The sequence below is a fragment of the Micromonospora sp. NPDC047620 genome (assembly GCF_043205005.1).
In the GTDB taxonomy this organism is placed as follows: domain Bacteria; phylum Actinomycetota; class Actinomycetes; order Mycobacteriales; family Micromonosporaceae; genus Micromonospora.
On the sequence record NZ_JBIDDG010000004.1, the window covers coordinates 113,948 to 171,192 of the forward strand.

General features: G+C 73.4%; 53 protein-coding genes (2 of these 53 running past the window's edge). 33 read left to right on the top strand and 20 right to left on the bottom strand.

Annotation, left to right across the window (positions count from 1 at the left end):
• The 5 genes in view from ACGF5C_RS06130 to ACGF5C_RS06150 are tightly spaced (at most 59 nt apart) and all read left to right on the top strand, a layout consistent with a single transcriptional unit that may run on beyond the window.
• Positions 1-597 carry the end of an NAD(P)/FAD-dependent oxidoreductase gene (locus ACGF5C_RS06130; RefSeq protein WP_393297168.1) on the top strand. The gene continues 864 nt to the left of window position 1, outside the view, so the window shows 597 of its 1,461 coding nt (coding positions 865-1,461); its start codon lies off the left edge, out of view; the stop codon is at positions 595-597.
• Complete coding sequence (locus ACGF5C_RS06135; protein WP_393297170.1) at positions 597-1,799, top strand: saccharopine dehydrogenase C-terminal domain-containing protein; 1,203 nt, start codon at positions 597-599, stop codon at positions 1,797-1,799. The genes ACGF5C_RS06130 and ACGF5C_RS06135 overlap by 1 nt, the downstream gene beginning before the upstream one ends.
• A complete protein-coding gene (gene speB, locus ACGF5C_RS06140; protein ID WP_393297172.1) occupies positions 1,796-2,809 on the top strand; it encodes an agmatinase in 1,014 nt (337 codons plus the stop codon). The genes ACGF5C_RS06135 and speB overlap by 4 nt, the downstream gene beginning before the upstream one ends.
• A 59-nt stretch (positions 2,810-2,868) precedes the next feature.
• Entirely contained in the window at positions 2,869-3,264 is a 396-nt protein-coding gene (locus tag ACGF5C_RS06145) for a type II toxin-antitoxin system RelE/ParE family toxin (protein WP_393297174.1), read from the top strand.
• A complete protein-coding gene (locus ACGF5C_RS06150) occupies positions 3,261-3,572 on the top strand; it encodes a helix-turn-helix domain-containing protein (RefSeq protein WP_393297176.1) in 312 nt (103 codons plus the stop codon). Before ACGF5C_RS06145 ends, ACGF5C_RS06150 begins: the two co-directional genes overlap by 4 nt.
• Before the next feature lie 83 nt (positions 3,573-3,655).
• On the opposite strand, the gene ACGF5C_RS06155 is transcribed toward ACGF5C_RS06150, so the two are convergent.
• The 5 genes from ACGF5C_RS06155 to ACGF5C_RS06175 form a co-directional block, all read right to left on the bottom strand.
• Positions 3,656-4,090 carry a DUF6299 family protein gene (locus ACGF5C_RS06155; RefSeq protein WP_393297178.1) on the bottom strand — a complete coding sequence of 145 codons (435 nt, stop codon included), beginning with the start codon at positions 4,088-4,090 and terminating at the stop codon, positions 3,656-3,658.
• 238 nt (positions 4,091-4,328) lie between these two features.
• Positions 4,329-5,150 carry an NAD(P)H-binding protein gene (locus ACGF5C_RS06160; protein ID WP_393297180.1) on the bottom strand — a complete coding sequence of 274 codons (822 nt, stop codon included), beginning with the start codon at positions 5,148-5,150 and terminating at the stop codon, positions 4,329-4,331.
• 206 nt (positions 5,151-5,356) lie between these two features.
• Entirely contained in the window at positions 5,357-6,934 is a 1,578-nt protein-coding gene (locus ACGF5C_RS06165; RefSeq protein ID WP_393297182.1) for a S8 family serine peptidase, read from the bottom strand.
• Positions 6,935-7,117: 183 nt separating this feature from the next.
• Positions 7,118-8,392, bottom strand: a complete 1,275-nt coding sequence (gene gabT, locus ACGF5C_RS06170; protein ID WP_393297184.1) for a 4-aminobutyrate--2-oxoglutarate transaminase — start codon at positions 8,390-8,392, stop codon at positions 7,118-7,120.
• Positions 8,393-8,397: 5 nt separating this feature from the next.
• Complete coding sequence (locus ACGF5C_RS06175; RefSeq protein ID WP_393297186.1) at positions 8,398-9,834, bottom strand: gamma-aminobutyraldehyde dehydrogenase; 1,437 nt, start codon at positions 9,832-9,834, stop codon at positions 8,398-8,400.
• Positions 9,835-9,969: 135 nt separating this feature from the next.
• Here ACGF5C_RS06175 and ACGF5C_RS06180 point away from each other — a divergent pair, with 135 nt between their 5' ends.
• Positions 9,970-11,409, top strand: coding sequence for an aldehyde dehydrogenase family protein (locus tag ACGF5C_RS06180; RefSeq protein ID WP_393297188.1), 1,440 nt, complete (start codon positions 9,970-9,972; stop codon positions 11,407-11,409).
• 1 nt (position 11,410) lies between these two features.
• Here ACGF5C_RS06180 and ACGF5C_RS06185 read toward each other — a convergent pair whose 3' ends face one another.
• Positions 11,411-12,643: an SUKH-3 domain-containing protein gene (locus tag ACGF5C_RS06185; RefSeq protein WP_393297190.1), complete on the bottom strand. Its 1,233-nt coding sequence runs from the start codon at positions 12,641-12,643 to the stop codon at positions 11,411-11,413.
• 74 nt (positions 12,644-12,717) lie between these two features.
• On the opposite strand from ACGF5C_RS06185, the gene ACGF5C_RS06190 reads away from it, so the two are divergent.
• The 13 genes from ACGF5C_RS06190 (at position 12,718) to ahcY (ending at position 28,210) form a co-directional block, all read left to right on the top strand.
• Complete coding sequence (locus ACGF5C_RS06190) at positions 12,718-13,137, top strand: YbaB/EbfC family nucleoid-associated protein (RefSeq protein ID WP_393297192.1); 420 nt, start codon at positions 12,718-12,720, stop codon at positions 13,135-13,137.
• Entirely contained in the window at positions 13,137-13,475 is a 339-nt protein-coding gene (locus ACGF5C_RS06195) for a hypothetical protein (RefSeq protein WP_350682685.1), read from the top strand. Before ACGF5C_RS06190 ends, ACGF5C_RS06195 begins: the two co-directional genes overlap by 1 nt.
• A gap of 18 nt (positions 13,476-13,493) precedes the next feature.
• Positions 13,494-17,846 (top strand): toxin glutamine deamidase domain-containing protein, encoded by a 4,353-nt coding sequence (locus ACGF5C_RS06200; RefSeq protein WP_393297194.1) that lies wholly within the window; start codon positions 13,494-13,496, stop codon positions 17,844-17,846.
• A complete protein-coding gene (locus ACGF5C_RS06205) occupies positions 17,843-18,292 on the top strand; it encodes a hypothetical protein (RefSeq protein WP_393297196.1) in 450 nt (149 codons plus the stop codon). Before ACGF5C_RS06200 ends, ACGF5C_RS06205 begins: the two co-directional genes overlap by 4 nt.
• Positions 18,293-18,352: 60 nt before the next feature.
• The gene (locus tag ACGF5C_RS06210) at positions 18,353-18,946 is read left to right on the top strand and encodes a DinB family protein (protein WP_393297198.1); all 594 of its coding nucleotides are present in this window, start codon (positions 18,353-18,355) and stop codon (positions 18,944-18,946) included.
• Positions 18,947-19,112: 166 nt separating this feature from the next.
• Positions 19,113-19,793: a deoxyribonuclease V gene (nfi, locus tag ACGF5C_RS06215; protein ID WP_393297199.1), complete on the top strand. Its 681-nt coding sequence runs from the start codon at positions 19,113-19,115 to the stop codon at positions 19,791-19,793.
• A 315-nt stretch (positions 19,794-20,108) separates the two neighbouring features.
• Positions 20,109-21,254, top strand: coding sequence for a hypothetical protein (locus ACGF5C_RS06220; protein ID WP_393297201.1), 1,146 nt, complete (start codon positions 20,109-20,111; stop codon positions 21,252-21,254).
• A gap of 69 nt (positions 21,255-21,323) precedes the next feature.
• The gene (locus ACGF5C_RS06225) at positions 21,324-22,709 is read left to right on the top strand and encodes a phosphomannomutase/phosphoglucomutase (protein WP_393297203.1); all 1,386 of its coding nucleotides are present in this window, start codon (positions 21,324-21,326) and stop codon (positions 22,707-22,709) included.
• Between the two features lie 62 nt (positions 22,710-22,771).
• Positions 22,772-22,957, top strand: a complete 186-nt coding sequence (locus ACGF5C_RS06230; RefSeq protein ID WP_350682673.1) for a Trm112 family protein — start codon at positions 22,772-22,774, stop codon at positions 22,955-22,957.
• Positions 22,954-24,150 (top strand): SIS domain-containing protein, encoded by a 1,197-nt coding sequence (locus tag ACGF5C_RS06235; RefSeq protein ID WP_393297205.1) that lies wholly within the window; start codon positions 22,954-22,956, stop codon positions 24,148-24,150. Before ACGF5C_RS06230 ends, ACGF5C_RS06235 begins: the two co-directional genes overlap by 4 nt.
• 76 nt (positions 24,151-24,226) lie before the next feature.
• Positions 24,227-25,228: a cation diffusion facilitator family transporter gene (locus ACGF5C_RS06240; RefSeq protein ID WP_393297207.1), complete on the top strand. Its 1,002-nt coding sequence runs from the start codon at positions 24,227-24,229 to the stop codon at positions 25,226-25,228.
• Between the two features lie 3 nt (positions 25,229-25,231).
• Complete coding sequence (gene manA / locus ACGF5C_RS06245) at positions 25,232-26,395, top strand: mannose-6-phosphate isomerase, class I (protein ID WP_393297208.1); 1,164 nt, start codon at positions 25,232-25,234, stop codon at positions 26,393-26,395.
• A gap of 315 nt (positions 26,396-26,710) precedes the next feature.
• A complete protein-coding gene (gene ahcY, locus ACGF5C_RS06250; protein ID WP_393297210.1) occupies positions 26,711-28,210 on the top strand; it encodes an adenosylhomocysteinase in 1,500 nt (499 codons plus the stop codon).
• A 154-nt stretch (positions 28,211-28,364) separates the two neighbouring features.
• Here ahcY and ACGF5C_RS06255 read toward each other — a convergent pair whose 3' ends face one another.
• The 4 genes from ACGF5C_RS06255 to ACGF5C_RS06270 all read right to left on the bottom strand — a co-directional run bounded on the left by ACGF5C_RS06255 (position 28,365) and on the right by ACGF5C_RS06270 (position 31,066).
• Complete coding sequence (locus ACGF5C_RS06255; RefSeq protein ID WP_357692434.1) at positions 28,365-28,532, bottom strand: hypothetical protein; 168 nt, start codon at positions 28,530-28,532, stop codon at positions 28,365-28,367.
• A gap of 40 nt (positions 28,533-28,572) precedes the next feature.
• Positions 28,573-29,445, bottom strand: coding sequence for a tetratricopeptide repeat protein (locus tag ACGF5C_RS06260; protein WP_393297212.1), 873 nt, complete (start codon positions 29,443-29,445; stop codon positions 28,573-28,575).
• Entirely contained in the window at positions 29,442-29,888 is a 447-nt protein-coding gene (locus ACGF5C_RS06265; RefSeq protein ID WP_393297214.1) for a hypothetical protein, read from the bottom strand. Before ACGF5C_RS06265 ends, ACGF5C_RS06260 begins: the two co-directional genes overlap by 4 nt.
• Before the next feature lie 122 nt (positions 29,889-30,010).
• The gene (locus tag ACGF5C_RS06270) at positions 30,011-31,066 is read right to left on the bottom strand and encodes an RDD family protein (protein ID WP_393297216.1); all 1,056 of its coding nucleotides are present in this window, start codon (positions 31,064-31,066) and stop codon (positions 30,011-30,013) included.
• Between the two features lie 33 nt (positions 31,067-31,099).
• Here ACGF5C_RS06270 and ACGF5C_RS06275 point away from each other — a divergent pair, with 33 nt between their 5' ends.
• Complete coding sequence (locus ACGF5C_RS06275; protein ID WP_393297218.1) at positions 31,100-32,086, top strand: stage II sporulation protein M; 987 nt, start codon at positions 31,100-31,102, stop codon at positions 32,084-32,086.
• 25 nt (positions 32,087-32,111) lie between these two features.
• Here ACGF5C_RS06275 and ACGF5C_RS06280 read toward each other — a convergent pair whose 3' ends face one another.
• From ACGF5C_RS06280 to ACGF5C_RS06300, 5 genes are read right to left on the bottom strand one after another with little or no spacing between them, the layout of a single operon-like run.
• Positions 32,112-33,422: a DUF58 domain-containing protein gene (locus ACGF5C_RS06280; RefSeq protein ID WP_393297219.1), complete on the bottom strand. Its 1,311-nt coding sequence runs from the start codon at positions 33,420-33,422 to the stop codon at positions 32,112-32,114.
• Positions 33,419-34,411, bottom strand: coding sequence for an AAA family ATPase (locus ACGF5C_RS06285; protein WP_393297221.1), 993 nt, complete (start codon positions 34,409-34,411; stop codon positions 33,419-33,421). The genes ACGF5C_RS06280 and ACGF5C_RS06285 overlap by 4 nt, the downstream gene beginning before the upstream one ends.
• Positions 34,408-35,850 (bottom strand): DUF4350 domain-containing protein, encoded by a 1,443-nt coding sequence (locus ACGF5C_RS06290; protein ID WP_393297223.1) that lies wholly within the window; start codon positions 35,848-35,850, stop codon positions 34,408-34,410. Before ACGF5C_RS06290 ends, ACGF5C_RS06285 begins: the two co-directional genes overlap by 4 nt.
• Positions 35,847-36,428: a DUF4129 domain-containing protein gene (locus ACGF5C_RS06295; RefSeq protein WP_363701777.1), complete on the bottom strand. Its 582-nt coding sequence runs from the start codon at positions 36,426-36,428 to the stop codon at positions 35,847-35,849. The genes ACGF5C_RS06290 and ACGF5C_RS06295 overlap by 4 nt, the downstream gene beginning before the upstream one ends.
• Positions 36,425-37,267 carry a hypothetical protein gene (locus tag ACGF5C_RS06300; RefSeq protein ID WP_393297226.1) on the bottom strand — a complete coding sequence of 281 codons (843 nt, stop codon included), beginning with the start codon at positions 37,265-37,267 and terminating at the stop codon, positions 36,425-36,427. The genes ACGF5C_RS06295 and ACGF5C_RS06300 overlap by 4 nt, the downstream gene beginning before the upstream one ends.
• 199 nt (positions 37,268-37,466) lie before the next feature.
• Here ACGF5C_RS06300 and mtrA point away from each other — a divergent pair, with 199 nt between their 5' ends.
• The 5 genes from mtrA (at position 37,467) to hpf (ending at position 43,329) form a co-directional block, all read left to right on the top strand.
• Positions 37,467-38,156, top strand: a complete 690-nt coding sequence (mtrA, locus tag ACGF5C_RS06305) for an MtrAB system response regulator MtrA (protein WP_089001893.1) — start codon at positions 37,467-37,469, stop codon at positions 38,154-38,156.
• A 12-nt stretch (positions 38,157-38,168) separates the two neighbouring features.
• The gene (gene mtrB / locus ACGF5C_RS06310; protein ID WP_393297227.1) at positions 38,169-39,956 is read left to right on the top strand and encodes an MtrAB system histidine kinase MtrB; all 1,788 of its coding nucleotides are present in this window, start codon (positions 38,169-38,171) and stop codon (positions 39,954-39,956) included.
• The gene (locus tag ACGF5C_RS06315; RefSeq protein ID WP_393297229.1) at positions 39,953-41,740 is read left to right on the top strand and encodes an LpqB family beta-propeller domain-containing protein; all 1,788 of its coding nucleotides are present in this window, start codon (positions 39,953-39,955) and stop codon (positions 41,738-41,740) included. Before mtrB ends, ACGF5C_RS06315 begins: the two co-directional genes overlap by 4 nt.
• Positions 41,740-42,441, top strand: a complete 702-nt coding sequence (locus ACGF5C_RS06320; RefSeq protein ID WP_393297231.1) for a ComF family protein — start codon at positions 41,740-41,742, stop codon at positions 42,439-42,441. Before ACGF5C_RS06315 ends, ACGF5C_RS06320 begins: the two co-directional genes overlap by 1 nt.
• Before the next feature lie 249 nt (positions 42,442-42,690).
• On the top strand, positions 42,691-43,329 hold the full coding sequence (gene hpf / locus ACGF5C_RS06325) for a ribosome hibernation-promoting factor, HPF/YfiA family (RefSeq protein ID WP_393297233.1): 639 nt from the start codon (positions 42,691-42,693) through the stop codon (positions 43,327-43,329).
• A 97-nt stretch (positions 43,330-43,426) separates the two neighbouring features.
• Here the strand turns inward: hpf and ACGF5C_RS06330 are convergent, their stop codons facing one another.
• Positions 43,427-44,536 (bottom strand): GNAT family N-acetyltransferase, encoded by a 1,110-nt coding sequence (locus ACGF5C_RS06330; protein WP_393297235.1) that lies wholly within the window; start codon positions 44,534-44,536, stop codon positions 43,427-43,429.
• The gene (locus tag ACGF5C_RS06335; RefSeq protein WP_393297237.1) at positions 44,533-45,696 is read right to left on the bottom strand and encodes a GNAT family N-acetyltransferase; all 1,164 of its coding nucleotides are present in this window, start codon (positions 45,694-45,696) and stop codon (positions 44,533-44,535) included. Before ACGF5C_RS06335 ends, ACGF5C_RS06330 begins: the two co-directional genes overlap by 4 nt.
• A 161-nt stretch (positions 45,697-45,857) precedes the next feature.
• Here ACGF5C_RS06335 and secA point away from each other — a divergent pair, with 161 nt between their 5' ends.
• On the top strand, positions 45,858-48,779 hold the full coding sequence (gene secA / locus ACGF5C_RS06340) for a preprotein translocase subunit SecA (protein ID WP_393297239.1): 2,922 nt from the start codon (positions 45,858-45,860) through the stop codon (positions 48,777-48,779).
• 76 nt (positions 48,780-48,855) lie between these two features.
• On the opposite strand, the gene ACGF5C_RS06345 is transcribed toward secA, so the two are convergent.
• Positions 48,856-49,458 carry an Rv3235 family protein gene (locus ACGF5C_RS06345; protein WP_393297241.1) on the bottom strand — a complete coding sequence of 201 codons (603 nt, stop codon included), beginning with the start codon at positions 49,456-49,458 and terminating at the stop codon, positions 48,856-48,858.
• Between the two features lie 102 nt (positions 49,459-49,560).
• A complete protein-coding gene (locus ACGF5C_RS06350; protein ID WP_350685633.1) occupies positions 49,561-49,788 on the bottom strand; it encodes a helix-turn-helix domain-containing protein in 228 nt (75 codons plus the stop codon).
• 216 nt (positions 49,789-50,004) lie between these two features.
• On the opposite strand from ACGF5C_RS06350, the gene ACGF5C_RS06355 reads away from it, so the two are divergent.
• The gene (locus ACGF5C_RS06355; RefSeq protein WP_393297243.1) at positions 50,005-50,514 is read left to right on the top strand and encodes a DUF6912 family protein; all 510 of its coding nucleotides are present in this window, start codon (positions 50,005-50,007) and stop codon (positions 50,512-50,514) included.
• Positions 50,515-50,541: 27 nt separating this feature from the next.
• Here the strand turns inward: ACGF5C_RS06355 and ACGF5C_RS06360 are convergent, their stop codons facing one another.
• Entirely contained in the window at positions 50,542-51,615 is a 1,074-nt protein-coding gene (locus ACGF5C_RS06360) for a hypothetical protein (protein WP_393297245.1), read from the bottom strand.
• Positions 51,616-51,860: 245 nt separating this feature from the next.
• Between ACGF5C_RS06360 and pruA the strand changes: the two genes are divergently transcribed.
• The 6 genes from pruA to ftsX all read left to right on the top strand — a co-directional run.
• On the top strand, positions 51,861-53,489 hold the full coding sequence (gene pruA, locus ACGF5C_RS06365; RefSeq protein WP_393297247.1) for an L-glutamate gamma-semialdehyde dehydrogenase: 1,629 nt from the start codon (positions 51,861-51,863) through the stop codon (positions 53,487-53,489).
• 106 nt (positions 53,490-53,595) lie between these two features.
• Positions 53,596-54,399 (top strand): tryptophan 2,3-dioxygenase family protein, encoded by an 804-nt coding sequence (locus ACGF5C_RS06370; RefSeq protein WP_350703156.1) that lies wholly within the window; start codon positions 53,596-53,598, stop codon positions 54,397-54,399.
• A gap of 116 nt (positions 54,400-54,515) precedes the next feature.
• Positions 54,516-55,031, top strand: coding sequence for a PadR family transcriptional regulator (locus tag ACGF5C_RS06375; RefSeq protein WP_350685626.1), 516 nt, complete (start codon positions 54,516-54,518; stop codon positions 55,029-55,031).
• A 157-nt stretch (positions 55,032-55,188) separates the two neighbouring features.
• Entirely contained in the window at positions 55,189-56,310 is a 1,122-nt protein-coding gene (gene prfB, locus ACGF5C_RS06380; RefSeq protein ID WP_393297249.1) for a peptide chain release factor 2, read from the top strand.
• Positions 56,311-56,428: 118 nt separating this feature from the next.
• Positions 56,429-57,109 (top strand): cell division ATP-binding protein FtsE, encoded by a 681-nt coding sequence (ftsE, locus tag ACGF5C_RS06385; protein WP_091097362.1) that lies wholly within the window; start codon positions 56,429-56,431, stop codon positions 57,107-57,109.
• A 65-nt stretch (positions 57,110-57,174) separates the two neighbouring features.
• Positions 57,175-57,245, top strand: the 5' portion of a protein-coding gene (gene ftsX, locus ACGF5C_RS06390; RefSeq protein ID WP_393297251.1) for a permease-like cell division protein FtsX. The gene runs 805 nt beyond the window's last position; only the first 71 of its 876 coding nucleotides appear in the window; it begins with the start codon at positions 57,175-57,177; its stop codon lies off the right edge, out of view.

Consider the following 57,245-nt stretch of genomic DNA (forward strand, 5'->3'; position numbering starts at 1 on the left):
ACGACCGAGCCGTTGACCGCCGCGCAACGCGAATCGATCGGCTGGCGCAACCGGCAGGGGCTCGCCGACACCGGCAACCAGTTCCACTACTACCGGCTCACCGGCGACGGGCGGATCCTCTTCGGCGGCTACGACGCCGTCTACCACTACGGCAACCGGATGGCCCCCGAACTGGCCCAACGGCCGGCCACCTTCACCGCCCTCGCCCAGCACTTCTTCGCCACGTTCCCGCAGCTCGCCGACGTGCGCTTCAGCCACCGCTGGGGCGGCGTCATCGACACCTGCACCCGGTTCTGCCCGTTCTTCGGCACCGCGTACGACGGCCGGCTGGCGTACGCGGCCGGCTACACCGGCCTCGGCGTCGGCGCGACCCGGTTCGGCGCCCGCGTGGTGCTCGACCTGCTGGGCGGCGGGCAGACCCCGCTGACCCGGCTCGACCTGGTGCGCAGCAAGCCGCTGCCGTTCCCGCCGGAGCCGTTGCGGGCCACCGGCATCCACCTCACCCGCTGGTCCCTGGCCCGGGCCGACGCGCGGGCGGGACAGCGCAACCTCTGGCTCCGTACGCTCGATCGTCTTGGTTTGGGGTTTGATTCCTGATGCGGATCCTGCTCGTCGGCGCCGGTGGCGTCGGCTCCGCCGCAGTCGCCATCGCCGCCCGCCGATCCTTCTTCGAGACCATGGTTGTCGCCGACCGCGACCCCGCCCGCGCGGCGCGGGCCGTGGCCGGCCACGGTGACCGGTTCGTCGCCGCCGCCGTCGACGCCTCGTCGGCGGACGCGGTCGCCGCGCTGTGCCGCGAGCACCGGATCACCCACGTGCTCAACGCGGTCGACCCGCGCTTCGTCATGCCGATCTTCGACGGGGCGTTCGCGGCCGGCGCGGACTACCTCGACATGGCCATGTCGCTGTCCCGGCCGCACCCCGACCGGCCGTACGCCGAGACCGGCGTCAAGCTCGGCGACGACCAGTTCGCCACCGCCGACCGCTGGTCGGCCGCCGGCCGGCTGGCGCTGTGCGGCATCGGCGTCGAGCCGGGACTGTCGGACGTCTTCGCCCGCTACGCCGCCGACGAGCTGTTCGCCGAGATCGACGAGATCGGGGTACGCGACGGCGGCAACCTCACCGTCGACGGCTACGACTTCGCGCCGTCGTTCTCCATCTGGACCACCATCGAGGAGTGCCTCAACCCGCCGGTGATCTGGGAGGCCGGCCGCGGCTGGTACACGACCCCGCCGTTCTCTGAGCCGGAGGTGTTCGACTTCCCCGAGGGCATCGGCCCGGTCGAGTGCGTCAACGTCGAGCACGAGGAGGTGCTGCTGATCCCGCGCTGGGTCGCGGCGAAGCGGGTCACCTTCAAGTACGGCCTCGGCAACGAGTTCATCGAGGTCCTCAGGACCCTGCACAAGCTCGGCCTCGACGCGGCCTCCCCGGTGCGGGTGAGCGGCGTGACCGTCGCGCCCCGCGACGTCGTGGCGGCCTGCCTGCCCGACCCGGCGACCCTGGGCGACCGGATGCGCGGCAAGACCTGCGCCGGCACCTGGGTGCGCGGCACGGCGCCCGACGGCCGCCCGCGCGAGGTCTACCTCTACCACGTGGTCGACAACGAGTGGTCCATGGCCGAGTACGGTCACCAGGCCGTCGTCTGGCAGACCGCCGTGAACCCCGTCGTCGCCCTGGAACTGCTCGCCACCGGCGCGTGGTCCGGGTCGGGGGTGATCGGCCCGGAGGCGCTGCCCCCGCGCCCCTTCCTCGATCTGCTCGCCGGCTACGGCTCACCATGGGGGATGCAGGAGCGATGACCCGCTACGGCCCGATGTTCGGCCCCGACGTCACCTTCCTCGGCGTCGACCGCTGCACCCTCGACGACCCGTCGTCCTTCGCCGACGCCGACGTCGTGATCGTCGGCGCGCCCTTCGACGGCGGCACCTCGCACCGGCCGGGCACCCGGTTCGGCCCGTCCGCCATCCGGCAGGCCTGCTACCTGCCGCACGACGGCTCCCGCCCGTCCCTCGCGCTGCGCGTCGACGCGCTGCGCGACCTGCGGGTGTACGACGCCGGCGACGTCGAGATGTTCTCCGGCGACATCGAGCGGTCCCTGGCCGCCCTGGAGTCGGCGGTCTTCGCGGTGGCGCGGGCCGGCGCGATCCCGGTCGTGCTCGGCGGAGACCACTCCATCGCGCTGCCCGACGCGACCGGCGTCGCCCGCCACCACGGGCCGGGCCGGGTGTCGCTGGTGCACTTCGACGCGCACGCCGACACCGGGGACATCGAGTTCGGCAGCCTGCACGGGCACGGACAGCCGATGCGCCGGCTCATCGAGTCCGGTGCCGTACGCGGCGACCGGTTCCTCCAGATCGGCCTGCGGGGCTACTGGCCCGGCCCTGCCGTGCTGTCCTGGATGGCGGAGCAGCGGATGCGGTCGTACGAGATGACCGAGCTGGTCGCCAGGGGCCTGGACGAGTGCCTGACCGAGGCGTTCACCATCGCCACCGACGAGTGCGAGGGGGTCTTCCTCTCCGTCGACGTGGACGTGGTCGACCCGGGCATGGCACCCGGCACGGGCACCCCGGAGCCCGGCGGCCTGACCTCCCGGCAACTGCTCGACGCGGTGCGGCGCTGCTGCTACGAGCTGCCCGTCGTCGGCGTCGACGTGGTCGAGGTCGCCCCGCCGTACGACCACGCCGACATCACCGCGTACCTGGGCAACCGCGTGGTGCTCGAGGCGCTGTCGGCCATCGCCCGCCGCCGCCGCGACGCCGCCGGCCACCCGCCGTGGACCCCGACCCAACCCCTCCTCGACTCCCGCTGATCGGAGATCACCTCGTTCGGGCGCTAGGGAGCCTGTTTAGTTCGAGCTATAGTTACGTCATGGGCGGTGCGACCGGGGGACGTTGGTCCGTGCGGGTCACCGGCGAGGTCCGGCAGTGGCTCCGGGAGCTGCGGCATACCGATCCGGACACGTACCGGAGCGTGAGCGTGGCCGTCGACATGCTCGCGGAGGTCGGGCCCGGGCTGGGGCGTCCGCTGGTCGGCACGCTGCGGGGCAGTGCCATCAGTAATCTCAAAGAGTTGCGTCCCAGGTCAGGGCGGGACGTCGCGGTTCGGGTGCTGTTCGTCTTCGATCCCTGGTCCCAGGCCGTCCTGCTCGTGGCAGGCAACAAGGCGCACAACTGGACGCGCTGGTACCACGACAACATTCCACTGGCGGAGGTTGCCTACAAGGCTTGGCTCGACCATGAGAGCAGGCGAAGGGGGGAGTCGTGACCGAGTTCTACGACTGGGAAGACGTCCGTGACGAGCTTCGTGACGACGAGACGGAGCACGAGAGGGAGCGGGCGCGTACCGAAGCGTGGGTGAGCGCGTTCCACCTGGCCGAGGAGCGTAAGCGGCTGGGGCTGACCCAGCGCCAGGTGGCCGAACTGATGGGCGTCACCCCGGGACGGGTCAGTCAGATCGAGAACGGTGACCTCGATGTCAACGAGGTCGCCACGCTGAGCCGCTACGCCGCAGCCCTGGGCGCTCGGCTCCGCATCATCTTCGACTACGGCAACGACCTGCGGCAGATCGCCTGACCGCCCGCCTCCGACCCGAGGGCGCCGGATCCCCCGGGCGGATGACCCGGGGGACCGGTGTGCGTGCGGACGTCGCCTCAGGATCAGGCGCCGCCACTGAGTCGTACCGGCTCCGTGGTCTCGGCAACGGCGGTGGTGTCGACGACGAGCCGGGCGCTGGCGGTGGCCTGGCCGCCACGGAACGCGCCGTTGCTGGCCGGGATCATCGCCGTCCACGTGCCGGAGCTGGTGTCGTCGGTGCACTCCGGGATCTCGGTGAAGGCCGAGCCGGTCACCGTGGATACCCGACCGACGCGCTGACTGAGGTTGATCTCGATGAAGGCGAAGCCCCTCGCGTCGCCGCAGTCGTAGGTGCCGCTGATGGTGGCGGTGCCCGACTGGGCGTCGAAGGTGCCGACCGGGTCGACCGTGATCGGCGCGCTCTGGGCGAGTGCGGCGCCCGGCGCGACGCCGAGCGTCGCCGCGGTGGCGAGGCACGCAACGAGGGCGAGTCTCCCGAGTTGTTTGACGGATCGCATCTCCTGCCTCCTGTCCGTCTGCGCTGGTCAGTGCCCTTTACCGGCCCCTCCGCCAGCCATTGCACCACCGTTTGCAGATCAGGAGGTGGCCGGATTTCGGACACAGTGAGCACCGCAGATGGGTGACCACGCTTGCGGGGTCGTTCCCTGCCTCGTTGGGTGATATGCCGGTGAGGCGGGAATGTGCCTCACCGGCATATCGGCTCACGGTGGCGTGCGCGCCAGACATGGCGGGCGGTCAGCGGAAGGCTGCGGCGTGGATGTGGGCCCAGGTGGCGAAGGGGCGGGGTGGGCGGCCGAGCAACCGCTCGACGGTGTCGGTGACCGTGTACGCCACCGGGGGCGGGTTGCCCTGCCAGGACGCGAGCAGGTCGACCAGCTCGTCGTCGTAGCCCGCCTGCCGCCACCGGTCGCGGGCCTGCTGCTCGGTCAGCTCGACGAAGCGCAGCTCGCGGCCGATCGCGGCGGCGATGGTGGCGAGCCGCTGTCTCGGGGTGAGCGCCTCCGGGCCGGTGAGCGTGTAGACCTGCCCGGCGTGCCCGTCGCCGGTGAGCACCTCGGCCGCGACCGCGCCCACGTCGGCCTCGTCGACGACTGCGGCACGGACGTCGCCGAAGGGCTCCCGCACCTCGCCCGTGGCGCGGATCGACTCCGCCCAGCCGAGGGTGTTGCTCATGAAGTCGACCGCCTGGAGCATCGTCCACTCCGTACCGCCAGCGCGGACGGCGTCCTCCACCGGGCCGGGCTTGCCGTTCCACAGCACGGCGATTCGCCGGACGCCGGCCTTCTCCGCCATTTCCACGATCTCCGGGCCCGTGCGCAGCGTGGCGTAGTCGTCGCCGCCGGTGGTGAGCAGGTGTACGCCGACGACGCCGTCCAGGGCCGCCGGGAGGGTGGCCGGATCGGTCAGGTCGCCGGCGACCACCTCCACCTCGGGCGGCAGGCCGGCGGCCCGGGCGGGTTCCCTGGTCAGGGCCCGTACGGGCACCCCACGGGCCAGTAGCTCGGACACCACGTGCCGGCCCACCCTGCCGGTCGCGCCGGTCACCAGATACGTCACGAAACCCTCCTTTGTCCGGTGACCACGACGCTAGGAGCTCAACCCGACTTGAGGTCAAGATCTGCTGCGGCGGTGCCTCGCCGCGCGGCGGAGAAGGGTCCCCCGCCGCGACGGGAAGGCCCCTTGTCGGGACGGAGAAGGCTCCTCGCCGCGGTGGCGAGGAGCCTTCCGTGCTGGCGGCCAGCCGGGGCCGTCCCACCCGAGACCTAGAGGGTCAGGGTCCAGGTGTCGATGTAGCCGGTGTCGCCGCCGGCGGCGTCCTGGACGCGCAGGGTCCAGTTGCCGTTACGGGTCTCCGAGGAGAGGTTGACGGTGTAGGTCTGGTTGATGTTGTCGGCGGAGCTGCCGCTGCGGTTGTGCAGGGTGTAGGCGCTGCCGTCGGGGGCGACGAGGCTGACGACCAGGTCCCCGATGTAGGTGTGCACGATCTGCACCGCGACCTTGCTGCTGGACGAGGCGGTGCCGGTGCAGCCGCTGATCGCGACGGTGCTGGTGACCGTCGCGTTGTCACCGACGGTCACGTTGGTGCCGTTGGTCTGGGTGCAGCCGGTGGTCGGCGGGGGCGTGGTGCCGCCGTCGCCGAGGTTGAGCAGCTTGTTGGGCGAGCCGGTGCCGGGGCTGGTCACCACGTTGCTGGTGGCGTCGGCGACGAGCTTGTCGCGTACCTGCTGCGGGGTGAACGACGGGTTGGCGGCGAGCACGAGCGCGGCGGCGCCGACGACGTGCGGGGTCGCCATCGAGGTGCCGCTGATGGTGTTCGTGGCGGTGTTGCTGGTGTGCCAGGCCGAGGTGATCGAGCTGCCGGGGGCGAAGATGTCCAGGCAGGTGCCGATGTTGGAGAATGACGAGCGGGCGTCGGTGTTGGTGGTCGAGCCGACGGTGATCCCGGCGGGGGTGCTGGCCGGCGAGCTGTCGCAGGCGTCGGCCCCGTAGTCGTTTCCGGCCGCGAGGCCGTAGCTGACGCCGTCGGCGATGGAACGGGCCACCGCGTCGTTGAGGGCCTGGCTGAAGCCGCCGCCGAGGCTCATGTTGGCCACCGCGAGCTGGCCGGCGGCGTGGTCGCCGGTCACCCAGTCGACGCCCTGGATGACGCCGGCGTCGGTGCCGCTGCCCTGGCAGTCGAGCACCCGGACGCCGACGAGGGTGACGCCCTTGGCCACGCCGTAGGCGCTGCCGCCGACCGTGCCGGCCACGTGGGTCCCGTGCCCGTTGCAGTCGTCGGCGCTGCCGCCGTCGATCGAGTCGAACCCGGTGACGGCCCGGCCGCCGAAGTCGCCGTGGCCGAACCGGATGCCGGTGTCGATGATGTACGCCTTCACGCCCGAGCCGGTGTTCGGGTAGGTGTACGAGTTGTTCAGCGGCAGCGCGCGCTGGTCGAGCCGGTCCAGGCCCCAGGACGGGGTGGGGCTCTGCGTACCGCTGATCCGCACGGTGTGGTTCTGCTGGACGTAGCTGATCGACGGGTCGGCGGCGAGCCGCTTGGCCTCGGCCTCGGACATCCGGGCCTCGAACCCGCGCAGCGCGTTCTGGTACGTCCGGTTGACCGCGCCGCCGTGCCGGCCGGCGAGGTCGCGCGCCCGCTTCGTGACGTCGCTCCGCCCCACGGTGGCGTCCTTGAACACGACGATGTACGACTCGTCGACGGCGGTGGGGCCGCCTGCCAGGAGGATCTGCCCCTCGGCGGGGGCGGCCGTCGCGGGTGCGCCGAACGCCACGGCGGTGGCGACGGCGGCGGTCATCACGCCGAGGCGCCAGCGGCGCGCGGCAAGGTGGGGAAGTGTCATCCCTCGGGTGTTCCTCTCGCTCCACGACGGCGGGTCCCGCCATCGATCACAATTGATCAAAGTGAGCAAGAGCGTAGAGCGTCCGTAGAGAAATGTGTAGATCTTTCGATATCTGGCAACGAAGCGTAAACAAAGATAGGGGTGCGCCGGCGCCCGGCGGGCCGCCAGCTGCGGAAAGCCTCGTCAGCTGCGGAAAGCCTCGTCCAGGATGTCCAACCCCCGGCGCAACTCTGTGTCGGAGATCACCAGCGGCGGCAGGAAGCGCAGCACGTTGCCGTACGTGCCGCAGGTCAGGGTGAGCAGGCCGGCGGCGTGACAGGCCGCCGAGACCGCCGCCGTGGCGACCGGGTCGGGCGTCAGGGTGCCAGGCCGGACGATCTCCACGGCGAGCATCGCGCCCCGGCCGCGTACCTCGGCGATGCGGGGATCCCGGTCCGCCACGGCTCGCAGGCGCGCCGTCATCGCCGCGCCGATCCGGCGGGCCGCCCCCGTCAGGTCCAGCTCGTGCATGGTCGCGATCGACGCGAGCGCCGCCGCGCAGGCGACCGGATTCCCGCCGTACGTGCCGCCGAGCCCGCCGACGTGCACCGCGTCCATCAGGTCGGCCCGGCCGGTGACCGCGGCCAGCGGCAGGCCGCCGGCGATGCCCTTGGCCAGGGTGACCAGGTCCGGCTCCACGCCCTCGTGCTGGCAGGCGAACCAGTCGCCCGTGCGGCAGAACCCGGTCTGGATCTCGTCGGCCACGAACACCACCCCGGCCGCCGTCGCCCACTCCCGCAGCGCCGGCAGGAACCCCGGCGCCGGTACGACGAACCCGCCCTCGCCCTGGATCGGTTCGATCAGCAGCGCGGCGACGTTCTCCGCGCCGACCTGCTTCTCGATCGTCTCGATCGCGCGGGCCGCGGCGGTCGACCCGTCCAGCCCGCCGTCGCGCAGCGGATACGACATCGGCACCCGGTAGACCTCCCCGGCGAACGGCCCGAACCGGTGCTTGTACGGCATGTTCTTCGCGGTCAGCGCCATGGTCAGGTTGGTCCGGCCGTGGTACGCGTGGTCGAACACCACCACCGCCGGCCGCCCGGTGGCGTGCCGGGCGATCTTCACGGCGTTCTCCACCGCCTCGGCACCCGAGTTGAACAGCGCGGACCGCTTGTCGAACGTGCCCGGGGTGAGCGCGTTGAGCTGCTCGCAGACCGCCACGTACGACTCGTAGGGGGCGACCATGAAGCAGGTGTGCGTGAAGCGCTCGACCTGCGCCCGTACCGCCTCGACCACGCGCGGCGCGGAGTTGCCGACGTTGGTGACCGCGATGCCGGCCGCGAAGTCGATCCATTCCCGGCCGTCGACGTCGACGATGGTGCCGCCCGAAGCGCGGTCCACGTAGGACGCGATGGTGCTGCCGACGCCGCGGGCCACGGCCGCGCCGCGCCGCTTGTGCAGTTCGTCCGAGGAGGCCATCGCGCTCAGCCCTCGATGTTGTGCATGACGTGCTTGATCCGGGTGTAGTCCTCCAGGCTGTAGACCGAGAGGTCCTTGCCGTGGCCGGAGTGCTTGAAGCCGCCGTGCGGCATCTCGGAGACGAACGGGATGTGCGTGTTCACCCAGACGCAGCCGAAGTCGAGCCGGCGGGTCATCCGCATCGCCCGGCCGTGGTCCTTCGTCCAGACCGAGGCCGACAGGCCGTAGTCGACGCCGTTGGCCCAGCGCACGGCCTCGTCCTCGTCGGAGAACCGCTGCACGGTGATGACCGGCCCGAACACCTCGTCCTGGATGATCTCGTCGGACTGGCGCAGCCCGCTGACGACGGTCGGGGCGTAGAAGTAGCCGCGCTCGCCGAGGCGCGAGCCGCCGGTCCGGAGGTCGGCGTGGTCGGGAAGCCGGTCGACGAAGCCGCTGACCCGGGAGAGCTGGTTGGCGTTGTTGAGCGGGCCGTAGAGCACGTCCGCGTCGTCCGGCGCGCCGGTCTTCGTGTTGCGGGCCTGCTCGGCCAGCGCCGCCACGAAGTCGTCGTGGACGCCGGGGCCGGCGAGCACCCGCGTCGCCGCCGTGCAGTCCTGCCCGGCGTTGAAGTAGCCGCCGACCGCGATCGCCTCGGCCGCCGCCGCCACGTCCGCGTCGTCGAAGACCACCACCGGGGCCTTGCCGCCCAGCTCCAGGTGGGTCCGCTTGAGGTCGGGGGCCGCGGCGGAGGCGACCTCCATGCCCGCGCGGGTCGAGCCGGTGATCGACACGAGCTGCGGGGTCGGGTGCGACACGAGCGTACGACCGGTGTCCCGGTCGCCGCAGACCACGTTGAACACCCCCGGCGGGAAGAACTCCGACGCGATCTCGGCCAGCAGGAGCGTCGACACCGGCGTGGTGTCCGACGGCTTGAGCACCACCGTGTTGCCGGCGGCCAGGGCCGGGGCGATCTTCCAGACCGCCATCATCAGCGGGTAGTTCCACGGGGTGACCTGCGCGCAGACGCCGATCGGCTCGCGCCGCACGTACGACGTGTGCCCCGCCATGTACTCGCCGGCCGAGCGACCCTCCAGCATCCGGGCCGTCCCGGCGAAGAAGCGGAACTGGTCGACCGCCGGCGGCAACTCCTCCTCGGCGGTGAGCTGACGCGGCTTGCCGGTGTTGCGTACCTCCGCGTCGACCAGCTCGGCGGCGCGGGCCTCGACCGCGTCGGCGAGCCGGAGCAGCGCCCTCTGCCGCTCGGCCGGGGTCGTGTCCCGCCAGGTCTCGAAGGCGTCGGCGGCGGCCCGCATCGCCGCCTCCACGTCCCCGGGCCCGGACACCGGGGCCTGCGCGAAGACCTCTCCGGTGCACGGGTCGACCAGGTCGGCGTAGCCGCCGTCGGTCGGCTCGACGTAGTCGCCGTTGACGAAGTTGCGCAGCTGCTGCTGGTCACTCATGACGGGCTCACTCCGAGAGGGGGCGGTCTGCGGCGGTTATCGCAATCTGACTGCCATCTTGGCCACTGAATTCGCGGCAGACAAGGGTTGACGCGACTGTTTCCGTGGAAGGGCTGGTCGTCTACGCTGCTCCACGTGGAGTCCGCAGCCTTCTACGTCGCCTCCCGCCCCGCCCACGGCGAGGGCGAGCTGACCGTCCACCACCCTTACGACGGGCGCGCCGTCGGTCGTACCACCCTCGCCACCGCCGCCCAGGTCGAAGCGGCCGTCACGGCAGCCGCGGCGGTGGCCGCGACGGCCGCGGCCCTGCCCGCGCACGCCCGCGCGGCGGCCCTGGACCACGTGTCCCGGCGGCTCGCCGAGCGGGCCGACGAGATCGCGCGGCTCATCACCGCCGAGAACGGCAAGCCGCTCAAGTGGGCGCGGGCCGAGGTGGGCCGGGCGGTCTCCACCTTCCGCTGGGCGGCCGAGGAGGCCCGACGGTTCTCCGGCGAGCTGCAACGCCTCGACACCGACCCCGCCGCCACCGGGCGGATCGCCCTGGTCCGGCGGGTGCCGAAGGGGCCGGTGCTCGGCATCGCGCCGTTCAACTTCCCGCTCAACCTCGTCGCGCACAAGGTCGCCCCGGCGATCGCGGTCGGCGCCCCGATCGTCGTCAAGCCCGCCCCCGCCACCCCGCTGTCCGCGCTGCTGCTGGGCGAGCTGCTCGCCGAGACCGACCTGCCGGAGGGCATGTTCTCGGTGCTGCCGCTGCCCAACGAGCGCGCCGCCGAGCTGGTCGCCGACCCCCGGCTGCCGGTGGTGTCGTTCACCGGCTCCGGGCCGGTCGGCGCGGCGATCCGCCGGTCCGTGCCCGACAAGCACGTCACCCTCGAGCTGGGCGGCAACGCCGCCGCCGTGATCTGCGAGGACTGGAACACCGACGAGGACCTGACCTTCGCCGCGCACCGCATAGCGACGTTCTCCAACTACCAGGCCGGGCAGTCGTGCATCGCCGTGCAGCGGGTCTACGTGCACGAATGGCTCTACGACGCGTTCCTGCCCCGGCTGGTCGCGGCCGTCCAGGAGCTGCGCACGGGCGACCCGTCCGACGAGCTGACCGACGTGGGCCCGCTGGTGTCCGAGGAGGCCGCCCGCCGCGTCGAGGCGTGGGTGGACGAGGCGGCCACGGCCGGCGCCACCATCGAGGTGGGCGGCCGGCGCGAGGGCGCCACCTACCCGCCGACCGTGCTCACCGGGGTGCCGGCGGACGCCAGGGTCTGCGCCGAGGAGGTCTTCGGGCCGGTGCTGGTGGTCGCGCCCGTCGAGCACGACCAGGCCGCGTTCGCCGCCGTCAACGACTCGGCGTACGGGTTGCAGGCGGGCGTCTTCACCCATCGCCTGGATGTCGCCTTCGCCGCGCATCGCGCCCTGGAGGTCGGCGGGGTGATCGTCGGCGACGTGCCGTCGTACCGGGCCGACCAGATGCCGTACGGCGGGGTCAAGGGCAGCGGCGTCGGGCGCGAGGGACTGCGCAGCGCGATGGAGGACTACACCGACCCGCGCGTCATGGTGCTGACCGGAATGACGTTGTAGCTCACCAGGTGCCGTCGTCGCGGACGCGGGCCGGGGCGCGGCCGAGCAGCAGGGTGGTCAGCGCGGCGTCGACGTCCGCGCCGAGGAACCACTCGCCGGCCTGGTCCAACGCGAACACCCGACCCCGCTCGTCGACAGCGAGGATGCTGTCACCGTGCTCGGACCCCATGGGGAAGAGCCGCACCCCGAGGACGGCGGCGAAGTCGGCCAGCGTGTCGGCCGAGTGCGCGCTCCGGAGTGGATTGGTCGTGAACCGACTGATCCACACCTCCTCGCCGGGGCCCCGGCGACTGCTCACGACGGCGGGGAAGGCGGTCAGCGCCCGCTCCGCCGCCGGAAACGGCTCGTGGCGGTGTCGCTGGCCGGTGACCTCGCATGTCTCGCGGATAGCCCCGGCGGCCAGGGCCGGATTGAACTCGCTGTCCTCCCAGCCGGCCTCCATCAACGCGTCCGCGACCGCGGGTGGAAAGCGGTCTGGATGATGCGGGCGCTGTGGCTCCGGATGCCATTCGGCGGTGAAGGCCAGCTCCGACCAGGGCAACACGTTGAAGTGCACCAGGAAGTTGAGACACGAGTCGCAGGCACGCTCGGCCCTGCCGCCGTACGGGTCGCCCGGCTCGCGCACCCGGAAGACCTCGAACCGGGCGGCGCCCAGCAGCGTCTCCGCGTCGGCCATGCCCAGTGGGGCGATGCCCTCGGCGGCGCGGCGCTGGTCGAAGTCGTGCAGGGCGTCCGAGACGACGATCAGCTCGGCGTGCCGGTCGCCGCCGCGCACCAGGTGGCCGGTGGGCAGCTCATCCAGGTAGGCGCGGACCAACGGGTGGTGGTGCAGCTCGACGTCGCCCTTGGCCCCCTGCGCGCGGAACAGCCGGCCCTCGACGGTCAGGTGCGCTGCCGTGCCGGGGGTCGGTAGCCGACGGATCTCGCGGAGCAGTTGGCTCGCCGGATCGACCGTGCGCGGCGCGCCGGGACCCTCCGCCCGGCTCGTGCGGTACATCTGCTCGACGATCTCCACCGGCACGCGTGGCCAGGTGGTCACCTCGCCGGTCTGCTTGTCCACCACGGTGGTCGGCAGCTCGCCCGGCACCGTCCTCGCATCGGCGGACACAGTGGACGTGATCACGTAACCGAGGTCGAACTCGTCGACCGTCGGGCGGCACTCGTGTCCCAGGCGCTGTGACTCGCGGCGGGCCCACACGGCGGCGAGTTGCTCGGCCTGCTGGCGATCGATCACGGGCTCGAAACTACCGGACCCCACGGAATCGTGGCGGCCGGTATGGTTCGCCCTACCGACGGTGACCGGGGAGGGTGGCGTTGGGCGAGAGCGTGGACCGGGACGCCAATCGCGCGCTGCGGGCGCGGTTCGACGAGGTGTACGGGGACTACCGGCGACTTCGGTCCGGTTTGGACGAGCTGCGGGTCCGGCTCGCCGAGCTGCGGGTGACGGAGCGCTCCGACGACGGTCAGGTGACCGCGACCGTCGGGGCCCGGGGCGACCTGATCTCGGTGGAGCTGCACCCCTCCGTCTACCACGACCGGGACGCGAAGGCGCTGAGCCGGAAGATCACCACCACGATCCACCGGGCCGGTACGACCGCCGCCTCCGCCACCCAGGAACTGGTGGCCGGCTACCTGCCCGCCGGCTCCGGAGCGGTCGACTTCCTGCGTACGGGTGACTTCGGGTCGTTGCTGGGCCGGGCGGACTCGGCGCTGCGCCGGGGCGAATGATGGACGGGCAACTCTGGCTCGACCCGCAGCGTGCCCGGCGCGGCGGCACCGACCTCTCGCTCGCCGGCGAGGCCGTCGGCGCACGGCGCCGCGAGGTGGGCGGGGCCATTGCGGCGGCGAGCGCATCCCGGCCATGGGGCAAGGACGACATCGGCGCGGCCTTCGAGCAGAAGTACCGGGGCTTCGAGGAGCTGGTGCTGCGCGTGTGGGAGGGCGTGGGGCGGCACCTGGAGGGCCTCGGCGCCGACGTGGTCCGGTCCGTCGACGCCAACCTCCGCACGGACGCGTCGAGCGCTGGCCGGCTCGACCGGGCCGGCGACCGGCACCAGCAGCGCTGATCCGCGGAGGAGACCCGGATGAGTCTGTTGCCGAGCCCCATCCCGCACCCGCTCGACTACTCGCCCTGGGACCTGCCGGGCTGGGTCTACGAGGCCCTCGACTGGGTGATCGGCGTCGAGTGGCCGGAGGGGAACGAGCGGGCGGTCTGGGAACTGGCCGACCAGTGGTACGCGGTGGCCGCCGCGCTGGCCGGGCCGCACGCCGACGCCGTCACGGCCGCCGCCGAGGTGCGCGGCGGGTACGGCGGCGTCGGGGCGATCGCCGCCGCCTTCGACACCGCCTGGCGCCGGGTCGCCGAGGGCGACGAGGCGCCGCTGCCCGTGCTGCTCGCCGTCAGCACCGAGATGGGCCGGCTGGTGGAGGAGTGCGGCTGCGACATCGAGGGCGCCAAGCTCGAGGTCTGGATCGAGCTGGGCATCCTGGTGATCGAGCTGCTGTCGCTGGCGGTCGCCACCGTGCTCACCGCCGGCGCGGCCTCGCCCGCCGCCGGGGCGGCGATCACCGCCACCCGGCTGATCGTGCAGCAGATCTTCAAGCGGCTGATGGCGCAACTGGCCCGCAAGTCCCTCAAGCAGGGGCTCAAGGAGGCCGGCGAGCGGGCGGCGAAGGAGGTCACCAAGGGCGGCGTGCGGGGCCTCGGCCGGCGTGCGGCGCTTAGCGGAGTGTCCGAGGCGGCCGAGGAGAGCGGCATCAACCTCGCCACCCAGGCGTACCAGAACTCGACCGGCCGACGGCACGGGCTGGACATGACGGAGCTGGGCACGACGGCGGTCGGCGGCCTGGCCGGCGGAGCGGTGGCGCCGCTGGCTGGCCTCGGCCGCCACGCCACCGGGCGGGGCGCCCGCATCGGGGAGCACCTGGGCCGCGAGATGACCGGCGAGGTGATGGCCGAGCAGGCCGCGAGCCTCGCCACCGGCCAGGGACTGACCTCCGTGGAGGACGCGGCCCGGGCGGCCGTGTCGGGTGCCCGTGGCTCCGCCACCGCGCAGGCCGACGCCGCGCTGCAGGCGCGGCTCGACGGCCAGATGAGTGCCCTGGCCGGCATGCCGCTGACTGCGATGGACAGCGGGGCTGCGGGACAGACCTCGACCGGCATGGCAGGCCCGGCGGCAAACCTGGATGCACCCCGGCACCCGCTGGCGACGCCGGAGGCGGCGGCGACCCGACACGGCCCACCCGTCGACGTCGCCCCGCCGGCCGCGGAACTCACGTCGGCACCCGAAACGCGCGCGACACCCGGGCCGGGTGCCCTTGAGCCCGGAGTGCGGCTTCCCGAGCAGGGCGCGGCTTCCTCCGGGCTGCCGGCTGCGCCTCCAGAGACCGTTTCCGCCATTTCCATGGTCGCGCCGGCAGCCGAGCCGGCACTCGGGGAAGCGCGGAGCGGCCCCCAGCTCACGCCTGGGCCCGACGCCACCGGGCCCGCGCTGTCCCCGATGTCACATGTCGACGCGTCGGCCGCCCCACTCGATCCGACGCTCTCCTCGGTCATGCCGGAAGCGCCTCCGGCGCCCGCGGTCCCGCTGTCGGTGGGCCCCGGCAACGTCGTCGAACAGGCAGCGGGTGCCGGGGTGACCGCGCAGCATCCGAGTACCACGACAACCGCCCCGTCGGTGGTTGGAGGGACCACGCCGAACAATCCCGGGGTCGCCTCCCCTCTTGGCGGCATCCCGGCGCAGAGCTACCCGGTCGCCGCCACCACGCAGACGGCGGTCGGTGAGGCCACGGCGAGGAGCGGTCTGGCACCGCAGACCGCGCCCACCCTCGTCCCGCCGTCGCCGCCCGGGGCTCCAGAGGACGGACCTGCGACCCGGACGCAGGACGGGGCGGCGCATCCGCCAGGAGCCGCAGAACAACCTCCGCGTCCACGCACCGCCGAGTGGTACGCCGCCAGGTGGGCTGCGGATCGGGATGCGTTCGAACGACGCCGCTACCGGGGGCACTTCCAGTTCCAGCGCACGAACCACGAGGAGAATCGCCGCCGGGACAGCGCGGCCCGGCTACGTCAGGCCGCGGACCGCAGCTACGACGAAGCCCGGTGGCTCGTCAGCGAGGGCCGTCGGCTGGCGCAGGCCGGGCACCGCGTCACCTTCGAGCGCTTCTTCCAGGAGAGCCGGGAACGGGAGCGCTGGTGTCACCAGCAGCGGGATCTGGCCGAAGCGGTCCTCGCCGGGGCGGCCGCCCCGGTCGTCGTCGCCGTCACCGACACGGACTTCCGCGGGATCAACGACGACGTCGGCGACCTGGCACTCGGTGCCGTGGAGACCGCGGACCGCTCGGCGCTGACGAGGGACGACTACCCGCCGCCGATCGACCGGTCGCGGAACTACGGCCAGCCCGGCGGTCTGCGCCCGCCGCTGGCGCTGCACCAGACCGACATCGAGCGGCAGGTCCCGCGCGAGCCCGACGGGAGCGTCAAGCGGACCGCCGATCCGCGACGCGGCGGCTGGTTCGGCTTGGTGAACGACGGCGGGCCGCGGGCCGACCCGACCCGCGCCATCAACTGCATCGACTGCACGCTCTCGCTGTTCGACACCTGGATGCACGGCCGGCCGCGGGTCGCCGCACCCCGCACCTTCGACGCCTACCTGGCCGGTGACGTCACGCGCCCCATCGACGGTGAGTGGGGCGGCATGGGGCGGATCGAGGACGTCACCGGGGGGCGTTTCCAGCGCCTCTGCCAGCCGACGGAGGACGTCCAGGGTGCCGAGCGGCGGTGGGCCGTCGACACCGGCTACCGCAACCTCCACCACCAGCTCCGCATCGGCGGCCACGGCAGCTTCGCCTTCGTCGTCAACAGCTGGGAGCAGGGCGGCTCCCACATCTGGGTCGCCCTCAACCAGCACGGCACGGTGCTCTACCTCGACCCGCAGACCGGAGCCGTGTCGGACGCGCCGCTGTACCGGCACCGGGGCACCCCGCACCCGTACAACGCCGTCGACACCGAGGTCCTGGTGCTTGGCCCGGACGCCCGACCGATGCCGCTCGGCGGGCTGCGGCGCGGCCGGTTCAGCGAGCGTCCGGACCTGCCGGACCACCCGCCCGTCGAGACTGACCAGGGGTACGGCGAGCCGTACCTGAACCGCATGTATCTGCTCGACGACCCCGGGTCGGCCGCCCCGGCTGATGGGCTGCCATCAGCCCGGCCCGAACAGCCGGACTCGGCACTCGATCGAGGCGACGCCCCGCCGGAAGATCTGCGGGCCGCACGGGAACGCGCACAGGCGGAACGGGTGGCGAACGGCGGACCCGTGAGCGCCGTCCTGGCCGACGAGCCGGATCTGGAGGGGGTGTTCGCCGCTGGCGTGACCCCGGTCGAGGTGGCCGCCGGGCTCGATGCCTCGACCCTCCGGCGACTCGTACCGCACCTCGACGAGCCGGCGGCGCGGGACGTGGCGCGGTTGTTCGCGGAGCCGCGCGTGCAGCGAATGCTGGACGACACGTGGCGGACGCCGCCGAAGGACGAGCCGATGCTCGCCGAGACCCTCGTCCGGCAGTTGGTGCAACGGCCCGACCTGGCGCGGATGATCCTCGCTACGCCGGAACTGGCGAACTCGCTGATGGCCCGTCCGGTGACACTGCATCACCTGGCCACTCACCAACAGGCGATCGACGTCCTCGGCTCCGTTCTTGATGACATCGTGGGCTTCGGCGCCGAGGCGGTTGCTCCCGGTGAGGTAGAGCCGCCCGAGGGGGGAATCAGCGCTGCACAAAAGGTGCTCGGTGATTCGGTCAACCCGAGGAAACGTCGGATTTACCAACCCGGATTCGATCCGTCTCAGCAGGACGACGAGACCTATCGTCTGAACTACCTGAACAGCCTGTACATGGAAGCGTCAGTGGCTCAGCCGGAACTGAACGAACTGGCGCTGCGAATGGCTGGAGAGGGTGGGGTGGCGAGCTGGCGGGACAAGCCCAAAGATCGTCAGCGCGCCCTCGACAAGGTGGTGGAATATCAGAACGATGTGTCGTCGTTGAAGGACCTTGCGGCGGCCAGGATCCAGTTCAGAAGTCTTGACGACCTGTATCAGGGACTGCAGCGGATCGGTCAGGAACCCGGCATCGAGGTTCTCGCCAAGAAGGATCGCTTCCTTGAGCCTCAGTTGAGCGGCTACCGGGACGTGCTGCTAAGTTTGCGGATGTCGAATGGGCATGTGGCGGAACTCCGTCTTCAGCTCCTAGCCTTGGACGAGGTTGCGGAGTGGGAACACGCGCTTTATGAGATACGCCGAGACCTCGACGCAATGGCGGAGTCGCAGGACCGTCCTTTGACGACTCTGGAGTTGGCGATACGGGACGGGCTTGTCGTCCGAGAGCAGGAAGCGTTCCGAACTGCTCTGGAACGCCATGAGCGAGAGGCGATGGAGTGGTGAATAGTCGGCCGCCGGGAAGGCTTCCGGCCTTCTTCAGTTACTACGAGACCCCCCTCAAGCTCATATCAGATGAGGTGGGGCGGATCCAGGGTTGGCGACTATCAAGGAAGACCGGCGGTTGGGAACGGGCTGACGAGTTGGTCCGCAAAGTTCTCCTCGTCGGCGGTGATGAGATTGAGGAGTTGTCGCGCGACGAGTTCATCGGATTCACCGAGCATGACCGAGGGCGGTATCTACGCGGCAGCGGCCCGATCTTCGCCCTGTACGAGACGGTGAGTGCGATTGAGGAACAGGCGGACGCGGAGCGTCGGCCGCTCACGCCTCACGAGACAGCGTTGGTCACGGGAATCCGTAGGAAGACCTTCGTCATGTTCGAAGAGGAACTCCGGCGAGCGGGAGACCCCGCAGCTGATCCTCTGCTAGGCGCAGAAGGCGGCGAGGGGTGAGTTCCCCCGACGGCGGAAACTTGTTGCGGCCCTGGTTCGGTGTCGGTCAGGGTCGCTCGTATGGCTGAATCCCCTGCTGGCCTCGCCACCCCCGCCGCCGACCGTCCCACCCAGAACTTCGCCTGGTCGAACATGTTCGTCCACCCGGACGACGACCCCCGCTCCGACGGCAACCACCACGACGAGCGGACGATCCTCGTCGAGTACCTGCGCGACCAGCGACTCACCCTGGAACTCAAGTGCGCCGACCTGGACGCCGAGGCGCTGGCCCGGCGGGCCGTACCGCCATCGAAGTTGTCGCTGCTCGGCCTGGTCCGCCACCTGGCCGAGGTGGAGCGGGGCTGGTTCCGGCGGACGATGGCCGGTCAGGACGTGCCGAAGCTCTACTGCTCGATGGCCGATCCGGACGGCGACTTCGACGGCGCGGTCGGCGAACCGGAGGTGGTGGCCGAGGCGTGGCGCACCTGGCGGGCGGAGGTGGAGTTCGCCGAACGCTTCGTCGCCGAGTCCGACGACCTGGGGGTCACGGGCCGGCACGGCGACGGGGAGGTCTCGCTGCGGGAGCTGCTGGTGCACATGATCGAGGAGTACGCCCGGCACAACGGCCACGCCGACCTGCTCCGCGAGCTGATCGACGGCCGCGTCGGCCAGTAGGGGCGTCGCGGTTCACCGTGGACGGGGTGGTTGTGAGGCCGGAATAGCATGGCGAAATGGCTGAATCAGACACCGACCAGCGGTCCGCTGGCCAGCAGAGTGCCGGCAGGCAGGCCACCGGCCGGTCGTCGTGACGACGGACGGATCGGGAATCGCGCAGGTCGGCATGTCTGAGGTGTTCGCTGTGCCGGGCGGCGTGGCGGAGGCCCTGGCCGTGCAGGAGCGGTTGCGGCCGCTGGTCGACCTGGTCGGGCCGGGGCCGGCCGAGCCGGCGACGGTGGCCGGCCTGGACGTCGCGTACGCCGAGAGTGGCGACCGCCTCGCGGCGGCCGTGACGGTGCTGGACGCCCGGACGCTCGCGGTGGTCGACTCGGCGGTCAGCGTGGGCCGGCCCGCCTTCGACTACGTCCCGGGGCTGTTCGCGTTCCGCGAGCTGCCCGCGTTGCTCGACGCGCTCGACCGGCTGACCGTGCGGCCGGAGGTGCTGGTCTGCGACGGGCACGGGCTGGCCCACCCGCGCCGGTTCGGGCTGGCCTGCCATCTGGGCGTGGTGACCGGCCTGCCGGCGATCGGGGTGGGCAAGACGCCGCTGCTCGGCGAGTGGGCCCCGCCGGCCGACGAGCGCGGCGCGTGGACGCCGCTGCGCGACGGGGACGAGATCGTGGGTCGGGTGCTGCGTACCCGGGACGGCGTGAAGCCGGTCTTCGTGAGCGTCGGTCACCGGATGAGCCTCGACAACGCGACGGCCCGGGTGCTCGCGTTGACGCCGCGCTACCGGCTGCCCGAGACCACCCGTACCGCCGACCGGCTCTGCCGCGACGCGCTGGCGGCCGCCGCGTCGGGCTGACGCCCGCAAACGCCCGCCCGCCCGAGACGCCCGCAAGAACCCGCGCGCCCGAGACGTCCACAGACGCCCGCCCGCCCGAGACGCCACAGACACCCCGTCCGAGACGCGCGGAGTGTGCCACCGGGAGCGTCGACGCCGAGGTGCCGGCCCGCCCCGCTGACGAATGGTCAGGTGCAGGGACCGGATGTGAGGTGCGGCGACGCGACCACCGGGGTAATACGGCGCACATCCGGAGCGTTCTATGACCGGGCCCCACCCGGGGGCGGTAGTAGCCTACCGGCGGACCCCCGTCGGGGGAGGAACGGCGAGGTGATCATGGCGGTACGTCGGCACGCGGCGCGGCTCGCGACGGTCTGCGCGTTACTGGGTGGCCTGGTGGCGCTCGGCGCGACGCCGGCGCTCGCCGACGACGACTCGGTCCGGGTGCGGTCGGCCGGCAGCTTCACGGCCGGCGGTTCCGCCGAGGGCGTCTCGATCGAGGTACGCAAGCGCAGCGACGGCTGCGTGCTGCTGCGTACCACCTTGGGGCTGCGCCTGGGCGGCCTGCGGGCCGACCAGGTCAGGGCGCAGGTCAACGTGGGCGGCCACTGGTTCCCGGTGTCGCTCTCCGGGGGCGGGGGCAGCGTGGCCACTCCGGCCACCTCGCCGGCGAACCCGCGGCTGTGCAAGGGCAAGAGCATCACGGTGCGCTACCGGGTGGCGTTCGTCCAGGGTGCGCCGGGCGGCCGGCTGACGGTCACCGGCGCGGCCAGCAACGCGCTCGGGCAGTTGCTGGGCCGGGGTGCCGAGGCGTCCCGGGTGGTCGGTGGCCGGGCCTCCGCGTCGCCGACGCCCTCGAAGAAGCCGTCGCCCACCCCGAGCGCGGTCGCCTCGCAGGCGAAGACCGCCGAGGAGTCGCCGGCCCTGGCGGCCCTCGCCGGGCAGGGCGCCGGCGCCACCGTCAACGCCGCCGAGGAGGGGTCCGGCGGCGGGTCGGCGGTCATGTTCTTCGGCATCGCCATGGTGGCCGTCGGGGTCCTGCTCATCATCCTGCTGTTCCGCCGCTCCCGGGCGGACAAGGAGCCCGCCGACGACCTGCCGCCCGTCCCGCTGCCCCGCGGCAACCCCGGCGGCACCACCTACCGTTCCGCGCAGGGCCCGGCCGCCGTCCCCGTCCCGCCCGGCCAGGTGTACGGCCAGCAGCCGCCCGTCCCCGGCGTGTACGGGGGGACCCCCGCCCCGCGTCCGGCCGGCGGTGTGTACGGCAGCCGCCCGACCCCGGAGGCCACCCAGGTGGTGCCCGGCGGGTCCACCCCGCCGCCGGTCTCCGCCCCGCCCGGGAACCCGACGTCGACGCCGCCCGCCCCGGGGCAGTACGGCCGGCCGACGTCGGCTCCGCCCGCCGCCGGGCGACCCGGTGACCCGCCCCCGGAGGCCGGCGGCGGCGACCAGACCAGGTTCATGCCCCGGCTCCCTGGCTGAGCCGGGGCGCCCCGCGCCCCTCCGATACGCTCAGGCCGTTGACGACCTGCGGCGCGAGGAGCGATACCGGTGTCTGATCTGTCCCAGATCGTGAAGGCCTACGACGTTCGTGGGACGGTGCCGGACCAGTGGGACGAGCGGGCCGCCGAGGCCCTCGGCGTGGCCTTCGCGCAGGTGCTGGACGCCTACGGCGAGGGCGGCGACGCGGTGCTCATCGCGCACGACATGCGTGCCACCGGTCCCGGTCTGGCCGCCGCCTTCGCCGCCGGGGTGCGTGCCGAGGGGCGCTCGGTGATCGAGCTGGGGCTCGGCTCGACGGACATGCTCTACTACGCCTCCGGCACGTTGGGGCTGCCCGGCGCGATGTTCACCGCCAGCCACAACCCGGCGCAGTACAACGGCATCAAGATGTGCCGCTCCGGTGCCCGGCCGATCGGGCAGGACAGCGGCCTGGCCGAGATCCGCCAGCGGGCGCAGGCCCTGCTGGACAAGGACGAGGCCCGTCCGGCCGGCGAGCCGACCGCGCCGGCCGAGCGCCGCGACCTGCTGGCCGGCTACGCGGCGTACCTGCGCGAGCTGGTGGACCTCTCCACGATCCGCCCGCTGAAGGTCGTCGTCGACGCCGGCAACGGCATGGGCGGCTACACCGTCCCGGCCGTGCTCGGCGACGCCGTCCTGCCGGCGCTGCCGCTGGAGATCGTGCCGCTCTACTTCGAGCTGGACGGCACGTTCCCCAACCACGAGGCCAATCCGCTGGACCCGGCCAACCTGGTCGACCTCCAGCGCGCGGTGCTCGAGCACGGCGCCGAGATCGGCCTGGCGTTCGACGGCGACGCCGACCGCTGCTTCGTGGTCGACGAGCGCGGCGAGCCGGTCTCCCCGTCGGCGATCACCGCCCTGGTGGCGGCCCGAGAGCTGGCCAAGCACCCCGGCTCGACGGTGATCCACAACCTGATCACCTCCAGCGCCGTGCCGGAGATCATCCGCGAGCACGGCGGCGAGCCGGTCGTCGCCCGGGTCGGTCACTCCTTCATCAAGGCGGAGATGGCCCGCACCAACGCGATCTTCGGCGGTGAGCACTCCGCGCACTACTACTTCCGGGACTTCTGGTTCGCCGACACCGGCATGCTCGCCGCGCTGCACACCCTGGCCGCCCTCGGCGAGCAGTCGCTGCCGATGTCCGTGCTGGCCGGCGAGTACGAGCGGTACGTCGCCTCCGGCGAGATCAACTCGACCGTGGCCGACCAGGCCGCCAAGGTGGCCGAGGTTCGGGCCGCGTACCCGCAGGCCGAGGCCGACGAGCTGGACGGCCTCACGTTGCGCTTCCCGGACGGCGCGTGGTTCAACCTCCGCGCCTCCAACACCGAGCCGTTGCTGCGGCTCAACGTCGAGGCCCCGACCCGGGAGCGGATGACCTCGCTCCGCGACGAGGTGCTCGACCGGGTTCGCCGATAAGATCGCCTGCGCCGGTCGGCACCGTCGATCGGTGAAACCGCATACGTGGAAGGAGCCGCGCCGTGGCCCTGGACCCGCAGTTGCTGGAAATCCTCGCCTGTCCGGACACGCATCACGCCCCGCTCGACTACGACGCGGAGGCGCAGACGCTGACCTGCACCGAGTGCGGTCGGATCTTCGAGGTCCGCGACGACGTGCCCGTGCTGCTGCTGGACGAGGCGCGCGGCGGCCCCGCGGAGCGGTCGTGATCGAGGGTACGGCCGGGGTCAGCGGCCGCCGCGATCCCGACGAGGCCCTGCTCGACGACCAGGACGCGCTCGCCGAGCACGACCCGGGCGGCATGCTGCGGCACACCGCCTCCGCCGGGGCGCAGGTCCGCGAGTCGGCCGCCCTGGCCGCCGAGGCGAACCTCCAGGTGCTCGCCGACGAGGGCCGGCCCCGCGCGGTCGTCATCGCCGGCATCGGCACCGCCGGCCGTACGGGTGACGTGCTGGCCACCGTCGCCGGGCCGCGCTGCCCGGTGCCGGTCATCCCGCACCGCAGCGCCGGGGTGCCCGGCTGGGTGGGGGCTGCCGACGTGGTCATCGCCGTGAGCGCCTCCGGCCGCAGCCCCGAGGCGCTGGGCGCCGCCGAGGCCGCGCACCGGCGGGGCGCCCGGCTGGTCGCCGTCGGCGCGCCCGACTCGCAGTTGCAGTCGGTGGCCGAGCGGGCCCGGGCGCCGTTCATCCCGGTGCCCCGGCGCGCCCCGGCCCGGGCCAGCCTCTGGGCGCTCACCGTGCCGGTCCTGCTCGCCGCCCGTACGCTCGGCCTGGTGAAGGTCAACGAGGCGGACCTGGCGGAGACCGCGGCCCGGCTCGACGCGGACGCCGACCGGTGCCGCCCGACGGCCGAGTCCTTCGTCAACCCGGCGAAGTCGCTGGCCCTGGGCCTGGCCGGCTCGGTGCCGATCGTCTGGGGCTCGTCGCCGCTCGCCACCGTGGCGGCCCGCCGGTTCGGCGACACCCTGTCCGCCAACGCCCGCTACCCGGTGGTCAGCGGGGCGCTCGGCGAGGCCGGGCGGGGGCGGGTCGGGCTGCTCGACGGCGTCTTCGGCGGCCTGGCGGAGGGGGAGCGGGACATCTTCGCCGACCCCGACGACGAGGCGCCGGCCGGCACCCGGCTGCGGCTGGTGCTGCTGCGCGACGGCGGGCTGAACCCCGAGGACGACGCCGACGAGCCGCTCGACGTCGAGGAGCGCCGCGCGGGCGCGGTGCAGACCCTCGCCGAGCGGCGCGGTGTGCGCTGCGACGTGGTGACCGCCGAGGGCGGCTCCGCGCTGGAGCGGCTCGCCTCACTGGTCGCCGTGCCGGACTTCGCCTCGGTCTACCTCGCCCTGGCACACGGACTGGATCCGATGGCCGTTCCGGCCATCACCGAGATGAAGGAGCTGGCGAACCAGTGAGCGATAGCAGGGTGCGGATCGAGCGGCGCGGGGCGCCGGTGCCCGGCGGCGCCGCGCGACGGAACGGGGCGGCGGCGTGAGCGCCAACGGCGGGACGAAGGCGATCGTCGCCGCGCTGCTGGCCAACGTCGGCATCGCCGTGACCAAGTTCGTCGCGTTCGTGCTGACCGGGTCGTCGTCCATGCTGGCCGAGTCGATCCACTCGGTCGCCGACTCCGGCAACCAGGGGCTGCTGCTGCTCGGCGGCCGGCGGGCCAAGCGGGCGGCCACCCCGCAGCACCCCTTCGGCTACGGCCGGGAGCGCTACATCTACGCGTTCATCGTGTCCATCGTGCTGTTCAGCGTCGGTGGTCTGTTCGCCCTGTACGAGGCGTACCACAAGTGGTCGCACAAGGAGGGCATCCACTCGTGGCAGTGGGTGCCGGTCACCGTGCTGGTCGTCGCGATCATCATGGAGTCGTTCTCCTTCCGTACCGCCATCAAGGAGTCCAACCTCGTCCGGGGCAACCAGTCCTGGGTGAAGTTCGTCCGGCGGGCCAAGGCCCCGGAGCTGCCGGTGGTGCTGCTGGAGGACCTGGGCGCGCTGGTCGGTCTGGTCTTCGCGCTCTTCGGCGTCGGCATGACGCTGATCACCGACAACGGCCGGTGGGACGCCGTCGGCACCGCGATGATCGGCGTGCTGCTGGTGGCCATCGCCATTATCCTGGCCGTCGAGACCAAGAGCCTGCTGCTCGGTGAGGGCGCCGAGGCGCACGACGTCGCCGCCATCGAGAAGGCGGTCACCGACGGCCCCGAGTTCGAGCGGATCATCCACATGAAGACGCTCTACCTCGGCCCCGAGGAGCTGTTGGTGGCCGCGAAGGTCGCCGTGCCGGCCTGCGACAACGCCGAGCAGCTGGCCCGGAGCATCGACACCGCCGAGGCCCGGATCCGCGCCGCCGTGCCCGCCGCCCGGGTGATCTACCTGGAGCCGGACATCTACAGCGCCGCCGCGGAGCGGTCGGCCACCGGGAGCGCGGCGCACACCGCCGTGCCGGGATCCGAGCCGGGTGAGGCCGCCGGGCGGCCCGGGAGCTGACCGGTGGAACTGCTGTACGGACCGATCAGGGACTACGCGTGGGGGTCCCGCTCGGCGATCGCCCAGTTGCAGGGCAGGCCGGCGCCGAGCGACGGCCCGGAGGCCGAGCTGTGGCTGGGCGCCCACCCGGGCGACCCGGCCATGGTCGACCGCGACGGCGGCCGGATCAGCCTGACCGACCTGCTGCTCGCCGAGCCGGACCACTGGCTCGGCGAGCGGCTCGTCGGCCGGTTCGGCACCCGGCTGCCGTTCCTGCTCAAGGTGCTCGCCGCGGACGCCCCGCTCAGCCTGCAGGCGCACCCGGACGCCGAGCAGGCCCGCGCCGGGCACGCCGCCGACGCCGGTCGTCCCGACGGGCAGCGCAACTACGTCGACCCGTACCACAAGCCGGAGCTGCTGGTCGCGCTCTCGCCGATGGAGGCGCTCTGCGGGTTCCGTGACCCGGTCGCCTCGGCGGAGGCGCTCGCGGGGTTCGGCGTACCCGCGCTGGAGCCCGTGCTGGCGGCGCTGCGCACCGGCCCGTCGGGGCTGCGCGACGCCGTACGGCTGCTGCTGACCTGGCCCGCCGACGAGCGCGACGCGCTGGTGCGGGCCGTGGCGTCGGCGGCGGTCGTGGGACCCGATGCGGAGCTGGCCCGGGAGCTGGCCGCCGCCTACCCGGGCGACCCGGGGGTGCTGGTGGCGATGCTGCTCAACCGGGTGCGGCTGGCGCCCAGGGAGGCGATCTGGATGCCGGCCGGCAACCTGCACGCCTACCTGCGGGGCACCGGCGTGGAGATCATGGCGGCCAGCGACAACGTGCTGCGCGGCGGTCTGACGCCGAAGCGGGTGGACGTCGACGAGCTGCTCCGGGTGCTGCGCTTCGAGGTGCTCCGGGAGCCGGTGGTGCCGCCGCTGGAGGTCGACCCCGGGGTGGTCACCTGGCCGGTGCCGGTGGACGACTTCGCGCTGCACCGGGTGACGTTGGGCGCGGCGCTGCCGGCGGTGACGCTGTCGATGCCCGGGCCGCGCGTGGTGCTCTGCTGCGCGGGGGAGCTCTCGGTCGACGACGGGACGGGCGCGGTGACGCTCGGACAGGGGCAGGCCGCGGTCGGCACGGCCGCCGCCGGGCCGCTGCGCGTGGCGGGCACGGGCGAGGCGTACGTGGCGAGCTGCGGCCTGGGCTGAGCCGGTCGTCCGCCCAGCGGTCGCCGGGCAGGGCAAGTCCGACTTTCCCGGAATGGCTTGACGCTGCGACTGCACAGTGTGACTCTATGGGTACGCAGCGTTATCGCGACGACGGTCCGAGAACGCGCGCGAGGGATCCAAACCGGGGGGATGCACGGGGCGGGCGGCTGGTGGACGGAGAGTCCGTCCACGACCGACCGCCCCGTGCGCTGCCCGCTTCTGTCTTCCTGCTCTCTTCACCGGCCGGTCCCTTCCACGGCGGCCCGCGCGCGTAAGGTGGAGGGTCGCGCAGCACATCGTCCGACAGGAGCTTCCATGACCAGCACCCTCCCGGCGTCCGCAAGTGGAACGCCGTCCGAGGCCCGGCCGAGCACCCTCGCCGAGGGCGACTACAAGGTGGCGGATCTGTCGCTCGCCGAGTTCGGGCGCAAGGAGATCCAGCTCGCCGAGCACGAGATGCCCGGCCTGATGGCGATCCGTCGTGAGTTCGCCGACGCCCAGCCGCTCGCTGGCGCCCGGATCACCGGGTCGCTGCACATGACCATCCAGACCGCCGTCCTGATCGAGACCCTGGTCGCGCTCGGCGCGCAGGTCCGCTGGGCGTCCTGCAACATCTTCTCCACCCAGGACCACGCCGCCGCCGCGATGGTGGTCGGTCCGGAGGGCACCCCGGAGGCCCCGGCCGGCGTCCCGGTCTACGCCTGGAAGGGCGAGAGCCTCGAGGAGTACTGGTGGTGCACCGAGCAGGTGCTCGCCTGGCCCGACGGGCAGGGCCCGAACATGATCCTCGACGACGGCGGCGACGCCACCCTGCTGGTGCACAAGGGCGTCGAGTTCGAGAAGGCCGGGGCCGTCCCGCCGGTCGAGTCCGCCGACTCCGAGGAGTACGAGGTCATCCTCGGCGTGCTGCACCGCTCGCTCGCCGAGGACGGCCAGCGGTGGACCCGGATCGCCGCCGGCATCAAGGGCGTGACCGAGGAGACCACCACCGGCGTGCACCGGCTCTACGAGATGCACCGCGCCGGCACCCTGCTCTTCCCCGCCATCAACGTCAACGACTCGGTGACGAAGAGCAAGTTCGACAACAAGTACGGCTGCCGCCACTCGCTCATCGACGGCATCAACCGGGCCACCGACGTGCTGATCGGCGGCAAGATGGCGGTCGTGCTCGGCTACGGCGACGTCGGCAAGGGCTGCGCCGAGTCGCTGCGCGGCCAGGGCGCCCGGGTCGTGGTCACCGAGGTCGACCCGATCTGCGCCCTCCAGGCGGCGATGGACGGCTACCAGGTCGCCACCCTCGACGACGTGGTCGAGCAGGCGGACATCTTCATCACCGCCACCGGCTGCTTCGACGTCATCACCAACGAGCACATGGCCCGGATGAAGCACCAGGCCATCGTCGGCAACATCGGCCACTTCGACAACGAGATCGACATGGCCGGTCTGGCGAAGCGGTCCGACGTGGAGCGGGTCAACATCAAGCCGCAGGTCGACCTCTGGAAGTTCGCCGACGGGCACGCGATCATCGTGCTGTCGGAGGGCCGCCTGCTGAACCTGGGCAACGCCACCGGCCACCCGAGCTTCGTGATGTCGAACTCGTTCGCCAACCAGACGATCGCCCAGATCGAGCTGTTCACGAAGACCGAGGAATACCCGGTCGGTGTCTACGTGCTGCCGAAGCACCTGGACGAGAAGGTCGCCCGGCTGCACCTGGAGGCGCTCGGCGCCAAGCTGAGCACCCTGACCAAGGAGCAGGCCGCCTACCTCGGCGTCTCCGTCGAGGGCCCGTTCAAGCCGGAGCACTACCGGTACTGAGCCGACCCGCACCGACCGGGCCGGCCCGCGCCAGCGGGCCGGCCCGTCGGCGTCTCCGGCGACTGCGGGCCGCCGACCCGTCGGTGTGCCCCGGCGGGCGTGGGTCAGCCGGGGCGGGAGCCCTCGGGGCCGGGGCCAGCCGGGGCGGGAGCGGTCAGTCCGGGCGGGAGCGGCGGCGGGCGGGGCGGACCCAGGTCCACACGCACCAGGCGAGCCAGGCCAGCGAGACCACCGTGGCCAGGGTGCGCAGGCGCAGCGCGCTGAGCAGCAGCACCACCGCCAGGACGGCCAGCCACGGCCCGAACGCCCTCACGACCGCCACCGCCGACACTCGCTCACGACCGCCACCGTCCGCACCGCCCTCACGACCGCCACCGGCCGAGGACCATGCGGCGGACCAGCGGCGGGGCGATCCACGACCAGACGCAGAAGAGCGCCCACGCCAGGCCGAACAGGCCCGCGAGCAGGTCCAGCCCGGCGAGGTTGAGCAGCACCACCACGCCGATCGCGAGCAGCCAGGTGCGGAGGATCCCCAGCCGGTAGAGCGGCCGCAGCGGCAGCAGCAGCGGGTGGGTGTACACCCGGGTCTCCCAGGCGGCCTCGGCGTAGTCGGCGTCGGTCGGGTCGTGCGCCACCGCCTGGCCGAAGGCGCGGTGCGCGGTGCCCACCCGGCCGCGCCGGGCCGCGGCGACGCCGTGCAGGGCGAGCGCCACGGGGTTGGCCGGCCACGCCCCGAGGAACTCGCGGGAGATGCGCTCGGCGGCCCGGTCGTCGCCCCGGGCGTACGCGAGCTGGAAGCGGGAGGCGAAGACGGCCGGCGCGTCCGGGACGATCGCAGCGGCGCGGGCGACCAGGCGTTCCGCCTTGTCGGTCTGGCCGACGGCCGAGCAGAGGTCGGCGTACTGGCAGAGCAGCCACGGGTTCTCCGGCTCGATGGCCAGCGCGTCGAGCAGCGCCCGCTCGGCGGGGGCGAACTCGCGGCGGTGGCGCAGCGCGAGACCCAGCCGGCCGAGCAGCTCCGCGTCCGGGCCGGCCTCGGCCAGGCCCTGACGGGCGGCGGCGACCACCTCGTCCCAGCGGTCCAGCCCGGTCAGCGCCGCCGCCCGCAGCCGGAACGCGGCGGGGCTGGCGGCCAGCGCGGCGGGGAGCCGGTTCACCTCGTCCAGGGCCTGTTCCAGCCGGTTCAGCTCCAGGAGCTGGGCCACCCGGGCAAGCTGGGTCTCCGGGGCGGTCACGCGGCGGCCACCAGCATGACCAGCGCGGCCTCGGCGAAGCCGAACAGGAGCACCGCCCCGACGCCGGGCAGCCACAGCGACGCCGGCTCGCCGCCGCGCAGCTCGTACGCCCGGAACCGGCGCTTCTGCGTGGCGGAGGCAGCGAGCCAGACCAGCGCGCCGGCCAGCGCCCCGATCAGCCGGACGGGCCGGTCGGCCCCGTCGTCGAAGACCACGAGCGTGACCACCAGCCGGGCCACCAGCCCGGCCAGCCCGACGCCGAGCACCGCCAGGTGCGTCCGACGGGGCAGGCCCAGCCGGTGCCCGTTGACCAGGGCCAGCACGGTGGCCGCCGTCGGGCCGCCGAACACGGCGGGGAAGATCAGCGACTGCGGTCGCCACGGTGGGCGACGCGCCTCGTACGCCGCCGGCGCGATGGTGGGGGTGAACAGGTCGTCGGCCACGGTGTTCCCGTCTCGGTAGGGGCGAGCGAGCCGGATCCTGCCACAGCCGGGCGACGGTCGGCGGTCCCGCGCCCGCCCAGCGGGTGTCTCCCGCCCGCCGCTCGGGTGCCCGCGCCCACCGGTCAGGTGCCGGCGTCGGGCGTGGACATGGCGCTCGCCGGCGCCGACGGGGCAACCGCCGGCCGTACCGCCGCGACGGGCTGCGCCGGCACGGCGGCCGGCGCGCCGCCGGGCACCGCCGGACGGATCGTGCCGGGTGGCGCGGCGCCCTCGGGCGGGGCGGCGGCCGGGACCGCGCGGGGCGGCGTGGGCGGGCCGGGCGTCAGCTCCGGCCAGAGCGTCGCGGCGACGGCGCGACCGCGTCCCAGCCGGTGCCAGGCCCGCCGGTGCCGCTCGCCGAGGACCGCGGCCAGGTAGACCGACTCCGGCATGCCCGGCGGCGGGGGCGGCGTGGTCACCGCCGAGATCTCGGCCCACAGGCCGCGGCCCAGCCGCCCGCGGGCCGGCTCCGCCAGGTGACGCACCCGGGCCAGGTACTGCCGGACGGCCAGCGCCAGGCCGTCGTCGAGCCGGCTCAGGTCCAGCGTGTACGCCCAGCCGACCAGCACGGGCACCGCCGTCGGGACCGGCCGCCAGGCGGTCGCCGTCCGGGTGTGCACGACCAGGGTCCCCGCCACCAGGTCGCCCAGCCGGCGCCCCCGCCGGTCGGTCAGCATCACGGTCACGCCGGCGACCCAGCTCAGCAGCGGCAGCACCAGGCCCGGCCACTCCACCGCCACGCCCACCAGCGCCCGGGTCAGCGACTGCCGCAGCCCCACCGGGGCGCCGTCGGCGCTGACCACCCGCAGCCCGACCGCCATCTTGCCCAGCGTCCGGCCGTGGTTGAACCGCTCGCAGAGCACCGGGTAGCCGACCAGCACCAGCACCAGCCCCACCGTCGCGAGGGCACCGGTCAGCGCCCCGTCGACCAGCCCGGTCGGCAGGTTGGTGAGCACGACGCCGGCGGCGATCGACAGCACCAGCACGAGGAGCAGTTGGGCCAGGATGTCGAGCATCAGCGCGAGCACCCGGGAGCCGATCCGGGCGGCCCGGACGTCCAGCTCCACGGCCTCCCCGCTGACCAGCCCGGCGTCGCCCCACGGGGCGGGTCGGGCCGGCGGTCGTGGTTGCGCTCTCACCCCGACAGTGAACACTATGATCGCCGGACGGGGGTGACGGTGGATCTCGACGCGTACGTCGCGGAACACGGCGGGGAGTGGCGGCGGCTGGAGGAACTCTCCCGGCGCGGCCGGCTCGACGCCGCCGAGGTCGACGAACTCGTCGCCCTCTACCAGCGGGCGACCACCCAGCTCTCGGTGCTGCGCAGCCGCTCACCCGATCCGGCGCTGGTCAGCCAGCTCTCCCAGGTGGTGCTGCGGGCCCGGGCCCGGCTCACCGGCCGCCCGCGGCCGTCCTGGGCGGCGGTCGGCAGCTTCCTGCTGGTGGGCTTCCCGGGCGCGGTCTACCGCGCCTGGCCCTGGTGGTGCGGGGTGGCGACCGCCTTCACCCTGCTCAGCTTCTTCCTCATCTGGTACGTGGCGGGCAACCCGGAGACTGCGGGCGCGTTCATCGGTGAGGAGGCGGCCGCCGACCTGGTCGAGTCCGGCTTCGCCGGCTACTACACCGAGTTCGCCGCGCCGACCTTCGCCTTCCACCTGTGGACGCACAACGCCTGGCTCGCCGCCCAGTGCCTCGCCGCCGGGGTGCTCATCGTCCCCGTGCTCTACCTGCTCTGGCAGAACGCGCTCAACATCGGCGTGGTCGGCGGGGTGATGGTCGCCTACGGCCGGGCGGACGTCTTCTTCGGACTGATCACCCCGCACGGGCTGCTGGAGCTGACCGGCGTCTTCGTGGCTGCCGGGGTGGGCCTGCGCGTCGGGTGGGCGTGGATCGCGCCGCCCGCCCAACTCACCCGGGGGCAGGCGGTCGCCCGGGCGGGCCGCGAGGGCGTCCTGGTCGCCGTCGGCCTGGTGGGGCTCTTCGCGGTCTCCGCCGTCGTCGAGGCGTTCGTGACGCCCGCGCCCGTGCCGGTCCCGCTCCGCGTCCTCGCGGGCGCCGCCGTCTGGCTCGCCTTCCTGGCGTACGTCGTGGTGCTCGGCCGCCGGGCGACCGCCGCGCCGGAGAGCGACGACGTCCTCGACCCGCACGCCCGCCGCTGAACGCCTCGCCCCGACCGGCCGGGGATCAGAGCTGGCCGAGGGACTTGAGGCGCAGGTAGGTGTCGGCCAGGGTGGGGGCCAGGCGGCCCGCCGGGGCGTCGACGACCGTCACCCCGTTCCGGCCCAGCGCGGCGCGGACCCGGTCGCGTTCGGCCAGCGCCCGCCAGGCCGCCGCCGCCGCGTAGGCGTCGCCGGCGCGCTGCGGGACGGCCGTGGTGAGCGCGGTCAGCACCGGGTCGTGCGTCGCGGCGATCACCACCTTGTGCCGGGCGGCGAGCCGGGGGAGCACCGGCAGCAGCCCCTCGCCGAGGGCGCCCGCCTCCAGCGCGGTGAAGAGCACCACCAGGCTGCGCTGGCGCTGCCGGCGCAGCAGCTCACCGGCGATCAGGTCGAAGTCCGTCTCCGCCAGCGCCGGTTGGAGCGGGGCGAGGGCGTGCACCAGCCGGGAGAGCAGGGCCGGCCGGCCGGTACCCGTCACCGTGGCCCGGACCGCCGTGTCGGCGGCGAGCAGGTCGACCCGGTCACCGGCGCGGGCGGCGAGGGCGGCGAGCAGCAGCGCGGCGTCGATCGCGGTGTCCAGCCGGGGCTCGTCGCCGACCCGCACCGCCGACGTGCGGCCCGTGTCCAGCACGCAGACCAGCCGGCGGTCCCGCTCCGGCCGCCACGTCCGCACCAGCACGTCGGCCCGGCGCGCGCTCGCCCGCCAGTCGATCGACCGGACGTCGTCGCCCACCACGTACTCGCGGAGGGTGTCGAACTCCGTGCCCTGGCCGCGGCCCCGGCTGACCTGGGTGCCGTCGATCACGCGCAGCCGGGCCAACTTTTCCGGCAGGTGCCGGCGGGAGTCGAAGCGGGGCAGCACGCGCAGCGTCCACGGCGGGGTGGCCGGGCGGCCGGAACGCTGGCGGAAGCCCAGACCCATCGGCCCGAACGAGCGCACGGTCAGCGCCACCGCCGGCCGGTCACCCCGCCGGAGCGGGGTGAGCCGGCTGGGCAGCGCCACCGTCCCGCCCGGCTCGACGCGCACGAGCTGCGCCGGGGGCACGTCGGGACGCGCGCCGGCCGAGGGCACCCAGGCGTCGCGGACCCGGGCGCGCAGCGTACGGCCGGTGGGGTTGTGCAGCAGCAGCGCGACGGTGGCGGTGCCGCCGAGCCGCACCGCGCGGTCGCCCTCCCGGGTCGCCGCGAGTGCCCCCGGCGGCACGGCCAGCGCCCGGTCGACCAGCACGAGCAGCAGCACCGCGCCGGTCATCACCAGCAGGCCGACGAACGGCGCCGGCCAGGCCGGCAGGGTCAGCGCGCCCGCCGCCAGCAGGAGCGCCGCCCGCCAGGTCATCGCGGCGTCGGCACGGTGGCCAGCACCGTGTCCAGCACCGCGTCCACGCCGACGCCCTCCAGCTCGACCTCGGGGCGCAGCCGCAGCCGATGCCGCAGCGTCGGCCGGGCGACCGCCTTCACGTCGTCCGGGACGACGTGGTCACGGCCGGCCAGCCAGGCCCACGCCTTGGCGGTGGTGAGCAGCGCGGTCGCGCCCCGGGGCGAGGCGCCCAACTCCAGCGCCGGCGTGCTGCGGGTGGCCCGGCACAGGTCGACGATGTAGCCGAACAGCGGCTCGGCCATGTGCACCCGGCCGACCGCCGCCCGGGCGGCAGCCAGGTCGGCCGCGCTGGCCACCGGCCGTACGCCGGCGGCCGTCAGGTCGCGCGGGTCGAAGCCGGCGTGGTGCGCGCGGAGCACCCCCAGCTCCTCCTCCCGGCTGGGCAGCGGCACGGTGAGCTTGAGCAGGAACCGGTCGAGCTGCGCCTCCGGCAGCGGGTAGGTGCCCTCGTACTCGATGGGGTTCTGGGTGGCGGCGACGATGAACGGGTCGGGCAGCGGACGCCGGTCGCCCTCGACCGAGACCTGCCGCTCCTCCATGACCTCCAGCAGCGCCGACTGGGTCTTCGGGGGCGTCCGGTTGATCTCGTCGGCGAGCAGCAGGTTGGTGAACACCGGCCCTTCGCGGAAGGTGAAGGCGGCGGTGTGCGGGTCGAAGATCAGCGAGCCGGTCACGTCCCCCGGCATCAGGTCCGGGGTGAACTGCACCCGCTTGGACCCCAGGTCGAGCGCGGTGGCCACGGTGCGGATCAGCAGGGTCTTGGCCACCCCCGGCACGCCCTCCAGCAGCACGTGCCCGCGGCAGAGGAGGGCGATCACCAGGCCGGTGACGACCGCGTCCTGCCCGACGACCGCTTTGGCGACCTCGGCGCGCAGCCGGTGCAGGGCGGCACGGGGGTCGGCGGGGTCGGCGGTCAGCGGATCGGCGGTTCCGGCGGGTCGGGTCACCGGGTGTCTCCTTCGGGTCGGTGCGGGTGCGGTGCGGCTGCCGGGGGCGGCCCGTCGGCCGGGTGCGGGGCGACGGTGCGGGTCAGCCGGTCCAGCGCGCGGGCCAGCTCCAGCAGGTCCTGGTCGGTGTCGGGCGCGCCGCCGTAGAGCAGTTCCTCGGTCCGCCCGAGGCCGTCGCCGGTGCGGGCGGCGACCGCGGCGGCCACCTCGGCGGGCGGGGCGGTCGGCGGCAGGTTCAGCCGGGGCAGCAGGCGGTCCCGGGCGGCGGTACGCAGCGTCCGCGCGGCCGCGTCCCGGGCGCCGGCCTTCTCGTAGAGCCGGGCCCGGCCGAGCACCGTCTCCGCCGAGCGGACCGTCACCGGCAGCGGCTCCGGCGCCGGCGGGCCGAGCCGGCGTGCCCGCCAGAGCGCGGCCAGCAGGGCGGCGACGGCGAGCTGCACCAACAGCGCCCAGAACCAGCCGGGGAAGGCGGACCAGAGCGGGTTCGGCGGGTCGGAGCCGTCGGCGCGGGAGTCGTCACCGTCGTCGTCGGAGCCGCCGCCCGGTCCGCCGGGCCGCCCGTCGCCGCCGCCCGGGCCGCCGGGGCGACCGCCGCCCGGCCCGCCGTACTCGGTGGAGCCGCCCGGGGTGGGCGACCAGGCCGGGCTGCCGCTGCTGCCGGAGCCGAAGGTCGGCGGGGGCGCCTGGCCGTCCAGGTCGAGCCACACCACCCGGCCGAGCCCGCCGAGCAGGGCGGTGGCGAACGCCCGGTTGTCCCACTCGTCGATCCGGTCGTTGCGGAACGGGTCGCTGGCGCCGACCACCACCACGCTCTCGGGGACCCGGAGCAGCCGGGCGAGCCCGCCGTCGAAGCAGAACTGCACGGGCGCCGACCTGCCCGGGGTGACCGCGTAGCGTTGCAGCCCGACCGCCGCCCGCCCGAGCTGGCGCAGCTCGGGCATCGGGCAGGGCAGGCCCGCCGCGTCGGGCTCCACCGCCTGCGCGGCCCACCGCCGGCCGGCCGGCTCCACCGGCAGCGGGACCGCGTCCAGGACGCGCCGCGGCGGATCCACCAGCACCAGCCGGGTGGCCGAGGGAAGCGAGCTCAACGCACCGACCGTGTCCGGGTGCAGCAGCGCCGGCGCGGGCACGAAGAGCGTGGCCGGCCCGCTGCGGGCGGCCAGCAGCGCGCGCAGCGTGTCCGTCTCGCGCTGCACCGTGACGCCCCGCTCGCGCAGCGCCTCGGCGAGCCGGCTGCCGCCGTCGTCCCCGGTCGCGACGGGGGAGAGGAACCCCCGGTCGGTGGGATCGGGCTGGTCGACCGCGTGGGTGACCAGGGTGGTGGTCAGCAGCAGCGCGGCCAGGCCCAACGGGATCAGCAGCCGGTGCCGGCGGCGACGCCGCCGGGGGGCGTCGCCGGCCTTCGGGGCCGGCTGGGCGGCGGTGACCTGTGCGCTCATGGTCGTGGCCCGTCCTCGGGTCGGCCGGTCAGCAGCCGGTCCAGGTCGGCGGCGTGCTCCCGCATCCGCCGGTCGTGCTCGGCTGAGGCGGGGCGCTGGCCGTACCAGAGTTCGGAGAAGATCGCCCCGGCGGCGCCCAGCGGCGGGCCGACCTGCGGACGGCTGGCCGTCGCGGCCCGCACCACCTCGACGACGGTCATGCCGGGCTGCGGCTGGAGCACCCCCCGGGCGACCAGCTCGCGGATCATCGCGCGCAGCCGTTCCCGGACGGCCTCGGCGTACCGGCCCTCGGCGGCCAGCCGGTCGGCGAGGGAGACGTACGCGGCGGCCGGCAACTCCGGCTCCGGCTCGCGCGGCGCGGGTACGACCGGCGCGGGGGCGTCCACGGGCCCGGGCTTCCGGCGGCGTCGACGCAGCCGGGGCAGTCGGGGCAGCCGGCGGGGCACCCAGGCGGGGTACGTGTACCAGCCGACCGCCACCAGCACCGCGGCGAGCACCAGCAGCAGCGCGGCCAGGGGCAGCGGCACCCGGTCGCCGAGCGCGGCCGTGGTCTCGGTCCACCACCGGCTGAAGCTCATCGGTCGGCCGCCAGCAGAACGGTCTCCGGCGTGCCCGCCCGGGCCCGGGAGAGCCGGATGTCCAGCCCCTCGGTGCGCATCCGGGTCTCCAGGTGCAGCACCGCGTCGAGGCAGGCCAGCGCCGGGTACGCGATGCTGTTCACGCCCGCCCACACGGCCAGCGACAGCCAGGGGGCCCAGGCCCGGTCGACCAGGTCGAGCGCGTCCAGCCCGTAGTAGACGCCGATGCCGAGGCCGAGGCGGACGATCCACCAGGACAGGTAGCCGAGCAGCCGGATCCCGCCGGCCCGCCCGCCGCCGCGTACGGCCAGGGTGGCGGCGCGCAGCGGGGCCCGCAGCGGGTGCACCCGGTCGACGACCAGCGCCGGCGCCACGGCGCCGAGCAGGGCGAAACCGATGAACCAGGCCGGCCCGAACAGCGCGGCCGTCCACATCACCAGCCCGACCAGGGCGGCGAGCAGCACCGTGGCGCCCCAGCGGGCACCGGCGGGACGGAGCACCTCGCGCGGCCCGACCGTTCGGCCGAACAGCGCGCCGCCGGCGGCCCGGGCGGCCGGGTTGCCCAGCAGCGTGATGATCGTCGCCTCGGTCGCCGCGCCGACGGCCAGCAGCAGCCAGTACGCCCCGAACTGCTTGAACTCGAGGAACCAGACGGGTGGCTCGGCGTCGGCGGCGAGCCGCAGCGGGTATAGCAGGAGTTGCTCGCCGACGGCCAGGGCGAGGGCGAGCGGGACCAGCACCCGGGCCTGGCCGCGCAGCAGCAGGACCGCGGAGTCCAGCAGCTCGCCGACCGTGAGCGGACGGCGCGGGAGCACGGCGGTCGGGCCGGCGTCGGGCACGCGTACTCCTGGGGACGGGCGGCGGTGGCGCGTGACGGCGCACGCGGGGATCATGGTGACACGCGCGGTCCGATCGGGTGGACCCCGCACGCCGGGGCAGCGGCACCGGCGTCGGTTGCTGGGCGGCGGCGTCCCGCGGCAGTACCGTGCCGGGTGACGCGGATCCCACCGAACTGAACGGGATGGAAACATTAACCCCATGAGAGCCCGGGTACTGGTGGTCGACGACGACCCCGCGCTCGCCGAGATGCTCGGCATCGTCCTGCGCAGCGAGGGGTTCCTGCCCTCGTTCGTCGCCGACGGGGAGCGGGCCCTGGCCGCGTTCCGCGAGAACCGGCCGGACATCGTCCTGCTCGACCTCATGCTCCCCGGCATGAGCGGCATCGACGTGGCGCGGTCGATCCGGGCCGAGTCGGGCGTGCCGATCGTCATGCTGACGGCCAAGAGCGACACCGTCGACGTGGTCCTCGGCCTGGAGTCCGGGGCCGACGACTACGTGGTCAAGCCGTTCAAGCCCAAGGAACTGGTCGCCCGGATGCGGGCGCGGCTGCGGCGCGGCGAGGACGTCGCCCCCGAGATGCTGACCATCGGGCCGCCCGGCAACCAGATCACCATCGACGTGCCGGCGCACACCGTCAGCCGCAACGGCGAGGAGGTGAAGCTGACGCCGCTGGAGTTCGACCTGCTGGTCGCGCTCGCCCGCAAGCCGCGTCAGGTGTTCACCCGCGAGGTGCTGCTGGAACAGGTCTGGGGCTACCGGCACGCGGCGGACACCCGGCTGGTCAACGTGCACGTGCAGCGGCTGCGCGCCAAGATCGAGCCGGATCCGGAGCGACCGGAAATCATCCTCACCGTGCGGGGCGTGGGCTACAAGGCGGGCACCGGATAGCCTGGTCACACTGTGGCCACCTCCCCGCTTCCGGACCCCCAGCCGACAGCTCCGCGCCGGCGTGTCGCCGCCGTGCGGGAGCTGTGGCGCGGCGTGAGCGGCCGGTCCGCGCGCCTGCTCGCCGGGCTGCACCAGACCTGGCGGCGGTCGCTGCAGCTGCGGGTGGTGACCATCACGCTGGTCGCGTCCAGCCTGCTGGTGGGCGGTTTCGCCTACCTGATCGCCGACAAGATCACCAACATCCTGGTGGAGAACGCCGAGACCGACGTGCGGCTGCGGCTGGAAAGCGGCGCGGCGTACGCGGTGAGGCAGTTCGGTCTCTACAACCAGCCGCAGGACGCGCAGTTCCAGGAGACCGTCGACGGGACGGTCAACTATCTGGCCGGCGGCGACCCGCAACAGAAAACCGGCGTGATCGTGGCGCTCACCGCCGACAGTCATACCGGCGTCATCCAGCCGCGGTCCTCGCCCGCGGTCAACGTCCGGCCGCTGATCAGCGGCGAGCTGCGCGCCACGGTCGCCGGGGGCAAGGTCGCCAGCCAGATCCGCACCGGCCGGCTGGGCGGGGAGCGCACGAAATACCTGGTCTACGGCTCGCCCGTGCCCACCAAGTTCGGCCAGGTGGAGCTCTACTACCTCGTGCCGCTGACGCGGCAGGACACCACGGCCGCCGACGCCCGCGCGACGGTGGTCGCCACCGGGGCGGCCCTGGTGATCCTGCTCGGCCTGCTCGCCGGCCTGGTCACCCGGCTGGTGGTGACCCCGGTGCGGGTGGCCGCCCGGACGGCCCAGCGGCTCTCCGCCGGCCTGCTCGACCAGCGGATGGTGGTCAACGGCGAGGACGACCTCGCCCTGCTCGCCGCGTCGTTCAACCAGATGGCGACCAACCTCCAGCGCCAGATCCTGCGGCTGGAGGAGATGTCCCGGCTGCAACGCCGCTTCACCTCCGACGTGTCGCACGAGCTGCGCACGCCGCTCACCACGGTCCGGATGGCCGCCGACCTGATCTTCGCCGAGCGGGACGAGTTCGACCCGGCGGTGGCGCGCAGCGCCGAGCTGCTCCAGGCCGAGCTGGACCGCTTCGAGGAGCTGCTCACGGACCTGCTGGAGATCAGCCGCTTCGACGCCGGCTTCGCGATGCTGGACGCCGAGCCGACCGACCTGGTGCCGGTCGTGCACCGGGTGGCCGACCGGCTGGCCGGCCTGGCCGAGCGGGTCGGGGTGCCCATCGAGCTGGACGTGCCCGCCACGCCGGTGATCGCCGAGGTCGACCCGCGGCGGGTCGAGCGGGTGCTGCGCAACCTGGTCGGCAACGCCGTCGAGCACGGCGAGGCCAAGCCGGTGCTGATCACCCTGGGGATGGACGACACGGCCGTCGCGATCACCGTCCGCGACCACGGGGTGGGCCTCAAGCCCGGCGAGGAGAAGCTGGTGTTCAACCGCTTCTGGCGGGCCGACCCGTCCCGCGCGCGGCAGACCGGCGGCACCGGGCTGGGGCTGTCGATCAGCCTGGAGGACGCCCGGCTGCACGGCGGCTGGCTGGAGGCGTGGGGCGCGCCCGGGCAGGGCGCCCAGTTCCGGCTCACCCTGCCGGCCCGGGCCGGCGACCGGTTGACCACCTCGCCGCTGCGGCTGGTCCCGGCCGACGCCGCCCTGCCCTTCGGCGGCCCCCGCGAGGGCGGCCTGCTGGCCATTGGCCCGGGCAGCGGCGGCGTGCTCGCGATCGGCCCGGCCGACAACGCGGTGGCCGCCGGGCCAGGGCGGCAGGGGACCGGGGGACGCGCGGAGGTGGGATCGTGAGGCGGCGCCTGTTCGCCGCTGTGCTGGGCGGCGCACTGCTGCTGGCTGGCACGGCCGGCTGCGGCATCCCGGCCAACACCGAGGTCCGGGTGGAGGGCGCCGGGCCGGCGGCCGAGGCCGGCTCCAGCAGCGGCATCCGGGGCGAGCCCCCGAATCGCAGCGCGAGCGGCAGTAAGCCGGAGCAGTTCGTCAAGAACTTCCTCTCCGCCGCGGCGGGCGAGCCGGACCGCGCCTACCAGCGGGTCCGGAACTTCATCACCCCGGAGGACCAGGACCGCCTCCAGGTGAAGGAGGGCAGCGAGGTCGCGCTGACCGTCGTCCGGCTCACGGAGGAGCCGGTGATCGTCAACGACCCGAACAAGACCGAGGTCACCCTCAAGGTGCAGCAGGTCGGGCAGTTGCGCGCCGACGGCACGCTGGCCCCGCCGGAGACGAGCACCACCTCGTACTCGTTCGAGCTGCGCACGCAGGAGGGCAGGGCGGACGCGGGCCTGTTCGTGGCCAACCCGCCGAACGTGCTGCTGCTCAGCGTCGACGCGCTGGAGGCGTACTACCAGAGCCGGACGATCTACTTCTGGAACTCCGGCCGCACCCGACTGGTGCCCGACCAGCGCTACCTGCCCCTCGCCGTGCCCGACGAGCGGCTGGTCAGCGAGGTGGTGAAGTGGCTCACCGCCGGCCCCTCCCTCTGGTTGCGCTCCGGGGTCACCGGGCTGCCGGACGGCACCCGGCTGATCAACAACGCCACCCGGACGGACGACCGCTGGGAGGTCGACCTGGAGATGCCGGACGAGAAGCTCCGCCTGGAGCAGCTCGCCACCCAGCTCGCCTGGTCGCTGCACGACGTCGACGGGCAACTCGAGATCAAGATCCGTACCCAGCCCCGGAAGGACATCCGCGACCTCGAGGCGCACCGGCAGGCGAACCCGGTGTACCAGGTCGGCGACGGCTTCCAGCGGTTCTGCGTCTACGAGGGCGCGGTCCACCCGCTGTCCGACGCCACGGGAACGGTCGCCACGGTGCCGGTGGTGGCCGAGGCGAACAGGAACGTCGTGGCGGCGGGGCTCAGCCGCGCCGAGGACCAGATCCGGGCGGCGCTGGTGGTCACCGAGGCCGGTCGCCAGTGGCTGTCCGTCGGCACCGGCCTCGATCCGGCCGTCGCCGTCTTCAATCGCAGCGCCAAGGGCTACGGCGCGATCGGCCGGCCGGTCTGGCTGCGTTCGACGGACCGGGGCGAGCCGGCCGGGTTGGTGGTCGCCGACGGCGTCCTCTACCGGTTCGACGCCCAGGCGCAGCTCACCCCCGTGTCGCTGGGCGTCCCCGGCCCGGTGAAAGCGGTCGCCGCCTCGCTGGACGGGCACCGGATCGCCGTCATCGCCGGCGGCGCGCTCTACGTCGCCGCCCTGAGCCCCACCGAGGGCGGGGTCACCCTCGGCCCGGCCCGGCGGCTTCCCACCCGGCTGACCGACCTGTCGGCCGTCGACTGGTACGGCGAGGACAAGTTGATCCTCGCGGGGGAGGTCGGCCGCCCGGCGGTCTACGAGGTCAGCGTGGACGGCACCCGGGACAACCGGGTGGAGGACAAGATCGGCGCCCGGGTGACCCACCTCGCCGCGTACCCGGCCAACACGGAGGTGCCGCGTAACGCGGCGATGTACGAGGCGAACGGGGTGGCCTACAGCAGCCCCCCGTTCGAGCGGATCCAGCCCGAGCAGGTGCAGGTGTCGCCGCCCTCGACCGGGACGCGCGCCGGCAACCCGACCGCCCCCTTCTTCCTCTACTGATGCCGGGCCTCGGCGGGCTCTGGTCGGACCTCACCGACCTGGTGCTGCCGGTGGAGTGCGCCGGCTGCCGGGAACGTCGGCCGGGGCTGCGGCACGGCGTCTGCCCGGAGTGCGCGGCGGCGCTGGACGCGCTGCGGCCCCGGGCGGTACGCCCCACCCCGGCCCCGCCCGACCTGCCGCCCTGCGTGGCCCTCGGCCCGTACGCGGGCCCGCTGCGGGAGACGCTGCTCGCGTACAAGGACCACGGCCGGCACGGGCTGGCCCGGCCGCTGGGCGCGCTGCTCGCCGAGGTCGTGGCGGCGGCGGTCGGCGAGGCGCGGCCGGTGACGCTGGTGCCGGTGCCGGACACCGCGGCGGCGGCCCGCGCCCGGTACGGCGACCACCTCGGCCGGCTGACCCGGCACTGCGCGGACCGGCTGCGCCGGGCGGGCTGGCCGGTGCGGGTACGGCGGCCCCTGCGCGCACTGCCCCGCCCCGACTCGGTGACGCTGGACAGCGCCGGGCGGGCGGCGGCGGCCGAGTCCGCCTTCCGGGTCCGCCCCCGGGTCGCACCCGCCCCGGACGGGGCGGTCGTGGTGCTCGACGACATCCTCACCACCGGGTCGACCCTCGCCGCGGTGGCACGCGCGCTGACCGTGAGCGGGCTGTCGCCGACGGTCGCCGCCGTGCTCGCCGCGACCGAGAAACGGCACCGGTCGTAACCGAACGTGTTCCCGTTTCACCCGTTGGTGTATGAGGTGTGAAAAATCTCTGGCCGTCTCCGCGACCGGGGGTGACTGCCGGGCGAACAAGCGTTAGCGTTTTCCTGTCGGGGGTAGGAGGTCTTCCCACCCACTCCCGGCGGTGAAAGGAGGCGTAGCCGCACTGACCGGTCGACGCCGAGTGGGACCTCCCCCAGATGCGCGCGACCGGATGCCGGATCGAACGACCGTCCGAACTAGGGAGGTCACGTGGACATCGTGGTCAAGGGCCGTAACGTCGAAGTGCCGGACCATTACCGGGTGCACGTAGCGGAGAAACTCGCAAAGATCGAACGCTACGACCACAAACTTATTCGTGTCGATGTCGAGCTTTTTCACGAGCGGAATCCCCGCCAGGCGGACCACTGCCAGCGCGTCGAGATCACCTGCGTCTCCCGGGGCCCGGTGATCCGGGCGGAGGCGTGCACGAACGACTTCTACAGCGCGCTCGACGCGGCCATCGCCAAGCTCGACACCCGGTTGCGCCGGGCGGCCGACCGCCGCCGCGTCCACCGGGGTCGGCACGCCCCGCTCTCCGTCGCAGCCGCCACCGCCGGGCTGCCGGTCGCCGACCTCGACGCGCCCCTGGCGGCGTCCGTCGACGGCGCCCGCGCCGGCACGGCCACGGCCGTGGCGGAACGGGTCGAGGAGGAGCACGACGACCAGCCCTGGCACATCGCGCGGGAGAAGGTGCACCCCGCCGAGCCGATGACCGTCGACGACGCCCTGTTCCAGATGGAACTCGTCGGCCACGACTTCTACCTGTTCAGGGACAAGGAGTCCGGCCGGCCGAGCGTCGTCTACCGGCGGCACGCCTACGACTACGGCATCATCTCCCTCGCCCTCTGATCCTCCGGCGACCGTGGTGGCGGCCCGCCCCGCCACCACGGCCGACCGGACGTCGGCCGTCCGCCCGCGGCACGCCTGGATGGAACCGGGGTGCGGGTCAGCGGAGTTCGTCGGGGAGCAGCCCGAAGACCAGGTCGTCGATCCGGGTTCCCGCCAGCCCGGGCAGCCGGCCGCGCAGCAGTCCCTCCCGGCGGAAGCCGACCTTCTCCAACACCCGCTGCGACGCGACGTTGCCGGGCAGGGTGGCGGCCGTCAGCCGGGCGGTCCCCACCGGCCCGAACGCCCAGCCGGCGAGGAGCCGCACCGCCCGGGTGGCCAGCCCGCGACCCCGGGCGGCGGGCAACAGCGCGTAGCCGATGCTCGCCTCCCCGGCGGCGGCGTCGAGGTAGGACATCCCGCAACTGCCGACCGGTTCGTCGGTGGTCGCGTCGAGGATCAGCAGCCGGGCGATGCTGCCGGTCAGCCACCCGCTCTCCGACAGCCGGCAGCGCCGTTCGATCGCCGCCCGGGTGGGCGGCACCGGCGGGGCCTGGTTCGCCACCACCTCCGGCAGTGTGTGCAGGCGGTACATCAGGTCGACGTCGTCCGGGCCGAGCGGGCGCAGGGTCACCACGCCGTCGGTGAGCCGGCCGTCGGGCAGGTCGGGCAGCAGCCGGGGGGTGGGGCCGGGCGGGTCGTCGGCGAGGCGTACCCAGGCCATCAGGTCCGACCGGCCGCCGCCGCGGAGCTGGCCGGCCGCCCGGCGTACCCCCTCGTGGCGGAAGCCGGCGGCGAGCGCCACCCGCTGGCTGGCCGGGTTCTCCGCGTGGGTCAGCAGCTCCAGCCGGTCGAACCCGCACCGGAACACCGAGTCGGCCAGGGCCCGCGTCGCGGCGGTCGCGACGCCGCGCCGCCGCGCCCAGGGCGCGACCCAGTAGCCCACCTCGGCCTGCCGGCGCTGCGTCACGACCTGGCCGAGGCCCGCCCCGCCGACCAGCCGGTCGGTGGCGCGGTCGGCGATGGCGTACGCGGCCCCGCCGGCGGTCCAGGCCGCCGGGGCGCCCTCGGTGATCCACCAGCGGGCGTCGGCCTCGGTGTACGGCTGCGGCAGGCCCGGGTTGAACCGCAGGTTGACCGGGTCGGCGCAGCCGGCGGCCAGGTCGGCGGCGTCCTCGGGGCGGAACGGCCGCAGCCGCACCCCGTGGGCATCGATCACCTCGGGCGTCACGTCAGGTCCCCGGCGAGCAGCGCGCCGACCCACGCGTCCACCCGGTCGCCCCGGTGCGTGAGCCCGCCCCGGGCGGTGCCCTCGACCGTGAAGCCGGCCTTCTCGGCGACCCGGCGCGACGCGGTGTTGCCGGCGTTGGCCCGCCACTCGATCCGGGCCAGGCCCAGCGTGGTGAAGCCCCAGGCGGCGAGGGCGGTCAGCGCGGCCGGCATCAAGCCCCGGCCCCGGCTCGCCGGCGCGGTCATGAAGCCGACGTCGGCCAGCAGCGGGTCGGCGGGGGAGAGCCGCAGGTCGATCGAGCCTGCGTACCGGTCGTCCGCGTCGGCGACCACGAAGCAGGCGCTGGTGCCGGCCGCCCAGGTGCCGCGCGAGTAGACCAGGTAGGACTCGGCGTCGGCGGGGTCGTACGGGTCGGGCACGGTGGTCCACCGGATGGTCTCCGGGTCCCGGCAGGTCTCGACGACCGCGTCGAGGTCGCGCTCCTCCATCGGGCGCAGCCGCAGCTCACCGCCCCCGGCGGTGGCGAAGAGGACGGGCTGGGGGCGGCCGAAGACGGCGGCCCGCCGGGTCTCCAGGGTGCCGGGCCCGGCGGGCCCGGTCTCGCCGGGGGCGGGCACCTCGCCGGGGAACAGCGAGCCGATCCAACCGTCCGGCCCGCCCTCCGGCGCGGGGTCGGCCAGCCGCAGTTGCCCCTCGACGCGGAAGCCCGTCCGGAGCGCGACCAGGCGGGAGGCGTGGTTGCCGACCTCGGCCTGCCAGATCAGCCGGCGCAGTTTCCGCGTGTCGAAGGCCCAGCGCGCGACGGCCCGGGCGGCCCGTACGGTGACGCCCCGGCCCCGGGCCCAGGGCGCGGTCCAGTACCCGATCTCGCCCGTGCCGTGGCCGGGGTCGATCGAGACCAGCCCGCAGGAGCCGAGCACCTCGCCGGTGGCGGCGTCGCAGACCGCGAATGGCGCCCCGGTGCCGGCGGCCCAGTCCCCCGGGGCCACCTCGGTGACGAACCTGTGCGCGTGTTCGGGCAGGTACGGGCGAGGTACGGTGGTCCAGCGCTGGATGTCCGGGTCCTGGCACGCCCGGTGCACCGCGTCGGCGTCGGTCGCCCGCCAGGGTCGCAGCAGCAGGCCGTCCTCGGTGATCTCCACGGGTTCCACCCGAGCCATCGTGCCGGATCGTTCGCGCACGGCGTAACCGGATTACGGCGGAGGCGGCGCACGTCGAGCGAGTTATGTCGGGTTCGCCGGGTCGGAGGGCCGCCACCAGTGACCATCGTGCCGATGGAGCGCCTACGATGGTTCGAGACTGTCTAGGGGAGCGTTGATCCGTGTCGATTCTGGAAAGGGTCCTCCGCGCGGGCGAGGGCCGTATGGTGCGCCGGCTGAAGGCCATCGCCGCCGCCGTCAACTCGATCGAGGACGACTACGTCAACCTCAGCGACGACGAGCTGCGCGGCATGACCGACCAGTTCAAGGAACGGCTCGCGGACGGCGAGACCCTCGACGACCTGCTGCCGGAGGCCTTCGCGGTGTGCCGGGAGGCGGCTGCCCGGGTGCTCGGCCAGCGCCCGTACGACGTCCAGGTGATGGGCGGCGCGGCGCTGCACTTCGGCAACATCGCCGAGATGAAGACCGGTGAGGGCAAGACGCTGACCTCGGTCATGCCGGTCTACCTCAACGCGCTCTCCGGCAAGGGCGTGCACGTCATCACGGTCAACGACTACCTGGCCCAGCGCGACGCCGCCTGGATGGGCCGGGTGCACGAGTTCCTCGGCCTCACCGTCGGCGTGGTCCTGCCCAACCGGCCGGCCGCCGAGCACCGCGCCGCGTACGAGTGCGACGTCACCTACGGCACGAACAACGAGTTCGGCTTTGACTACCTGCGCGACAACATGGCCTGGTCGCGGGACGAGCTGGTCCAGCGCGGCCACAACTTCGCGGTGGTCGACGAGGTCGACTCGATCCTGATCGACGAGGCCCGCACCCCGCTGATCATCTCCGGCCCGGCCGAGCACTCCGCCCGCTGGTACACGGAGTTCGCGGGCGTGGTGGCCCGACTCCAGCCCGGCAAGGACGGCGAGGGCGACTACGAGGTCGACTACGCCAAGCGGACCATCGCCGTCACCGAGCGCGGCGTGGCCAAGGTCGAGGACCGGCTGGGCATCGACAACCTCTACGAGTCGGTGAACACCCCGCTGGTGGGCTACCTCAACAACGCCATCAAGGCCAAGGAGCTCTTCAAGCGCGACAAGGACTACATCGTCAGCGACGGCGAGGTCCTGATCGTCGACGAGTTCACCGGCCGCATCCTGCATGGCCGCCGCTACAACGAGGGCATGCACCAGGCGATCGAGGCCAAGGAGGGGGTGGAGATCAAGCAGGAGAACCAGACCCTGGCCACCATCACCCTCCAGAACTACTTCCGCCTCTACGAGAAGCTCTCCGGCATGACCGGTACGGCGCAGACCGAGGCGGGCGAGTTCAACAAGGTCTACAAGGTCGGTGTCGTGACCATCCCGACCCACCGGCCGATGGTCCGGCAGGACCGGCCGGACGTGATCTACAAGACCGAGAAGGCCAAGTTCAACGCCGTGGTGGAGGACATCGCCGAGCGGCACGCGGTGGGCCAGCCGGTGCTCGTCGGCACCGTCTCGGTGGAGAATTCCGAGATCCTCTCCCAGCTCCTGCGCCGCCGTGGCATCCCGCACTCCGTGCTGAACGCCAAGTTCCACGCGCGTGAGGCCGAGATCGTCGCCCAGGCCGGCCGCAAGGGCGCCGTCACCGTCGCGACCAACATGGCCGGTCGCGGCACCGACATCCTGCTCGGCGGCAACGCCGAGTTCCTCGCCGCCAACGAGCTCCGCCAGCGTGGCCTCGACCCGATCGAGCACGAGGAGGAGTACGCCAAGGCGATGGAGGAGGTCCTGCCCAAGTGGAAGCAGGCCTGCGACGTCGAGGCGGAGGAGGTCGCCGACGCCGGCGGCCTCTACGTGCTGGGCACCGAGCGGCACGAGTCCCGCCGGATCGACAACCAGCTGCGCGGTCGTTCCGGCCGGCAGGGTGACCCGGGCGAGTCCCGGTTCTACCTGTCGCTCCAGGACGAGCTGATGAAGCGCTTCCGCTCCGGGGCGGTCGAGGCGGTCATGGAGCGCTTCAACATCCCGGAGGACGTGCCCATCGAGTCGAAGATGGTCACCCGCCAGATCAAGAGCGCGCAGGCCCAGATCGAGGGCCAGAACGCCGAGATCCGCAAGAACGTCCTCAAGTACGACGAGGTGCTCAACAAGCAGCGCCAGGTGATCTACGCGGAGCGCCTGCGGGTGCTCAACGGCGAGGACCTCTCCGACCAGGTCCGCAACATGATCGACGACGTCGTCGAGGCGTACGTGCGCGGGGCGACCTCCGAGGGCTACGGCGAGGACTGGGACCTGGAGCAGCTCTGGTCCAGCCTCAAGCAGCTCTACCCGGTCGGCGTGACGATCGAGGAGCTGGAGGAGGAGGCCGGCGGGTCCCGGGCGGGCATCGACGCGGACTTCCTGCTCGCCCGCCTCAAGGAGGACGCGCACGCCGCGTACGACCGGCGCGAGGAACAGCTCGGGCCGGAGGGCACCCGCGAGCTGGAGCGGATGGTCCTACTCCAGGTGATCGACCGCAAGTGGCGCGAGCACCTCTACGAGATGGACTACCTCCAGGAGGGCATCAGCCTGCGGGCGTACGCCCAGCGCGACCCGGTGGTGGAATACCAGCGCGAGGGCTTCGACATGTTCGCCACCATGATGGACGGCATCAAGGAGGAGACGGTCGGCTTCCTCTACAACGTCGAGGTCCAGGTGAACGAGCCGGAGCCCGCGGCCGAGGAGGTGCAGCTGCTCGACAAGCCGGTCGAGATCCGGGCGAAGGGCCTGGGCCGGTCGCCGCAGCAGCAGGGCCTCCAGTACTCGGCGCCGACCATCGACGGCGAGGCCGGCGCGGGTGCGGTGGCCGTCGAGCGCGCCGACGAGCAGGCGCCGGCGCTCGGCGTCGGCCGGCCGGAACCGGCCGCCCCGGCCGCACCGGGGACGACGGCCCCGGCCGCGCCGCAGCGCCCGGCGACGGGCCTGCGCGGCCCGGCTGTCGCGGCGAGCGCCGCCCGGCGCCCGGCGCCGGGGCAGGCGGAGGCCAGCAACGGCCCGTCCCGCAACGCGCCGTGCCCGTGCGGTTCCGGCCGCAAGTACAAGCGCTGCCACGGCGCCCCCAACGGCGGCGCCTGACCGGCAGTGGGCGGGGCTGCGCCCCGCCGAAGCGCACCGAGCCGCGGTCCTCGCCGACCGCGGCTCGATGCGTATTTCACAGCACCTGGAGGGCGGTGCAGAGCCAGGTGCCGCGCAGGTGCTCCAGGCGCAGCGCCATCGCCCAGGTGCGTCCGCCCGCGCCGGCGAGCACCGCGGCCGCCTCCACGGCCGCAGCGCGCGGCTCGCAGACCCGCAGCCGACGCAGCCGCACGACGGGCCGGGTGGACCGGCGACGCGCCGGGCCGGACCGGGCGGTGGCGCGGGCGAGCTCGGGCAGCAGCCCGGCCGCCCTGGCCGGGTCGAGCAGCGGGCGGAGCTGCCCGGGCGGGCGGTAGCCGTTGAGCACCTCCAGGCAGGTGCTGACGAAGCGGTGGGCGGCCCGGGTGGCCTCGGGGGTGGCGGTCACCAGCGCGCCCGGGGGCAGCGGGGCGGCGGGCCCGCGGCCGGGTCCCGCCGGGGCGGGCGACACCCGCGCCCTTCGGCCGGGCGGCCGGTCGGGGTCGCGGCGGGCCGGCTCGAACAGGTCGAGGACGAGTTGGGCGTGCGCCGGGGCGGGCCAGTGTGCGGCGTCGTCGTCGGCGAACGGCGGCTCGAACGAGGGCGCGGGGCGCAGCCGGACGGGAGGTCGCGGCGGGCCGGGGCGGCGCGAGTCGGTCATCCGGACCTCCCATGATCTTGCGTTTGCTTCCGTTTGCCTTCGACTGGCTCCATTCTCGGACACGGCAGAGCCGGCGGTCAATGCCTGAGTGCGTTCGGGTGGTTACTCCGGGTCGCGTTCCGCCAGCGGGTTGCTCCGCACCCACTCGGCGGTCTCGGCGTACTTGCGCTCGATGTACTCCTCCAGCCGGGCACGCTCCACGCGCCACTGGCCACGCCCGCCGATCTTGATCGCCGGCAGCTCGCCGCTGCGCACCATGTGGTAGACCTGCGAGTCCGACACGTTCAGCTCGGTGGCCACGTCGGAGAGCAGCAGGAACCTCGGTTCCACGGAAACTCCCGGGGTCGGCGTCGTTTGGCTCAGTTTGCCACCGACCGCCGACGTCGCCCAGCCGGCGGACGGGACCCGCGGCGACGCGTCCGGCGGGACACACCGGCCGGGAGCTTCCGTCGCGCAGGTGCGAGGTGTATGACGGTCACGGCGTACGGCATGATCGGCGCCGGACCGGCGGAGGCCGGCGGAGGACCTGAGCGGGGGAGACGACCGGTGACCGAGGAGCTTGTCCGGGTGTACGTGCCGGCGACCGTCCCGATGCTGACCCTCCTGCGCGGGCCCGGGCTGCCCGTGGCCGCCGCGCACGCGGTGACCCCGGCCCTGCGCGAGTGGTACGCCGAGGGCGACGAGGAGGAGTTGGAGTATGTCGCCTTCACCCGCGCCGCCCAGGACGCGCTGCAACTGCTCCGGGCCGATCCCGACGCGCCCCGCCGCCGCGTGGTCGTCTCGGTGGACCTGCCCGCCTCGACGGTGGGCCGGGGCGACGGGGAGCTGGGCTCCAGCGCGGTCGAGCTGAGCGCGCCCGTGCCCGTCGCCGCCGTCGCCGCGATCCACGTGGACGGCGCCGACGCGGTGGAGGACGTGGCCGCCGCGGCGGAGGTGGTCGTCGAGGCCCTCGCCGGCGACCCGGACGCCCAGTTCACGGTCGACGGGGCCGAGGACCACGAGTTGGAGTGGTACGACGTCTCCGAGCTGGACCTGCTGCTCCGCGCCGCCTCCTGACCCCGCCGTCGCCGGCGGTGCCGGGCGTCAGCGGGTGGGGGCGGCCTCGGCCGGCTCGTCGTCGTCGGCTTGGGCCGGGCCCAGGGTGCGGCCGAAGGCGATCATGGCGGTCAGCGCGCCGACGAAGAGCACCCAGATGCCGTTGTCGACCCGGGAGGTGCCCAGCGAGGTCTGCGCCACCGCGTCCGCCTCGCTCAGGGCGCCGGCCAGGTCGAGCAGGGAGCGCCCGCCGACCCGGATGATCACTTCGGCGAGGAGCAGGAGCAGGCCCGGGCCGGCCCCGGCCAGCAGGTACGCCGGCCAGCGCGGCGCGGGCGTCGTCGCCTCCCGCCGGGCGGCCCGGCGCCGGGCCCAGGTCAGGTAGCCGAAGGCGAGCAGCCCCGCCAACAGGCCGGCGAGCAGCGACTCGGTGCGCGACACCCACTTGGCGGCGGTGAGCAGCGACTCCTGGGTGTCGCCGGCGCCGAAGAGGTCGAACAGGGGATCGCGGGCCCGGCTGAAGGCCACCACGAAGATGAGCGTGCCGAGGGCGGCGGTGACCACGGCACCGACCACGGGCGCGCTGCGGGCGCCGGCGATGGCCCCACCGATCGTCGCCGCGGCGGCGGTGGTGCCGGCGATCACGTTGGTGGTCGCGTTGTCGGCGTACGTCAGGTTGATCGCGTACGCGGCGGCCAGTGCCACCAGCAGGCCGGTGCCGATCGCGGCCACGAAGCGCAGGGTCACCCGGTCGCTCCCCCGGCGGGCGAGCAGGTCGACGCCGAAGAGGGCGAAGGCGGCGCCGGCGACCAGCGCGGCCGAGATCACCCCCGGCAGGGCGAAGGCGGAGAGGCTGATCGCGGTGATCCCGGCGGCCGCCGAGTTGATCGCCTCGCGGGTCGACCAGAGCATCGCGGCCAGCCAGCCGAGCGCCAGGAGCGCGAGCACCGGTGCGCCGGGCGCGAGCGCCGGAGCGACCCCGTCGCCATCGGCGGCCGGCAGGTCCGACTCGTCGGCGTCGGCCGGGCCCGGCTCCCGCTCCGGTTCGGCAGCGGTGGCGTCGGCGGCCGGAACCGGCTGGTCCGACTCCGCGGCGGCGGAGCTGCCGGGCTGCTTGGTCATCCTCTTCCCCTCCGACGGGCGCCCGGCCCTCGGGGCCGGCAGTTCACCGGCCACCCAGGGTACGCGCCCGCCGGGCCCGCCCTGGTCGGTCGGTGGTGGGGGTGGGGCGAGGGCCGCGCCGTGAAACAATCGGGCGAGGTCCCGCCGCCGCGACCGGTCCACCCCCGCGGCGCCCGGCGCCGGTCGTCCGGCCGGTGCCCGCGGGTCCGATTTCGCCACCGCTGTCGAGATCGCCAGGAGCCCTGATGGACGCCGTGTTCTCCGTACCCGAGCCGCGCAACGAGCCGGTGCGCAACTACGAGCCGGGCAGTGTCGACCGGGAACGGCTCCAGCGGCGGCTGGCCGAGCTGGCCGCCGAGCGGATCGACCTGCCGATGACCATCGCCGGCGAGCAGCGGATGGCCGGCGGCGAGTCGATCGACGTGGTGCAGCCGCACAAGCACGCGCACGTGCTGGGCGTCACCGGGCACGCCGACCACGAGGACGCCCGCGCGGCGGTCAAGGCCGCCAAGGACGCCGCCCCGATGTGGCGGGCCCTGCCGTTCGAGGAACGCGCCGCGATCTTCCTGCGCGCCGCCGAGCTGCTCGCCGGCCCCTGGCGGGACACCCTGAACGCGGCCACCATGCTCGGCCAGTCGAAGACCGCCATCCAGGCCGAGATCGACTCGGCCTGCGAGTTCGTCGACTTCCTCCGGTTCAACGTGCACTTCGCCCGGAAGCTGCTGGAGGAGCAGCCGATGTCGTCGCCCGGGGTGTGGAACCGCTTCGACCACCGCCCGCTGGAGGGCTTCGTCTACGCGATCACCCCGTTCAACTTCACCGCGATCGCCGGCAACCTGCCCTCGGCACCGGCCCTGCTGGGCAACACGGTGGTCTGGAAGCCGGGCCCGACCCAGCAGTTCGCCGCGCACTTCACCATGCGGCTGTTCGAGGCGGCCGGCCTGCCCCCCGGCGTGATCAACATGGTCACCGGGCGTGGCGAGGCGGTCTCCGACGTCGTGCTCGCCGACCCGGACCTGGCCGGCATCCACTTCACCGGCTCCACCAAGGTCTTCCAGCACCTGTGGAAGACCGTCGGGGAGAACATCTCCCGCTACCGGGGCTACCCGCGCCTGGTCGGCGAGACCGGCGGCAAGGACTTCGTCGTCGCGCACACCAGCGCGGACGTCGACGCCCTGCACACCGCGCTGATCCGGGGCGCCTTCGAGTACCAGGGCCAGAAGTGCTCGGCGGCCTCCCGGGCGTACGTCCCGCGGTCGCTCTGGGAGGGCGGGCTGCGCGACCGGCTGGCCGCCACCACGGAGTCCCTCACCTACGGCGACGTCACCGACTTCGGCAACTTCGGCGGCGCGGTGATCGACGCCAAGGCGTTCGACCGGCACACCGCCGCGCTGGAGCTGATCTCCGACGACGACGCCTGCCGCGTGCTCGCCGGCGGCACCGCCGACGACTCCGTCGGATACTTCGTCCGGCCGACGCTGTTCGAGTGCACCGACGCGGCGCACGAGACGTTCACCACCGAGTACTTCGGGCCGATCCTCGGCGTGCACGTCTTCGACGACGCCCGCTTCGACGACGTGGTCGCCCAGGCCGAGTCGATCGCGCCGTACGCGCTGACCGGGTCGATCTTCGCGACCGACCGTCGGGTGGTCGACGCGGTGGCCGAGAAGATGCGGTACGCCGCCGGCAACTTCTACATCAACGACAAGCCGACCGGCGCGGTGGTCGGGCAGCAGCCCTTCGGCGGCGCCCGGGCCAGCGGCACCAACGACAAGGCCGGCTCCTGGCACAACCTCGTCCGGTGGATGTCGCCCCGGACGATCAAGGAGACCTTCGTCGCGCCGACCGACCACACGTACCCCCACATGGGCTGAGGTGTAAGGAAGGGGCCCTTCCTATCGTTTTTGGATAGGAAGGGCCCCTTCCTTACACCCGTAGCGGGAGAGGCGGGGGCGGCCGGGCGGCGGTACGGTGGCCGCTGTGACCCACCCCACCCCCGCGCACGACCCCCGCTTCGGCGAGCAGGGTGGCCTGCTCACCTACAGCGACTACCTGCGGCTGGCCGACCTGCTCGCGGCACAGGTGCCGGAGTCCGACCCGGCCTCCCACGACGAGCTGCTCTTCATCACCATCCATCAGGTCTACGAGCTGTGGTTCAAGCTGCTGCTCGCGGAGCTGACCGACGCCCGGGACCGGATGCTGGCCGGCGAGACCTACCTCCCCCGGGTGCGGCTGGAGCGCTGCCACGCGGTGGAGCGGGTGCTGATCGGCCAGGTCGACGTCATCGACACGATGACCCCGCAGGACTTCCTGGCCTTCCGCACCAAGCTGGCCCCGGCGTCGGGCTTCCAGTCCGCACAGTTCCGGGAGATCGAGTTCCTCTCCGGCCTGAAGGACCCGGACTACCTGCGCCGGTTCCGGGGGCTGCCCGCCGTCGAGCGGGAACGGCTGGAGCGGCGGCTGGCCGAGCCGAGCCTCTGGGACGGTTTCCTGGCCGTGCTCGGCCGGGCCGGCTTCGACGTCTCCGAGGCGGAGGCGCGCTTCGCGGCGTACGCGACGATCGCCGCCGACCGGGAGCGGTTCGGGCCGCTGTGGGACCTCGCGGAGGCGCTGGTCGCGCACGACCAGGCGTTCTCGCTGTGGCGGGCCCGGCACGTGCTGATGGCCGAGCGGCAGATCGGCACCAAACCGGGCACCGGGGGCTCGGCCGGCGGGGCGTACCTGCGCTCCCGGGTCGAGAGCCGGTTCTACCCGGAGCTGTGGGAGCTGCGCAGCCGGCTCTGAGACATCGACGCTCCGTCGGGACTGTCTCGCGCCGACAGTGCACATAGGAAGCCCTACCGGGTGGCGAAACCGTGAAATCCTGGACGCCACGTCAGCAAAGTGGCAGCGTGATGGGCATGGCGGATTCCGGAGTCAACCCCACGGCGGCGGCCCTGCTCGGGCTGCTCCATGAGGGCCCCATGACAGGTGGCCAGTTGATGGCCGCCGCCGAGCGCCGGCTGGCGCCGTACTGGTCGATGACCCGTAGCCAGGTCTACCGGGAGCTGCCGGTGCTGGCCGAGCGGGGTCTCGTCCGGATGGGCAAGCCCGGGCCGCGCTCCAGCCAGCCGTACGCGATCACCGCAGCGGGAAAACGGACATTTTCCCGCTGGTTGACGGAGGACCCGGGGCGGGACACGATCCGCAACCCGATCGCCCTGCGGATCGCCTTCGGCGACCTGCACTCCGCCAGCCAGCTCAAGAACCTCCAGGCCGCGGCCAACGAATACCACACCGAGGCGCTCGCCAAGGTCCGCGAGCAGGTCAAGAACGCCAAGAAGGAAGGCGAGACGTACGACGCCAGCGCGCTGGAGTTCGCCGTCGCCTACCACAAGGCGGCCCTGTCCTGGCTGAAGAGCGCCCCGGTCGGCTGATCGGGCTCGCAAGCTCACTCCTCGCACGAGCGGGTCATCTTTTCGCTCGTGACTGCGGGGCTCGCAAGCTCACTCCTCGCACGAGCGGGTCATCTTTTCGCTCGTGACTGCGGGGCTCGCAAGCTCACTCCTCGCACGAGCAGTACCCTTGTCTGTCGTGACCGCTGCCGATTACGCCGAACAGCTCAAGGACCTCGACGCCACCCTGCGCAACATCGAGTCGGTGCTCGACGTCGACCGCCTGCGGGAGGACAAGGCGCGCCTGGAGCAGGAGGCCTCCGCGCCCGACCTGTGGGACGACCAGGCCAAGGCGCAGCAGGTGACCTCCCAGCTGTCGTACGTCAACGGCGAGATCAACAAGCTCTCCACCCTCCGTTCCCGCCTCGACGACGCCGGGGTGCTGCTGGAGCTGGCCGAGGCCGAGTCCGACCCCGGGGTGCTCACCGAGGTCGAGTCGGAGATCGCCGGGCTGACCAAGGCCATCCAGGAGATGGAGGTCCGCACCCTGCTCTCCGGCGAGTACGACTCCCGGGAGGCGCTGGTCGCCATCCGGGCCGGCGCCGGCGGCGTCGACGCGGCAGACTTCGCCGAGATGCTGCTGCGGATGTACCTGCGCTGGGCCGAGCGGCACGGCTACCCGACGGAGGTCTACGAGACCTCCTACGCCGAGGAGGCGGGCCTCAAGTCGGCCACCTTCACGGTGAAGGTGCCCTACGCCTACGGCACGCTCAGCGTCGAGTCGGGCACCCACCGGCTGGTGCGGATCAGCCCGTTCGACAACCAGGGCCGCCGGCAGACGAGCTTCGCCGGGGTCGAGGTGCTGCCGGTGGTGGAGCAGACCGACCACATCGACATCCCCGAGAACGAGATGCGGATCGACGTCTACCGCTCCTCCGGCCCGGGCGGGCAGAGCGTCAACACCACCGACTCCGCCGTCCGGATCACGCACATCCCGACCGGGATCGTGGTCACCTGCCAGAACGAGAAGTCCCAGCTACAGAACAAGGCGTCCGCGCTGCGGGTGCTCCAGGCGCGGCTGCTGGAGGTCAAGCGCCAGGAGGAGCAGGCCAAGCTCCAGGGCCTGAAGAAGGAGACCACCGGCGCGTGGGGCGACCAGATGCGCTCGTACGTCCTGCACCCCTATCAGATGGTGAAGGATCTGCGGACGGAGCAGGAAACCGGCAACCCGTCCTCGGTCTTCGACGGCGACCTGGACAGTTTCATCGAGGCCGGGATCCGGTGGCGCAAGCAGCAGGAGATGGCCGGCGACACTGCGTGATCGGCCGCGGGCGGAGCGCGTCTTCGATCTCCGCGTAACCCCGCAAATAGATGACGCGACTCGCAACGGCGGGGCGTGGGGCTTGGCTCCACGGTTACACCGCGTAGACTCACCACCCGTGATTCAGCTTGAGCAAGTGACGAAGACGTACCCGAAGGCGTCCCGGCCTTCGCTCGACAACGTGTCCGTCTCGATCGAGAAGGGCGAGTTCGTCTTCTTCATCGGTCCATCCGGCTCCGGCAAGTCCACCATCATCAAGCTGTTGCTGCACGAGGTCTCGCCCAACAAGGGCCGGGTCATCGTCAACAGCAAGGACGTCACCTCGATGCGCTCGTGGAAGCGACCCCACTTCCGGCGCTCGATCGGCTGCGTCTTCCAGGACTTCCGGCTGCTGCCGAACCGCACCGCGTACGAGAACGTTGCGTTCGCCCTCGAGGTGATCGGCAAGACCAAGGCGGTCGCCCGCCGGGTCGTGCCGGAGGTGCTGGAACTGGTCGGGCTCGGTGGCAAGGAGCACCGCTACCCGCACGAGCTCTCCGGTGGTGAGCAGCAGCGGGTGGCCGTCGCCCGGGCGTTCGTGAACCGTCCGCTGATCCTGCTCGCGGACGAGCCGACCGGAAACCTCGACCCGGACACCTCGATCGAGATCATGCGCCTGCTGGACCGGATCAACCGCACCGGCACGACCGTCGTGATGGTCACGCACGACTCCAACATCGTGAACCAGATGCGCCGCCGGGTCATCGAGATCGAGAGCGGCCGCATCGTGCGCGACCAGGCCCGCGGCGTCTACGGCTGAGCCGACGCCACCCCTGCGCAGCCTGACGACGAACACCTCATGCCGGAGACCCGGAGGAAATCCCGATGCGCGTGAAATACGTCCTGTCCGAGGTACTGGTCGGACTGTGGCGCAACGTGACCATGACCATCGCGAT

Bases quoted from the DNA above. Each gene is read 5' to 3' on its own strand.
- ACGF5C_RS06135 (WP_393297170.1), top strand. From the start codon at position 597: ATGCGGATCCTGCTCGTCGGCGCCGGTGGCGTCGGCTCCGCCGCAGTC.
- speB (WP_393297172.1), top strand. From the start codon at position 1,796: ATGACCCGCTACGGCCCGATGTTCGGCCCCGACGTCACCTTCCTCGGC.
- ACGF5C_RS06145 (WP_393297174.1), top strand. From the start codon at position 2,869: ATGGGCGGTGCGACCGGGGGACGTTGGTCCGTGCGGGTCACCGGCGAG.
- ACGF5C_RS06155 (WP_393297178.1), bottom strand. From the start codon at position 4,090: ATGCGATCCGTCAAACAACTCGGGAGACTCGCCCTCGTTGCGTGCCTC.
- ACGF5C_RS06165 (WP_393297182.1), bottom strand. From the start codon at position 6,934: ATGACACTTCCCCACCTTGCCGCGCGCCGCTGGCGCCTCGGCGTGATG.
- gabT (WP_393297184.1), bottom strand. From the start codon at position 8,392: ATGGCCTCCTCGGACGAACTGCACAAGCGGCGCGGCGCGGCCGTGGCC.
- ACGF5C_RS06175 (WP_393297186.1), bottom strand. From the start codon at position 9,834: ATGAGTGACCAGCAGCAGCTGCGCAACTTCGTCAACGGCGACTACGTC.
- ACGF5C_RS06195 (WP_350682685.1), top strand. From the start codon at position 13,137: ATGGACGGGCAACTCTGGCTCGACCCGCAGCGTGCCCGGCGCGGCGGC.
- ACGF5C_RS06200 (WP_393297194.1), top strand. From the start codon at position 13,494: ATGAGTCTGTTGCCGAGCCCCATCCCGCACCCGCTCGACTACTCGCCC.
- ACGF5C_RS06210 (WP_393297198.1), top strand. From the start codon at position 18,353: ATGGCTGAATCCCCTGCTGGCCTCGCCACCCCCGCCGCCGACCGTCCC.
- nfi (WP_393297199.1), top strand. From the start codon at position 19,113: ATGTCTGAGGTGTTCGCTGTGCCGGGCGGCGTGGCGGAGGCCCTGGCC.
- ACGF5C_RS06220 (WP_393297201.1), top strand. From the start codon at position 20,109: ATGGCGGTACGTCGGCACGCGGCGCGGCTCGCGACGGTCTGCGCGTTA.
- ahcY (WP_393297210.1), top strand. From the start codon at position 26,711: ATGACCAGCACCCTCCCGGCGTCCGCAAGTGGAACGCCGTCCGAGGCC.
- ACGF5C_RS06280 (WP_393297219.1), bottom strand. From the start codon at position 33,422: ATGACCTGGCGGGCGGCGCTCCTGCTGGCGGCGGGCGCGCTGACCCTG.
- ACGF5C_RS06290 (WP_393297223.1), bottom strand. From the start codon at position 35,850: ATGAGCGCACAGGTCACCGCCGCCCAGCCGGCCCCGAAGGCCGGCGAC.
- ACGF5C_RS06295 (WP_363701777.1), bottom strand. From the start codon at position 36,428: ATGAGCTTCAGCCGGTGGTGGACCGAGACCACGGCCGCGCTCGGCGAC.
- mtrA (WP_089001893.1), top strand. From the start codon at position 37,467: ATGAGAGCCCGGGTACTGGTGGTCGACGACGACCCCGCGCTCGCCGAG.
- ACGF5C_RS06320 (WP_393297231.1), top strand. From the start codon at position 41,740: ATGCCGGGCCTCGGCGGGCTCTGGTCGGACCTCACCGACCTGGTGCTG.
- ACGF5C_RS06335 (WP_393297237.1), bottom strand. From the start codon at position 45,696: ATGGCTCGGGTGGAACCCGTGGAGATCACCGAGGACGGCCTGCTGCTG.
- ACGF5C_RS06345 (WP_393297241.1), bottom strand. From the start codon at position 49,458: ATGACCGACTCGCGCCGCCCCGGCCCGCCGCGACCTCCCGTCCGGCTG.
- ACGF5C_RS06360 (WP_393297245.1), bottom strand. From the start codon at position 51,615: ATGACCAAGCAGCCCGGCAGCTCCGCCGCCGCGGAGTCGGACCAGCCG.
- pruA (WP_393297247.1), top strand. From the start codon at position 51,861: ATGGACGCCGTGTTCTCCGTACCCGAGCCGCGCAACGAGCCGGTGCGC.
- ACGF5C_RS06375 (WP_350685626.1), top strand. From the start codon at position 54,516: ATGGCGGATTCCGGAGTCAACCCCACGGCGGCGGCCCTGCTCGGGCTG.